The sequence below is a fragment of the Vibrio sp. 10N.286.49.B3 genome (assembly GCF_002873395.1).
Taxonomy (GTDB): Bacteria; Pseudomonadota; Gammaproteobacteria; order Enterobacterales; family Vibrionaceae; genus Vibrio.
Genome location: NZ_MCUV01000009.1, coordinates 57,672 through 115,342, shown reverse-complemented (window position 1 = coordinate 115,342; position 57,671 = coordinate 57,672). Strand labels below are relative to the sequence as shown.

Sequence of the window (57,671 nt, the reverse complement as noted above, 5' to 3'; positions counted from 1 at the left end):
GATGAGTATGGTGTGCCAGAAGAAGAGATCCAAATAACATTACGAACAGCGGAAGCAGCGGCGTTGGGTGGGTCAAGTTTTTCGGTTGCAGAGCGTTTGATGGGAGCGGATGCCAAAAACTCAGCCGGTGAACTGGTTAATCGTAATACAAGATTTGGCTTAGAAGTCGCTTCGGAACTTGACTCGATTGAGCGCATTAAGCAAGTGCCTATTGCGGTTGAAGATAATGGTCATATTGTGCGCTTAAGTGATATAGCAACGGTGCAGAGAGGGCAGAAAACCCCAGCGAATCAGATAGCGTTAGCAGATAACAAGCTTGCCGTTATTGTGGCAGCACGGATGCAATCGAGTTTGAGAGTCGATGCTTGGACAGCACGAGCAGAGCAAGTATTGGCGCAGTTTCAGTCAGAGTTGCCCAGTAATATCGACGTTGATGTGTTATTTAATCAACAAGGTTATACCGAAGATCGGCTGGTCGATTTAGGGCAAAGCTTATTGATTGGTTTTATCCTTATCCTCGGCGTTTTATTTATCACGTTAGGGGTAAGGGCTGCTATTTTGGTGGCGATCGCTTTGCCATTAACCTCAATGCTAACACTTTCTCTGATGAAAATGACTGGGGTGCCGATTAACCAAATGTCGGTAACGGGTTTAATCGTAGCTTTAGGTATTATGGTTGATAATGCCGTTGTTATGGTTGATACGATTCAAAGTTATCGCTTAAAAGGGCAAGCACGAACACAAGCGACACTAAACGCTCTACAGCATTTATGGGTACCACTATTAGGTTCAACACTCACTACTGTTTTGGCTTTTGCACCGATCATCTTAATGCCAGGGGCGACAGGGGAGTTTGTTGGGGCGATTGCGATAACCGTGTCATTTTCTTTGCTCGGTTCATATCTTGTTTCTCATACCATTATTGCTGGTTTTGCAACGAAGCTATTACCAGGTAAATCAGCAACAGGTAATAATGATGATCACCATTGGTATGTGACTGGGTTACGTTTACCTAGGGTGACTCAGTGGTTTAGATCATCAATCCACTGGGGGGTTACCCATCCTGTGGTTACCCTGATATTGGTTGTTCTCGTTCCTATTACAGGCTATTGGAGTATGTCACACCTCACCGAGCAATTTTTCCCGCCATCGGATCGTGATATGTTTGAGGTACAAGTTTACTTACCACCTCAAGCGAGTATCTATGCGACCGAAAAGGTGAGTGAGGATGTCGATCGCGTGATCCGTTCCTATGCGAATGTGGAACAAGTTGATTGGCTAATTGGTGCAAATTTCCCTTCTTTTTATTACAACTTACAAGCACGAGAGAATAATGCTCCTTACTTTGCCCAGGCGATGGTTAAGACCGAAGATTTTACAGCGGCTAATCAGTTAATACCGCTATTACAAAAACGCCTTAGCCAAGAGATACCGCAGGCACAAATCTTAGTGAGAAAGTTGAATCAAGGACCCCCATTTACCGCGCCAATTGAACTGCGTATCTATGGCGAAAATTTAGAAACGTTAAAAATGATTGGTGAAGATGTTCGCTTAATTCTTACTAATACGCCGCACGTTACTCATACGCGAGAAACCCTTCAGCCAGGGATGCCTAAAGTGCTACTGCATGTCGATGAAGATACGGCAAACTTAAATGGAATATCACTTAATCAGTTTGCGAATTTATTACAAACGACGCTGGTGGGTAGGCAAAGCGGCTCTGTCACTGAGGGGAGTGAATCCATTCCTATCCGTGTGCGTGTCGGCGATGATGCTCGAGAGAATTTAGCGCATTTAGGCAATATTCGTTTGCCGATTGCGTCTGATATCTATACCACAGGTGTGAATGTTTCGACGTTAGCAACACTTGAGTTAACTCCAAGTCGAGGGGCAATTACACGTCGTAATGGGGAGCGAGTTAATAGTATTGAAGGCTATATTGAAGCAGGAGTATTGCCACAGACGGTTCTTAATCAATTTCAGCAACGGCTAAATAATTATCATATTCCGAGCGGATATTATGTTGAATTTGGTGGAGAATCAGCAGAAAGGAATGCATCGGTGAATAATTTAATTTCCAATGTCGCCGTTGTGATTGTTTTTATGATCCTGGTTGTCGTGATGTCTTTTAATTCTTTTCGTTTAAGTGCGATTATTTTTATGGTCGCAGGGCTAGCCGCAGGATTAGGGCTATTATCAGTGTGGATATTTAATTACCCATTTGGCTTTACTGTGATTATCGCCATGTTGGGTATTTCAGGGCTTGCCATTAATGCGGCGATTGTTATTTTAGCAGAATTGAAACTGGATGAAAAAGCAATATTAGGAGAGGTGGAAGCGGTCGTCAATGCGGTGATGTCATGTACTCGTCATATTGTTTCAACCACGATAACAACGGTTGGTGGCTTTATTCCACTGATTATTGCGGGTGGAGGATTTTGGCCGCCTTTTGCTGTGGCTATTGTTGGCGGGACGGTATTAACGACATTAATCTCGTTTTATTTTGTGCCTGTTGTTTTTCAGTTAATGATGAGAAAAAACAGAGTTGGTTAGATTAGTTTGATTTTAAGTAATATCAGTTTAGCGCAAATAACTTAAATACAATGGCTATTAATAGTTTCAACATAATTAAAATTATTCTCTATTAAAACCTATAAAAATGGCGCTCAAAGGAGCGCCATTTTTTAAGCGATAAACTTCAAGTTACATTAGAACTTGTAAGTTACAGCTAAGTAGTGACCAGCACCTGATGAATCTGCTGTAGCAGCAGGGTTCCATGGAAGAGCTTTATCACTGTCAAAACCGTAAACGTTGTGGTAAAGCTTCAGGCCGTAACCAACTGCAAAGCGCTCTGAGTGCCAGTAAATACCGTTAAACATTGCGCCGCCGTTTGAAGCAGTAGAGTACTCTTCTTTCATACCAAATTGGTAATCGATGTAACCTTGGTAAGAGATAAATGAGCCATTATCAAAGAAGTGGAATGGTTTGAACCAGTTTGTAGAAACTTGAAAGCCGTTCCAGTCTTTAACATTTGAATCGTAAGTACCGTATAGGTTAAGACCAACTTGACCGAACCAAGGAACCATAACATCAGAACCTAGACCAATTTTTTGAGAGTTAACACCTGAGTTGCCGCCCCATTCTATAACAGTCGCAACGTAAAGCTCTTTTAGTGGACCGAAAGAAAGATCTTTACCAGTCATGGCATCAAGAGACATACGAGGTGCGAATTTCATGAAGATTTTTTCTTCACCAGCTTTATCGCTATCAGGATCACTTGTTAGGTTGAATACGTCAACGTAACCGTATAGATCGAAGATACCAGAGCGACCGCCAAATTCCATTTCCAAGTAATCATGGGTTGATTCAGAAACACCTTTCTCGTTGAATGCACCCATTAGGTTAAACTGCATCCAATTGTAATCATTTTTATGAATGTCACCGTCAGTGTAGTCAGCAGCCATTACTGGTGCAGAAGCTGCAGCTATTAAACCAAGAGTTAAAAGTGATTTGCGCATAAAGGAACTCTCTATCATTAAGTTGGAACATCTATGTGGTTAGCGGTATCTAAGTTTCGCTAAATCTTGGAGCGCATAATAGCGATATTAATCTCAAAAAACAGTGCCATGTAGACAAAAGTTGCACAAATGGTGTGATGGAGATCACATACTGGTTATTTTCAATAAAACTTAAGGGAACTTTCATCTAATTGCATAAGTTTTAGTGAGGATACCGTTTGCGCAAAAGATTGCTTTGCTTATACCGAGTGATAAATGGTTAATAAGCATTTACTCAACTTTACACTCCCTTGCGTATATTGACTTTTACTATGATAATTTATGCACTCATTGCAACATGATCGGAGTTAACTATGTTTTCAATAAAACAACACAAAAGTTTAGTAGCTAGTCTGCTGATATTAACGGTATCGACCCCTATATTAGCCAGTGCTGCACCGGTCGAAAATAAGAAGTCCTCACACAACACATCCCAGCACCAAGGGAATAAGCCCTCAACAAAACCGGTAGTCGTGAAACCAAATCATAAGCCTTCGAATAAACCGTCGAATAAGCCAGTCGTGATTAAACCGGGTCATAAGCCACCGAGTAAACCGGTAGTGATAGTCAAGCCAAGCCATAAACCCGTGGTAAAACCTATTGTAGTTGTCAAACCTCCCGTTCGTCGTTCATATCGACGCGTTGATCTACCCACAGCAGCAGCTTTCGTCATGATTGCAGGGATCAGCTATGCGGTAATCAATAATGCTTATTACAAACACACTAATGATAATTATGTTTATGTTGAGCAACCACCTATCGCGGCACCTGCCGTGCAAAATACGGTGATCAATAATTACTCCAATGCAGGTCAACTTGTGAATACTATTCCTGCCAATGCGACTACTGTGACGATTGAAGGCGCGACTTTTTATGTCGATGGTAATGACTGGTATGCGCCAATTGCAGGTACTAACCAATTTGTTATCGTAGAACCACAATTGTAAATAGAAGTGCAGCTAATGAGTATTGTATCAATTAGATGATATTTGAATATCTTTGTTAGAATTGGTAACATATTTTGGTTTTTTGATTGAGTGACTTTATTTATCAAAGTCACTCTTTTTTTATTCTTGATAGAAATTACCAAGGATTGGATATCTGAGAATCATTTATGGATAATGCGTTTAAAAAATATAGTATTGATACAACCGACTACCAAGTAGGCCAAGATAATGTGCAAAAATGGGGCTTTGATATACATAACCCTGTTTTTGGTATTAGTGCGGGTCTAATTCTTTTCTTCATTATGGCAATGCTCATTGTCGAACCAAGTACTGCAAACCAAGCTCTTAATGGTTTAAAAAACAGCATCCTGGTTAAATTTGATGCCTTCTTTATGTGGGCAACTAACTTCTTCCTTTTCTTTACCGTTGCTCTAATGCTTTCTCCTTTTGGGAAAATACGTATAGGTGGCAAAGAAGCAAAACCTGAACACTCAACGCTTTCTTGGATGGCAATGCTATTTGCGGCAGGGATGGGGATTGGTTTACTGTTTTGGGGAGTTGCTGAGCCGACCGCTTATTACACTGATTGGTGGGGAACACCATTTAATGTTGCGGCAAATACTGCTGAAGCGAAATCATTGGCGATGGGGGCAACGATTTTCCACTGGGGAATCCATGGCTGGTCTATTTATGCCATTGTTGCGCTAGCGCTAGCATTCTTTGCTTTCAATAAAGGTCTACCTCTATCTATTCGTTCTGTTTTTTACCCTATATTTGGCGATAGAGCGTGGGGGTGGCTAGGTCATATCATTGATATCATGGCAGTGTTGGCGACTTTATTTGGTCTTGCAACTTCACTTGGTCTTGGTGCCCAGCAAGCGACCAGTGGTATTAATCATGTATTTGGTACTGATGGCGGGATAGGGATGCAAATAGTCATTATTGGCTTTGTTACCTGTATTGCTATTTTGTCGGTTATGCGTGGCATTGATGGTGGAGTTAAGGTCTTAAGTAATATCAATATGCTGTTTGCTTTTGCATTATTGATTTTTGTTACCTACGTGACGTTTGATATTGCTATTGCCTCATTACCACACACGTTTATGGCGTACATAGAAAATATCATTGCGTTAAGTAACCCGCATGGGCGTGATGATACGACTTGGATGCATGGTTGGACTGTCTTCTACTGGGCATGGTGGATTTCGTGGTCACCATTTGTTGGGATGTTTATTGCACGTGTTTCGAAAGGGCGTACAGTACGTTCATTCTTATTCTCGGTTGTCTTTATTCTAACTCTGATGACCATGATCTGGATGTCGATTTTTGGTGGCATTGCGATTGATCAAGTTGCTAATAAAGTGGGTGAGTTAGGTGCTCAAGGCTTAACGGATATTTCACTGACTCTGTTTCACGTTTACGATGCACTGCCATTTAGTTCTGCATTGTCGATCTTATCGATCATCTTAGTGTTGATCTTTTTCATTACATCGTCAGACTCTGGCTCATTGGTTATCGACAGTATTACTGCTGGTGGTAAAGTCGAAGCACCAATCCCACAACGAGTGTTCTGGGCTGTGATTGAAGGGGCTATTGCTGCTGTTATTCTTTGGGTTGGTGGCAAAGAAGCGCTTCAGGCATTGCAGTCTGGTGTTGTGACCACGGCATTACCTTTCACGTTTGTGTTGATATTGATGTGCGTCAGTTTGGTAAAAGGACTGAAAACAGAGTATTCGCTCTATAAATAATGCACACGAGCTATTAAATAAGCAGTAATCATTTATTTTTCGCCCCAGTTCTTTAGCTGGGGCGAATTTTTATCTGGGTACTTACTTTTAGCGATAAAAATTATAATGAATATACTAAGCCATGCGGCTGGTGTTAGTGCTATTGATGTAGCGTAAAGAAGCTTGAGTTAAAATTTCCTGTGCTTCGATGTGGTCTTTATAGCCATTGAGCTCGACATGTTTTCTGCCAGCAGGAAGATTTTTGTATACGCTATAAAAGGCGTAAATACGATCTAATTCAGCCTTTGGTAAATCAAATACTGAGGTGATTTCATCATAAGTTGGATCAACACTGGAAACAGGAACGGCAATAAACTTCTCATCTTTCTCGCCACCATCGGTCATATCGATATAACCAATCACTCGAATATCAATATAGGTCGCAGGATAAAGCGGCTCTCTTGTTAACACGAGAACATCAGATGCAGCACCATCTTCAGCAAGTGTATCTTCAATGTAGCCATAATTAGCAGGGTAACTAACAGGCATTGATTGGAAATGCTTTACCTTTAAACGACCTTTTTCATCAAAGCTATAGCGTGTAATGCTGCCAGCTGGGATCTCAACTTTCATAGTGAAATTCATAACGTACTCTTATTTCTTATTATTGGTTCATTAATAGACAGTGTTCAGTAGGGATGACCAATTGCACTGTTTGATTATTCTTTAATTGTTCATGGTGAAGTAGTGGCAAAACGGTTGTTTCATTCACTTGAATATCGATGCGCCAATGGCTGCCTTCAAAATTATTTTCTTTAACTTTGCCTGTTAATGTATTAATTACTTCAAGGCTACTATCAAGTTCAGATTGGACTCGAATCCCTGAACTACGTAACCAAAGACGCATTTGGTTAGCGAATAAAGGTCCTTGTGCTGCGACATTTACAGTGAGCTTTTGATCATTGATTCTTAAGTCTGCTTGATTAAGATCGTCAGACAGAGCAAGGTTATCGACAGTAACTTGGCAATCAAAGCCTGCTAATGAAGCGATCCATGGTGACTTCGGCGCAGAAAAAAGATCTTGTGGTGAGGCTATTTGTTCTATTTCGCCTTCTTTCATTACAATGATCTTATCGGCAAAAGCACAGGCTTCTAATGGATCATGGGTAACGTAAAGCACTGTCTTATTCAGTCTTTTAAATAGATTAGAAAATTCACTGCGCATCTCAGTTCTTAATTGCACATCAAGGTTAGAAAGTGGCTCATCAAACAGCAATACATCAGGATTTGTCGCAATCGCTCGTGCTATCGACACTCGTTGTGCTTGTCCCCCCGACAATTCGCGTGGGTATCTTTCGCTGTATTGAGTAATTTTTAAGAGTGCTAACATCTCTTGAATTCTCGACTCTTTTTCTGCTTTTTTAAGGTGAGTTAACCCATAGCCAACAATATCTTTCACTTTCATGTGTGGCCAAAGCGCATAGTCTTGAAACACCATATTCATGCGGCGCTTTTCTGGCGGTAGCATGCTTGTGCCATTGGTTAAGGTTTCACCCTGTAGCGTCACTTCACCGCTATCAGGCGCATCAATACCAGCGATAATCTTAAGTAGCGATGACTTACCAGATCCTGATGGACCAACGATGCAGTAAACTTCCCCTTCCTTTAGAGAAAATGACACCTCTTTTAAGATTGCCTGCGTACCAATCGTTCTATTAACGTTAATGCTTTCAAGAAAATTAGCTGGGTTATGTTGAGTATTATTTAACATATCGACTCTTATTCTTTAATTAAGTGTTTGAAGTGACGTTTCAAAAGGTAATTACAAATGGCGATTAATACCGCAGCGAACGTACCTGCAACAAATACAGCAGCCGTTGAAAGGCCATACTCACCAGCATCAAATTGTGCACTGACAAAAGGAGCCAGCATTTCAAATCGAGCAGGTCTTAGCATTGAACTAATCGCTAACTCAAAGATACTTGAGCCAAAGCCAGACAATACCGCTGAAATAAGTGCAGTGAATACCAGTGGCATAACAATGGTATGCAACCTGCGTATTAACCCTGCACCTTGTAAGCGTGCTGCGTTTAGTTGACTGATTGGAATTTGCGCCATTGCTCCCATTAGTATTCGTACTGCAACCGGCACGGATGTTGCTGTTGAGGCTAGGATCAGAATTTCTGCTTTGCCATACAGCGCTAAGCCGTGGTTAGCTAATAATGGAGAGTTCCAGACAAAAATAAAGCCAATACCTAGTATGACGCCAGGGATTGCCATCGACATGGTACAGGCGATATCAATAATTCTATTTACATTACTGGTGGTAAATGTCAGTAGGTAAGCGGCTAAGAAGGCTAATATCCCACTTAGAATTGCCGATTTAGCAGCCACAGATAATGCATTGCTTAGTCCTTCAGAGAATACAGAACGACTATGAAAAAGATTGATGTAATTATCAAAGCTGAAGTTATGCCAAGCTAATCCATTCCAAAACTGATCCATAAATGAAACCATAAAACTCGTTCCAATAGGGATACCAACAGCAATAAATAGAAAGCCCCACACCACACCGGCTAATAATTTAGGGTAGGGTGCTTTTGGCGTTGTTTGCATTCCTGTTTGACTGGTTAAGAATTGATATGGTTTTGCTCGTAATATCCAAAAGTAGAGAAAGAGGGCAGCAAACATAATTACGGCGAGATAACTGGCAAGTATACCGGCTAAATCAAAACGTATTGGTGAGTGATTGATGGCTGCATAAATCGTATAAGGTAAAGTTGGATAGCGATAACTAGTGGCTAACGCTGCTGGTAGTCCGAAATCCCCGATCGTGTCAATAAAGACTAGAACCACAGCGGATAACAGTGCTGGCAATAGTAATGGCATACGAACGGTTAAAAAGACATACCACGCTGGTTGCCCACATAATCGACCCGCAATGCTTAAATTACGCATGCTCCACTGCAGAGCGGCTGACATAGCAAGATAAGCTAAAGGAAAGTTCTTTAAACTCATCATGATAACAAGACCGTTGGGGTTAAAAACCAGTTCAGATATAACGCGCGAGCCTGTCATTTGCGCCACAATTCCAGAGCGACTAGCAAAGAGAACCCAGCCTTGAGCAATCACAAATGAAGGTATGATCAAAATCATCCACACGACGAGATCAACATAGCGACTGCCGGCAAATTGATACGAATGACGAGCAACAGCGAGCATTGCTCCCATTAAACCACCTATGATGCCAGCACCAATTGATAAATAGAGGCTATTTTTTAATGATGCCATCCATAGTGGGCGTTGGAATATCTCACCTAACCCTACAGCATCAGATCCTACTTCTAGCCATAGCAGTAGCGGCTGCAAAACAACCATTAACATCGGTAGTAATACCAATAGAGAAAGGATGAAAAGCATCCCAACACCTAAAGCTAGCTCTGGTGAAAGTGCGGTTTTTAGGCGCACTAACAAAGAACTGGTTTTACTACCATGGGTATAAGGCTGGCTCATATCTTGTTGGTAAGTAGTCATAATTAATAAATAGCCTGATCTGCAAACCAGCTTTTGATTTTCTCATCATTTTCAAAAGCGTAAGAAACCGGTGTAAAGTTATATTTAACATCATCACCAGGGCCGTAAGTCACTTCATTTGCGCCAACAACGGTTGGACGGAAAATGCCATCACTGTCACCATTATCAATTAAGAACTGCTGTCCTTTAGCACTTAAAACCCAGTTAATGAAAGATTCCGTTACTTCAGGGTGTTTTGTTTTTGCTTGAATACCAGCCGCTCTTATTGTGGCTGGTGTCCCTGTTTCAGGCCAAATGATCTCAAAGTCAGCACCTTGGTTCACAAAGGTATAAGCCTGTTGTGAGGTAAGTAGTGCCGCTTCGATTTCACCAGACTGTAGCGCTCGACCTGTTGGTCCATTAGTACGGAAAATGCGCAGTTGGTTTTGGAACATATCAGTAAATAAGGTTTGAGCTCGCTCTTCGCCTAATTGATGAAATAGACCCGCAACACACGGGTAAGCTGGTGCTGCAATGGATGGATCAGCCATGCCAACCAATCCTTTAAGCGCTGGCTGAGCTAAATCGCTGTAACCGTTAATTTCAACAGGATTATCTTTACGTTTTACTATTACACAGGCAGAGGCGATGCTCACTGGAAAATAAGCTTGATTATCTGGTAATAAAGCGTTGCCTTGAGCGGTTAGATTATCCAAACCTGCAGGGTTTAACGCTTGTTTTAGGTCGCCACTTTTATCTAAGCCAAGTAGTGTGCTATCGCCATTAAAAAGGATCATATCCCACTGTGGGTTACTGCGCTCAGCCGCAATACGTGCAATTAAGTTGCCGCCAGACATTTTTACAACATCAAGTGCATGACCTGTATCTTTAGTAAATTGTTCACCAATAATTTCTTCAAAATCATTAGTATATAAAACAGGTGTTGCAAGAACTTGAGCACTTAAAAGGGTAGAAGTGATGACAAGTGACAGTGGCTTTAGCTTATGCATGTTATGAACCTCAGTAAGTATTAAGTAAAATATTTCTTCAATCGGGAAGTAACCAATGCGGCTATTCTAGTGAGGAATTACGACAAAACAATGATACTTATAGTTACAAGTGAATAGCCTTTTAGTTGCAAATAGATTCATATTTCTGTCATTTTTATCCTGCAAAATGTGGCAAATTTGTCTTTCATGGTAATCAGTCATTGAACGCTACATCATTTTCTCGCATGGTCTCTTTCGTGGAATCGGTTAAGCACGGTAGCTTTTCACAAGCTGCACGAAAGCTAGGTATCTCGGCGTCTGCGGTGAGTAAAAATGTTTCTAATTTAGAACAAGCTTATGGTGTAAGGTTAATACGCAGAACGACACGCACGCTTGTACCAACAGAGCTAGGAATGAGTGTTTTTCATCGCTTAGAAGGGGTGATCGCACAGTTAGAAAGTGTAGAAAATGAGATTAATGACTCCACAAAAGCTTTACAGGGCAATATTAATATACAATTGCCACGGGTTTACGGGGCAAGGTATGTGGTGCCACTATTGCATGAATTTGCTCAAGAAAACCCGGAAGTGACATTTGATATTATTTTAGATGATCGACCGGTTAATATTATTGAAGAGCAAATTGATTTAGCGGTTCAGATTGGTGAGCTTGATGATAGTAATTTTATTGCCCAGCGATTGGATAAAGAGCAACTAACTATTTGCGCTTCCCCTGAATATTTAGCATTACATGGTACGCCCAATCGTATTGAAGAGTTGCATGAGCATCAGTGCCTGCTTTTGCGCTCTCAAATTACCGGTATACCAGAAAAGTGGTATGTCAAAGGCAAGGAAAAAAGGCAAGGCATACTATTTAAGAGTCGATTTATTATCAATGATGGCATGGCATTAGTACGAGCTGCTGATAAAGGTATGGGAATTATCCAATTACCTCGTAACATGCTAGAACGCTCTATCAATGCAGGTCGACTTATTCCTATTCTGCAACCTTATTCCCCTCCAGTGACACCAATTCATCTTGTCTATTCGGAAAGTAAATTGCCGAACAGAGTCAGGTCATTGATAAACTACTTACTTCTAAAACGTGAAACAATAAGCAGTTAAGTTAAGATCGGCTAATGCTATTTTTTAGCGAGGTACAAGGCTAGATCAACGTCATCGCACTGCTCAGGTTTTAAGTGTGCTAACGCATATTTTTTATATACACCTGAAGTGAGGAATAACTCAAATAAAGAGCGGTCGATATGGTTATCCTTGACCATAAAGTGCATAATTTTTATCGATTCAGATAATGTTTTGGCTTTTTTGTATGGACGCTCAGAACTGGTTAGTGCCTCAAACACATCACAGATAGTCATCATTTTGGTCGTCAGTGGCATCTCATCACCAGTCAATCCTAATGGGTAACCCGTGCCGTCTACTTTCTCATGGTGACCGCCAGCAATCGTGGGAATATTTTTAATTTCACGAGGAAAAGGCAGCGCTTCTAGCATACGAATAGTTTCAGTAATATGGGCATTAATGACATAGCGCTCTTCATCATTGAGTGTCCCTGTCGCTATGGTTAAATTATAGAGCTCACCGAGATTGTTACTGTACTCTTTGGCTTTAATATTGAAACGCTCCTCTTGAGGCTTCAGTGCGATATGGGGTATCAAATGATCGGGTTTATCCTCTAATAATGACTCCATTTGTGGTTGTGATGAGTCAATAGATTTAGGTATCCGTTCCAACTCTTCCCAAGACAACCCGAGTTGGTTATCCATGGTACGTAGCCACTGTTGTCGACCAATCTCTTTAACTCGTGCAATTTGTTCTGGGGATTGATATTCGCCACCGGTGTTGATGTGAGCAATAAACGCAAATTCATTGTCGAGCCTTTGCCATTCATTATCTATTGAAGTTTGAGCATCGCTGGAAAGTTGCTTAAACTCTTTGCGCCATTGCTCAATTTCAACCTCTCTTTTTAATACCTCAAAGCGGGTTCTTATTTCATGTATTCGGTTATAAATGGTTTCAAGTTTGCTCGATTTATCAATGATGTGCTCTGGTGTTGTCACCTTACCACAGTCGTGTAACCAAGCTGCAATTCTTAGCTCTTCCCATCCATCTTTACTTAAATCAAAATCCTTAAATTCTGGTTGAGTTGAATCAATCGCGGCTTGAGCAAACCACTGTGTGAGCAGCGGAACCTTTTGGCAGTGGTTACTGGTATAAGGCGATTTAGTATCAATAGCACCAGCCATTACCTTAATAAAGGCTTCTAATAATAGCTTTTGTTCTTCGAACATTCTCCGTCCATCAAGCGCAATTGCTGTGTAATGAGTGAGAGATTCGAAATAGTGCAAATGGTTATTCAGGATCTGTTCCTTTTGAGATTGTTCGAAAATCAGTACCATAGCGCCGATCGTTTCTTTTTTGCGATTAAATAATGGAAAGGTTAACGTCCAAGCTTGTTCATTGGTTAAGTTTAATCGTTGAAGTTCCCCTTGACTTAACCTATCGATCTCTGCGCTGGTAAAAGGATCATTGCTGTCCATTATCTGTTTAATCGCTTGTTGTATATTTTTATCATTGAGAGAAAACTCAGCAAGTTGGTTAATATCATCACTTTGACTTTCCACTCGCCAAGCATATTTAGGCTCTAATTTCGTCTCGTTGGCTAGGTAGAGGTAGGCGGCATTTGAGCCCGTTGCTTCTGCTGTGCTGCGACCAGCAAATTTAACCAATTCATCAAAGTCATCTTGTTTAGAGATAGTATCCGTTAGCGTTAGGTAGTTTTGTATCGCTGAGCGCATCGCGGAAAGTGCATGATTAAGATAGTGAATTTCAGTTATATGAGTCGGTAAAGTAGCCGATTTAGGAAAATCAAAGCGTGAAATATCAAGGGCTTGCTGTGTCGCTTCTCTAATTGGACGTGATATTTTTTTAGAAATATAATGCGCACAAGGAATGGCGATAATTAACACAGCCAGAGAGAGCAAAATAGAGTAATGACGAATTACAGAGGCAGGCTGTAGCATTTCTGATCCTTTAGTTGCAACTAAAAGGTACAGGTTTTCATTATTTCTAACACTAATAGAAAATATTTGTCCAAACCACACTTGACCGTTATAGGTATACTCTTTTATATCACCGTCAACGTCTAATGATTTGATAGAAGAAGAGATACTATTATTTTTAAGGTTATTTATATTAATTAGGTGACCTTGATTATTTATAGGGCTGGCTTTTAAATCATAAGGCTTATTCATCGCATATACTGTTCCGGTTTTGTCATACAGAACACGTAATGATGATGGAGTCTTAGCCGTATTTTTCAATGCTGATGAAATATTACTTAGTAGGATATTACTGCTTACAATCGCGCCATTTTCTCCCATCCTATGAATCGTTAAACCAAATTGCTCGATAGTTGAAAAGTAATGAGGTCTCGATAGTTTGGTGTGCTTTTTAATGGACTGATCAAACCATGGGCGGTGACTAACGTGAAACTTATTATGTGGATGATGAGTAGCACCAACCTTTTTAAGCTGTTGATTATAAAATGACGTATTATCAGCTGATGGATTTTTATTATCAGTACTGATGATAAAAAAACTCGCCTCAGCAGGGGCATTCAGATCACTATGATGAATGTGGCGAACCTCACTACCAAACTTTCCAACGGTAAACAGTTCGCCATTGGGAAAGCTAACGGTATAAGTGGATATTTGAGAGTATAATATTAAAAGCTCGGCAAGCTCTTCGAAGTAATCCATACGCTTTTCAAAGGTATCCGCATAAACAATATCACCTAAGGCAAGTGTTGAAACGAGAGTAAAGGCTGGACGGTATTCGGCTGAAATAAAACCATGTGCTTCTTGTGATATTTGTGAGAATAGGGTGGAATTTATATCAATAAGAACATTATTCACTCCTTTATTTATCAGCCATATTTGAGTAGTACAAACGATGAGAATAAGCGTGACAAATAGTGTTGAGATATGAATATGAAGAGGGAACCCTTTTCTTTTACTTTTTAATAAAAACCAAGGTTTCATAGCCTAAACCTATACGAGTACATAGTTCTTAAAATATAGAAGAAGAGTCTCGATAAGTCGATATTGGCAGATATTATTATTGAGAATCAAAGAGAAGAAGTACCATATAAACATAGTACTTCTCTCTTAACGCTATGTGACTAAGGTTTAAGTGAAGTTATAAACCTTGTACATACTGCTGGTGGGTTGCGATAGGGACAAGGTTGTTTAACGCTTCAACTGACTCGTTATTGCCATTGATTAATTGTTCAAAATGACCGATGAGTGTTGCTTTGTCTTGCTGCTTTTTCGAACCGGCACCAATATTGGTTAAGTCGATAAAGAACTCATCAAATAAATGCGCAAGATCGGTTACAACCGAGGTATTTAAGAACGGTTCGTGATTATAAATACTAGGGTAGCCACCTTTTTGTTTATCGACCGCAAAAGATAAGCCTTTTGCATTGATGATTGTCGTCGCTTTTTCACACTTGAGCATACAACCTGGAGTGATACGCGGTTTCTTACACCCAACCGTTTGTTGGAAGAAACACTGACGACTTGTCATCATGAGTACCGGGTGGTAAATGCTGTAGAAAAGCTTAAAGTTTTTCGGTCGAGTAATATGGCGCATTTGACCATAATTGATCTCATTTGAAATAAAGGCACCCGCACAGTTCAGCTCTTCTTGTAGCGTCATCAATGCGTATGAGTTGGTGGTATTCATAAATGGACCAGCAACCCACTCAATACCCATCTCATAAGCTTTATAAGCAATACCTGTGTTATTAGTCACAATCTTTGTTGGCTTAACTTCTTCCAATACTTTAACTGCAGCATGGTAGTCTTTACCAATCAGAACAGCAGGGAACCAAGGAATTAAACGTGGATTGTTTTGTAAAATTTCAATGTGTTTCGTGCAATTCTTTTTAAAGCTTTCAGGCAACTTAAAGTAGATGTCAGCCGTTGTGATATCCGCAAGTGAGATATCACTTTCATCGCTGATGAGCATTGAAAGCTTAGGGCTAGCAACGACTTTAGGTTGCTGCTCTAACTTAGGAAGTTCTTTTGCTTTGATGACAGGTTTTGAGCCATTAAGTAAAAAAGCCGCCTGATCTTTTAATTGTGTAATCTCTTTAAATGGAATACTCAGACCATCATCAAACAGGCTGAAATCAAACCCACTTAGTGTATGATGGGCATTATTGAAACTTTTGAAACGGCTTTCTAATGAGGCTTGCGTGATAGACTTTTGGTCTGCCACTCTTAAATTTGACTGAGATTGGGCAATAAGATCCCCATCATTTGTATGGATGGTTAAGGTTAGAGGCTGATCAGCTTTAGCGGTAAATGCCATAGAAATGGATGGCTTCTCTATGCTTAAATCTTGAATTTTATCTTTTAAAGTCGCACCAATTTTATCTTTTTCAGCAGTAAGTTCTTCTTTCACTTCTTGAATTTGCACTGCTGATGTTGCGTTATTTTTCGCGATAGCATAATCAACACTGTTATCACGAGGGTTGTCGGTAAACATCTCTTTAGTTAAGTCACCCGTTAGAAAAGAGTTGGTGAAATCACGGTTAAAGACTTTATGTAAACTGGAATCGTCAGCGATAAGATCGCCACTATCGATGAAGCTATTGATCTGCTTACGCCAAGTATCAATAACGGTATAGACATAATGTGCGCCTTTGATACGACCTTCGACTTTTAATGAGTCAACTTGTGCATCGACGAGTGCTGGCAAATCAAAGTACGCAGAATTATCTTTTAAGTTTAGTGGGAAGCGGTTGCCTGTTTGCGTTGGTTGATATTCATCGCGACAAGCTTGGCTACAGCGCCCTCGGTTTGCAGAGTTACCGACACTAACTGATGTTGAGTAACATTGACCAGAAAATGCAACACATAGAGAGCCATGCACAAAAACTTCAGTTAATACATCATGCTGGTGAGCAATGGAGGTTAACTCTTTGACTTCCTCAATATTCAACTCTCGAGATAAGTTAACACGAGAAGCACCAAGCTTGCTTAAGAACTTGATTTGCCCTTCATTGTGCGTAGTTAACTGTGTTGAAGCGTGAACGTCCAAGCTTGGGAAATGCTTTTTGACCAAATTAAATAAAGCAAGATCTTGGACAATAATGCCATCAATAGATGTATTAACCAGTTGATTTAGAATTTTGACAAGGCTTTTGATCTCATGCTCTAACACCACAATATTTAGTGTCAAAAAGACTTCACAATCGTACTTGTGAGCAAGGGTGAGGATGCCGTTGAGTTCGTCAAGTGACAGGTTTTTGGCTCTATTACGCGCATTAAATACATCCAGACCACAGTATACTGCATTGGCTCCGGCAACAATTGCTGCCTTAATCGCTTCTACATCACCACCTGGTGCTAAGAGTTCAATTTTCCTACTCATTGTTCATGCTCACTTTTGCTTGCTGGTATTGATTTTTAGGCAGCTATTCTACCTTCATCACAAAACCATTACTATGAATAACAATTAATTGATCTAGATCAGATTTTAGTGGCGCTTATTCATAAGTACAAAATAGATTATAAAAGAGTCAGTTAATTCAATTTTAAAGAGATACGAATAAATTCATCATCTTCATATTCAACGTCGTAAGTGAACAATTCATTGCTATAAATACAACCTAAAAAGGCATGACGTTGGATAATTGACCCTCGAAACAGTATAGAAAGAGGGTGAGACAGTTGGTAGGTTTGATCAAAGTGTGCGTTAAGATCTTGGGTTAAAACGCACAGCAAGCAATCGTCTTTAGCATGTGAAAGATCGACTTCTTCTGGTTTAGAAAGCAATACTGTCGTGCCTAATTTTTTTTCAATTTCACGAGTAAGTAACAAATAGCTTTCTAATTGACTGGGTGGTGTATCCACATAAGTACTGATCACTTTATTAAGCAGTGCTTCTATATTGACACCTGAGCCATTTGCCTTGGCTAATAGTGCTTTTATTTTTTTTCTGATGATTTTGTAGCGATTGCTTTTCGATTGCCCTTTGAGCCACTTCGTTAATATTTCATTTTTCTTAGCTACAGAGAAGACTTTAGCCTTTGAACTAAGCATCTGAAATTCTAGATGCAATAGTGCGTGTAATGCTAATTCGTTGAGTGATTTTTCACTATTAAGTTCAGAAAGATGGTTCGACTTTAAATGTGGGCTATTTTTCATTAAACGTAAACTTACTATTTAGAGACTATAAGGTCTATATTCTCGACATGTTAATCATAACGAAATCAGTATACAGTGTATAGTTTTAAACCACGTATACTGATTTATTATAAATGGCTTGTCGTGCTTAATTATTCGCCAAGTACGATGCTTTTTAACTCAACTAATGATTGGATCTCATAGCTAGGTTTAATATTATCGCTAGGCTTAGTTTCACTCGGATTTAACCAACAAGTGTCATAACCAAAGTCAAAACCGCCTAAGATATCAGAGTGGAGGTTATCTCCAACCATTAATACGCGGTTTTTATCGGGCTGATTAATAAGTTGATGAGTATGCTCAAAGATAGGCTTGCCAGGTTTTGCTGTGCCGACCTGTTCAGAGATCACAACATGTTCAAAGTAATTAGCAACTCCAGTACGCTCTAATCTGACTTGTTGTAACTCAGTGAAGCCATTTGTTATTATCCCCATTTGAGCTTTGCCACTTAATGTCTCCAAGAGATCTTTTGCCCCAGGAAGTAAGGCGCAAGTGTCAGCCATTGCCGTCAAGAAACCACTATTAAGTGCCATCGTTGTCGTGCTTAATTTATCAGCCCAAGCTTGAAATCGTCTCTGCTTAAGCTCATTGGCGGTCACTGTCCCATTTTGATATTCAACCCATAATGGTTTATTTAACGTTTGATAAACAGTGAAGTCATGCGTAGAGAAGTCGATACCAAGTCGAGAAAACATCAGCTTTAAGCCCTGATAGATATCAAAGTGAAAAAGCGTCTCATCGGCATCAAATAATACCCAGTCATATTTTTTATTATGCATATTGTTGTACCAAGCTCTCGATTGTTGTTTTCTTAATAAATGGATTGATGTTGCTTATATTAAATTCATTGCAGCATTTTAATTACATTAATCAACTTTTATAAATCATAACTGCTCAGTGATACCTTTTATATAGAATGAATGTACTTTACGGATTTAACGTTAATGTGAACATCTATTGAAAAGGAGCAAATGAGTAAAAGTTAACTCAGGATATAGTACATCAATGTCATAATTGTGCCCATCGATGCTAGATTAACTATGCGCTTGATTGTGTATTTAACTGAGGTTTAGCTATTTTTTACCTTTATAAGTGAGAGGTCAAACCAGTTCTTGGCTTTTGCTCTTCATCAATTTGGTGTTTTCAAATCAAGATCACAATTAATAATACAATAGCACTATATGATCATTTTCATCGAGTAAGAGAGTCTTAATCAAATTAATTAGGTTGTTAAAATGAAGAAAATCTATCTTAGTAGCGCGATTGCCGCTTTACTTGTTGGCTGTTCGAGTGGTGGTGTTGAAACGACAGATGCTCAAGCTTCGCCTGCGTTATCTATGACTTCAGCGGCGCATACTCAGTCACTTATTGCTCAATTAGATCCAACCAAGGCGCCTTCACAAAACTTTGATTTAACAAAGTGGAAAATTAACCTACCAATGGAAGATGATAAACCATCTCGTGTTGGTAAGGTTATGGAAATTTCTGCAAAAGATCTGAGCAATCAAGATAAGCCATTTTCTAACCCTGATTGGTTCTATACAAATAAAGAAACAGGCGCGATGGTTTTTGTTGCTCCAAACAAAGCAATGACGACGCCAAACAGTAAAAATGCCCGTAGCGAACTTCGTGCAATGCTAGCAACGAGCTATAAAGATCCAAAAAATAACTTTGCAATCGCCGCAAACCCTGATGCTGAGAGCTATGGTGCTATTGGTGGCAGTCTATCAGCAACACTGTCTGTTGACTGGGTAAGTACGAGTGGTAATCACAGCAAAAATGGTGCTTTCTCTACTGTAATTGGTCAGATTCATGGTTCAGACAACGAGCCACTTAAAATTGTTTACCGCAAATTACCAGAGCATGAATATGGCTCTCTAGTTTGGAACTACGAACTGAATGCAACGGGTGATAACTACTCGAAGCGTAAAGATATTCGTCATAATGTGTTCGGTGAATACAACTTACGTAAGTTCTCTGAAGATCCAGTTGATGGTATCAAGCTTGGGGAAGTCTTCTCTTATGACGTAAATATTGAAGGTGATATTATGCACCTTACCTTCAAGAAAAATATTGGCGAAGCCGATGAAGTTGTAAAAACTTTCGCTATTGATATCGCCAAAGGCAACTACCAAGGCAATCAATACGATGAAGGTTATGCTAATGACTGGATGTATTTCAAAGCCGGTAACTACAACCAGTGTAATGTTGGTTCGTCACAGTGTACCAATAATGGTATCGATGCTGGCGATTACGTTCAAGTTAGCTTTTACCAGTTAGATTTAGACCAATAACAACGTATTTTTTAAATAGCAGAAAGCCTCTTACTTCACGGTAAGGGGCTTTTTTACGTTCTGAGAGAATAAGTTTTATTGCTCAACATTGTGCAGTAATGAAGAAAGCTTATTCGCATACATCAAGAATGTATCATTTTATTACAGAACTCGTCATAATATTTAAACATAACTCAACAATCACTAGAGGACGTTATGAGTTGTATTATAGAGTGCATTAAAACAGTAGGGCGTGGTGAGCGTGGCCGAAAACCGTTGTCATTTGAACAAGCTAAGCAAGTAATGGATGACTACTTAGATGGACAAGTTGGCGATGATCAAATGGCCATGCTGTTAATGCTTATACGTGTCCAAAATGAAACCAACGCGGAAATTGCGGGCTTTGTGAAAGCTTTTCAATCACGCGTACCTGATCTTGGTGCCGATATTGATTGGCCATGTTATGCGGGCAAACGCAATGATAAAAGTAGTGGTAAACCTTGGCATTTAATCGCGGCAAAAATATTAGCAGATAATGGCTATAAGGTGCTAATGCATGGTTATATGGATAAGCCTAGCGGTCGCGAGCATGCCCAAATGTATCTCGATGCTGTGAATATTTGTTGCGCAGATTCTCCGCAGCATGCTAACGAGCTATTAAAACAGCAGGGGATTGCCTATTTGCCTTTAGCTAATTTTGCCCCTCAAGCCCAGACAATGATTGGTTGGAAAGCACGTTATGGGTTAAGAACTCCTATCAATACGGTTGTGCGTGCTTTAAATCCTGGTGGGGCTAAATTGGGCTTACGGGGGAGTTTCCATCCCGGATTTCAGCAACTACATGCGGAAGTTGAAAATGTTATCGGTGATAAGTCGCATTCTGTTGTCTCATTTAAAGGCCAATCTGGGGAATCGGAATATAACCCTAAAGTGAGCCAAACCGTTTGGATGAGCACGCCTGACTCAGTTCAGTCCTTCTACTGGCCAGAAATGATGTTGTCAGATATAGCACTACCTAAGCTGTGCATATTAGGAACGCCAGAGGCTGAGTGGAATTTAATGGCCAATACGATTGTCGATACGATGACCGCCATTTTATTTACCCAATATCACGTGCGAGATGACGCTTATGCCATCGCCATACGTTATTGGCAAGATTACTGTTGTCAATAGTCTGACTATTTTTGATTATTTTTACCTGCTCGTAAGTAACCTTAGCCCTTGCTATTGCTGGTTTGAGTGATTTATATCGACAGTGATAGGTTTTTTCTATGAATAAAATCACTAAAACGTATTTAGTAAAATTAAGAAATTAGACAACACTTAGTAAGTACGATGATACATTCAAGTAAGTTAAAGCTGCATTATGTTGCGATTGAAGGAGAAAAAAATGGAATCATTGAAAGTAAAAGATTATATGACTCAGCGCACCGTGACATTTACTGTTGATATGCCTCTTAGCGTAGCGTTAGATAAAGTGATGCAGTCAGTTCATTTAGGTGGACCTGTTATTAATGAACAGCAGGAAGTGATTGGTTTTCTCTCGGAGCAAGATTTGTTAGATAAGCTCGTGAAGGTTAGTTATTTCTGCCAAGACACCCATCTTGTTGGTGACTGTATGCATCCAGATGTCTTATCAGTTTCCCCTGAAACTTCAATTATTGAATTAGCCGATATGATGAAGGTAGGAAAACCGAAAGTGTATCCAGTCATTGATAATAAGCAACTGGTGGGGATTATTACACGTCGTGATGTATTAAAAGCGATTGGTAAAACGTTAGAACAGTGCTTTAAAAAGCAAGTCTAATCTCATAACTACAGTTGTTTAGATTTAGTTTTGTGAACGCAATCGATATTTAAATTGCGTTACATTTGTTACATCTAACGTTGTGATTTTCATCACGATAGTTTGTGTTTGGGTTAGTTAAAGTGGCTTTCTGTTCTCTTTATTTTCATTATTAATAGCACTTAAACTCAATAAGCTGCAATAAAGGAGTCACCTATGTCTCAAGCCGTATTTCACCTTGGTATTACAGAAGCAGATCTTAATGGAGCGACTCTAGCCATTATTCCAGGCGATCCTGCGAGAGTATCCAAAATCGCAGAACAAATGGAGAATTCTACTTTTTTAGCCAGTCATCGAGAGTATACGGTGTACCGAGCCGAGTTAGAGGGCAAACCTGTCGTGATATGCTCAACTGGCATTGGGGGGCCTTCTACCTCGATTGCTGTGGAGGAGTTAGCTCAATTAGGCGTTAGGACCTTTCTTCGCGTTGGAACGACTGGTGCGATTCAGCCACATGTAAAGGTAGGCGATATGATCGTTACCACAGGTTCTGTTCGTCTGGATGGCGCAAGTGTGCACTTCGCTCCATTAGAGTTTCCTGCCGTTGCTGATTTTGAAGTAGCCACAGCAATGAAAGCCGCCGTTGAAGAGTCTGGCGCGACAGTACATACAGGTGTAACAGCTTCAAGTGATACATTTTATCCAGGACAAGAAAGATACGATACTTTCTCTGGTCGCGTTGTTAAGCGTTTCCAGGGCTCAATGCAAGAGTGGCAGGATATGGGGGTGCTGAATTTTGAAATGGAGTCGGCAACGTTATTTACTATGTGTGCAAGCTCAGGTTTAAAAGCGGGTTGTGTCGCTGGGGTGATTATTAACCGTACTCAAAAAGAGATCCCCGATCATGCGACTTTAAAAGAAACAGAAACTCGTTCGATCAAGGTTGTGGTTGAAGCGGCGCGTAAAATGCTTTAATCGTAATCCCCCAACGGTTAGTACTCAACGGTTGGGGGACTCACTCTATCGGTATCATTTTAGTTGTTTATTAATTGCTTAAATTTAATTGAGGTAGTATTTAAATTTAATTGAGATAGCATTAAAGTTCTTCGTAACCACCTGCTTCTTTGAACCAATTAGTTAAATGTGTTTTTAAATCTTTTAGCTCATCAGGGCCAATCAGCGCTAAGCCTAAGTCTTCGGCACGCGTAATATCATTATGGCGCAATGGACGAAAACTCACGAGCATGGCACGCGCTTGCAGACCGCCGAGTAAGTCACGCAATGACTCTAATTTATACAGAGTGTCATCGCCATCATCACGCATACCCTTTGTTTTACACTCAATAATGTGTAGCTTATTATTAGCAACAGAAGCAACATCTAGCTCATTGCGCACTTCACGATTACCTAGTTGACGATAAACTTGAACATTAAGTGAGCGATCTTGAATGGTTGGTAAGGTATCTTGTATCTGCTTAACCGTAGAGTGAACAAGTGTTTCTAACCATTCGCCATTAGAAAATCGTCGCGCATCCTCATTGGCAAAAGTAAGAGTACCATCTTGATAAGTGGCAATTTTTGCTTCAACCAAATCACTTAATAGCATGTTAACTTCACGATAACCTTGTTGCTTTTCTGAGAGCGTAACATCCAATTTTTGCTCTTTACGACACGTGGTTGCCAAGTAATTGAGTGTCGCCAAACCTGGACCTAGCTCTAGAGCATTGCTCGCCCATTTTTCACCTAAAGTATAGAGTTTTGCATCGAGTTGGGGTGGTAATTCATGTGAGTTAAACTCACCTCTAGCGCCAAAAATAGTCAAATAGTCAGCGATAGTAATATGGTCTTGAACTTGGGCATCTGGGTATTTGTCAGGGTATAGCCAGCATAACTTATCGCTATTTGGTTCAACGACAAAAATAGGCCAATGATAGCTGCGAAAAACTTCATAGACCGAAAGTAGGCGATGACGTAAACCACAACTTGCGTTGAGTGTTACCTGTCTACCACGAGATTTAAGATCTTGAGCTAACGTATTAACCGCTTGTTTGATCAGTGTCGTATTTGCTGCCATTGGAATTTCAAAAAATTCAGTTGTGATGGAGCGCTGGCTTAAAACAGAATGTAACCGTTGATATACACTTTCTTGGGTTTTATCGCCAATAAAAACAATATGGCTACTCTTAGCACGACTGTCGAGTAGAGGAGTGATTAAACGCACAGGGTCTTGATCTATAATACCGACTTGAACAGGCATGGATGATTCCTTATGGGTAGCTTGCTCAAAGAAAGAAGATAAGAATGAGAAAAATAGCAAGCTATATAACTCATATAATGTTCTTTATGGGAAAAAACAAGGGCAACTCAAAATAAAAGTTGCCCTTAATGATATATTTATCGATTTGAAGCTATGTTTATAGCGTAAAGCGATGTACGAGTTGATTTTGCTGTTGAGCTAGGTTGGTGAGGTTAGTACTCGTTTGTGCGATTGATGACATCGCTTGGTAGCTGATATCAGCGATATTGTTAATATCAGCGATATTGTAAGCAATAACCTCTGAAGTTTCACTCTGCTCTGATGCCGCTTGTGAAATATGCGTACTCATTTGTGTAATTTCAATAATCAGTGACTGAATTTCTTCCATTGCGGCATTGGCATGAGAAGCTTGTTCAACCGACATATCCATTTCACTCATACAGCCTTGAATCACATTACTTGCTTGCTTTGAGCTAGATTGCAAATTACTGATCATGCTTTCAATTTCCGAAGTAGATTGAGTCGTTCTTTGTGCTAGAACACGAACTTCATCAGCAACGACTGCAAAACCTCGGCCCTGGTCACCTGCACGAGCGGCCTCAATTGCAGCATTTAAAGCCAGTAGATTAGTTTGCTCTGCGATGTTGCGGATCACATCTAAAATTGAACCAATTTGGCTACTCATTTGCTGAAGTTTATTCACCGCCTCAACAGACTCATTTAAACGACTTTCAAGCTGGTTAATGGTCGAAATATTGGTATTCATCACTTGGCGACCAGATTCAGAAGCCGTTTCAACTTGTTGTACCATAACTAAGGAACTTTGCGCACTTTGTGCCACTTCTTGTACAGAGTGGGACATTTGCTTCATTGCTGTTGCAACACTCGCGGTTTGCTCTCGTTGTGTATTTAATTGCTCTTGTGCCTGCTGTGAGGTTTCTTGGTTATGACTGGCTGTTTGAGTCAAGTTATCAGATGCATTATTGAGTTGTACCAGAACATTGTGCAAATTATCAGCCAGTGAGTTGATATGATTACCGACTCGGCTAAATTCATTGTGCGTCTTTATTTCAATGCGTTGCGTCATATCGCCTGCGGTTAAATCCTCTAATGTTTGCAGTATACGCGTAAGAGGTTGGCGCACACTTTGTGCGATATGATAGCCGATAGCGAGCGCGATCATTGTTACAACAAGTGTGATACTGATAACTTTAATAAGACCATCACTATAAATATTGCCCGCTTCATCGAGTCGTATATCCAGTTCTAACATAACGATTTCATTAAAAGAATTTAAGATAGCCATCGCATTATCGACTTCCGTGGCTAAATTGACGATGTTGGCATAAAGCGCTTCTTTAGAGGTTAAGTAGTTATAGTGTTGTTCCAATACCCCTCCACGCTGGCCAACATCACGAGTAAAAGCGCTAACAGAGCCATCGAAGTTCTGCTTTAGTCTTGGGATTTGAGCACTTAAACCGCGATATGAGTCATTAAGGTGTGTAACCGCTTTTCTATTTTTATTTAAAGCGCTTTCAATGAAGGCAAGATCGGTACTCGCTAACGCATCAGAAGTGATCACTTCGGCATCTTGCAGCCTTAAAAAGTAGCTTTTAGCGAGCATTTTAACCGAAACACTATCTTGGTCATCGACGTAGTTTTTCATGCCGACATTCAGTTCTGAATGTAAGCGCTGAAAGCGACGAGAAGATTGAATCACATTCGCTTGAGCTTCAAACATTTGCTGATAGTTGTTCATTGCTTCAACTGTTTCACTAAAGTAACGCTGCTCAATTAAGTTTAACTGCTCTATACGCTCCTCCAGATGTGGGAACGATTGGCTTGCTTGTTTTAATAAGTGAAACCTTTGCTGAAAATTATCTTCAGCTTGAATAAACGCATTCTGCATCTCGTCCATGCGTTGTGTATCTTGTGTGGTGATAAAATCTTTAAAGGATTTATCAGCAGATAATAACCCGACACTGGTTTGATTTGATAAAGTAACCAGTGGCAGTGAGGTGGTTGATACTGTTTCAAACTGGCTATTGATTTGATTCATACCCTCCATCACCATGCTGATGGTGATGGCAAACATAACAATGATTAACAGAAAACCCGCATACATCCGTTTAATTACAGAACCTTTCATCACTTCTCCAAAACTATTTCCCTAAAATCTGCAAATGCAGAAAGACATAATGTCAAAATAAAACGATTCGATTGTATGCCTTTCTGCTTACACAAAATAAGATATGGATTACAAAAATACGTCATAAATTCATTGGATTACGATTAGTGTTAAGTGAACAGCGTTTTTTATTGAGCTTTTTAATGCCTTGGCGCATACTTAACCAATTAAGTTTAATTTCATGTGATTAAGTGGAGATATTTATGGCTGAAGAAACCATCTTTAGTAAGATTATTCGTAAAGAGATTGAAACAGAGCTGCTATATCAAGATGAATTAGTTACTGCTTTTCGTGATATTAACCCACGCGCTCCTAGTCATATTTTGATCATTCCGAATAAGCTAATTCCAACCACCAATGAGGTTGAAGTTGAGGATGAAGCTATGATGGGGCGCATGTTTACGGTTGCCCGTAAGTTAGCAAAAGCAGAAGGTATTGATGAAAAAGGCTATCGTTTGATTGTTAACTGTAATGCCCATGGTGGACAGGAAGTGTACCACATTCATATGCACCTTGTTGGTGGTCGTCCATTAGGACCATTATTGATGAGCTAATGTACACGCGTCATATTCAATTTTTGGTTTTTATTGACACATAAACAGGTAACTTCTCTTAATGTTGCCTGTTGTCTATGCTGTATTTAAAGGGGGAGTTTTCTGGGTGGAGGTATTTTGAATAATCGAGTGAAGCGCTGTATTAAGGCATTCTCAGTTTCCATTCTATCGGTTACTTTGACTGCTTGCGCCAATTTATCAGCAGGCAATTTATTTAGTCACTACAGTGCACAGAATGCGGGTGTCTATCAAGCGGTACAACAAGCCCAGTATCAAAATGCGCTACAAGATATGCCAGAAGAGGTATCAGAAGCCATTTTAGGTAATTTAGAGAAGGGGCGTGTTTACTTTTTAGCGCAGCAATATAGTAGCAGTAAAGCCACGTTTGAGCTTAGTGATCAAGCGGTAACAGAGCAGCAAGCCAAAGCTCGAGTTTCAGTGTCAGATACCGTCACAAGTGTCGGTGCATTAACGGCAAATGATAATATAAAAGAATACCAACCAGCAGATTATGAACTGGGATTTTTACATCTTTATTTGGGTTTGAATTACTTACAAGAAAATAACCTTGAAGGCGCAGTCATAGAGATGCGCAGAGCAAATCAAGTACAAGAACAAGCGAAACAATCGCGCGAAAAGCAATTACAATCGGCACAAGATGAAGCCAAGAAAAATGGATTGTCAGCCAATGTAGGGAGCGTACTCGCACGTTACCCTGATGCTGGACAAAGTTTACAAGCGGTACAAAATGGTTCACTGATGTTTCTGTCCGGTCTTTTATATGAAGCATCGAGAGACCTGAACGCGGCTTATGTCGATTACCGTCGAGCATTGGCTGTTATGCCAGATAATCCTCAAGTAATCGCTCGCACCATGTATATCGCTCAACGATTAGGCATGAGTCAAGATTTAGCCAAACTGAAAGCAAGCTATGGTAATCATGTTGAGATTGCGCGTAATACCAGCCGTGTGATTGTTTTTGAAGAGCAAAGTATTGTTGATGCGATGCAAAGTTGGCGGATAGATTTACCTATTCATGACAGTCGAGGCAATGGGGCAATATATTCTTTGGCTTTACCTTATTATCCACAACAGGCACGTGTTGCATTTACGCCGATGTTGTTAGATGGACAAGTGTTACCGAGTCAAATTTTGACGGATGTAAACTTGATGGCGCAACAAAACTTAACCGAAAGAATGCCAGAGATGGTGTTAAGACAAGGCTTAAGAGTTGTCGCGAAGGATAGAATACGTAAAGAGGTCGGTAAAGGGGATGATATTAGTAATGTTGTTCTTAATATTTGGAATACCTTAACAGAGCAGCCTGATACGCGTAGTTGGCAGACACTGCCTCGTGTTATTAATAGTGCAAGTAAAGCGGTAAAGGCTGGAGAACATCGAATACAGGTTGATAACCAGTCCTATACATTTAATGTACCTGATGGGCAAACCACATTGGTGTGGATTTCTCGACAAGGTATTAAGCCAACCATTTGGCATAAACAGTTAGGGAGATTGTAATGCTTAAGATAATGACAAAAGCGAAAAGCTGGTCCACGTTAATTCTTAGTGTGTTTGCTGTGATGGGCTTATCAGCCTGTGCCGATAATACGGCAGGATTAAGAATTGATGGTCAAAATCATAAAGTGATATTTAATGATAACGTTCTACATAATCGCTTACAAATTGATGATATGACGACAGATCAAGTCAATGGTCATGCTCGCGGCATCGTACGCTTAATGAGCAACTATAAGGGTGATCAACATATTCAATATCGCTTTTATTGGTATGATGATGCCGGTCTTGAAGTGAATACAAAGCAGGGACCATGGAAGCAAGCCATTGTTCGTGGTTTTGAAAGTTACTCTATTTCTGAAGTTTCAGTAAACCCTAGTGGCACTCAGTATCGAGTTCAAATCCGTGAATCAAATGATCAATAAATCGGCTGATTAAAAGTAAACAGAATTTACTCATGGGTTGATAACTGATGAGCAAAATAGCAAATTGGGTATAAAGAGGAACCAATATGAAAAAAAGTGTGATTGCATTATTAGGTCTAGCGGTAGTACTTGGTGGTTGTTCAAACCAAGTCAACTATGGTGATGCACAGGCAACGGAAACAACAACTATTGACTTTGGTTCAACAGATCTACAAAAAATTGCCGTAGAAATGGTTGATAGCATGATGGTTTCAGGATCTGTCGCTGCGATTACTCGTGATCAACGCCCAATTGTTTTTGTTGAGCGTATCAAGAATAAGACCAGTGAACATATCGATACAGAATCCATTACAGACTCTATCAGCACTAAGATGCTGAATTCTGGTAAATTTCGTTTTGTTGATATGGATCGCGTAGAGTCTGTACGTGAACAGCTTAATTTCCAGAATAATGATGAGCTATCTAATCAAAGCGATGCGATTCAGTTCGGTAAAATGGTAGGTGCTCAGTACATGATGTATGGCAACTTATCGAGCATTGTTAAGAGTGCTGGCAGTGATAAAGATGTTTATTACAAAATGACAATGCGTTTAATGGACCTAGAAACGGGTTTAATTGAATGGGCTGATGAAACAGAAATTCGTAAGCAAGAGTCAAAACGTTTACTTGGATTCTAATCTGTAACTATTTTTATTATAAATATCATACGGTAAGCCACGATAAACTCGTGGCTTTTTTTATGCCTAAAGATTAGTGGTTACGAAAAGTAAAGTTGAGTTAATGTTTTTGGAGTTACGATCACTTTTTGCAAAACTTATTTAACTAAAATACAACAGAGTGGCTTTATAAATGAATAATTCATGTTAGATTTAACTAAAGCGTACCAACAGGGAGCATAGAGGTACTATGATTATTTATTTACATGGCTTTGACTCAAATAGCCCAGGTAACCACGAGAAAATCCTCCAGTTGCAGTTTATTGATGAAGATGTTCGTTTTATTAATTACAGCACCCTTCACCCAAAGCATGATATGCAGCACCTTCTGAAAGAAGTTTCAAAAGTGATAGAGCAATCTGATGACCCTCAACCACTTATTTGTGGCGTAGGTTTAGGCGGTTATTGGTCGGAACGTATCGGCTTTCTATGCGGTATTAAGCAAGTGATGTTTAATCCAAACTTGCATCCAGAAGTTACGATGCAGGGGCGCATTGATAGACCTGAAGAGTATGATGATATTGGCACTAAGTGTGTTGATGAGTATCGAACGAAAAACAAGCAGAAAGCTTTAGTGATTTTATCACGTAATGATGATATCCATGATAACAGCATCACTGAGCAGGTTTTATCACCATACTATGACATTATATGGGATGAAAATGAGCCACATAAGTTTAAGAAAATATCCCAACACCTCCAATCAATGAAGGCATTCAAAGCAAATTAGCTTTCAATACCCTTTTTTCATTATCGTATAGCTCATATTGGGTCCATTAATGCATTGATCTAAATCAAATAGTACTAATCGCAACATTTTTGTTGCGATGTGCTGTTTGCTCTATATAATAAATAAACTATAAATTATTTGATAAATATCAAATAAAGTTGAGAGTAGAATGTAAATCTACCTTTAAGTTGTTCTGTGTCATCTTTTCACTGGCTTTGCTGGTGGTTTTATATCCTGTAATGAACAAAAAGAAACCTGTTTGATATTGAGCACACCAAATCCTATATGAATACCAATTGCTCTAATTGTGCAGCATTTTATCGATGCCATTTTAAGCACGAGAGCCAATATTTTTATTTGCAGGTGAGAAACCTGCAGTATCCATGCTTATTCATTTTAGAGAGGATTTTTATCATGACACGTATTATCGTAGTGGGTGGTGGTGCTGGTGGTCTGGAGTTAGCGACAAAGTTAGGTCGAACTCTAGGGCGTAAAAACCGCGCGGAAATTACATTGGTCGATCGTAAGGCAAGTCACTTATGGAAGCCTTTATTACATGAAGTTGCAACGGGCTCTTTGGATGAAGGTGTTGATGCTTTAAGTTATCGTGCTCATGCAAAGAATCATAATTTTGATTTTCAAATGGGTAGCTTGAATAATATTGATCGTGAGAGAAAAGTGATTACTCTTGCCGAATTCAATGATGAACAAGGTGAATTGCTGATCCCGACTCGTGAGTTAGAGTACGACATTCTTGTTATGGCGATCGGCTCTACCTCCAATGACTTTAATACTCCAGGTGTCCGTGATAATTGCATTTTCTTAGATAGCCCAGAACAAGCTCATCGCTTTAGAACGGAGATGAATAATCAGTTCTTAAAGTTACATGCGAAAAGTGGTCAGGGTAGTGTTGATATCGCGATTGTGGGAGCGGGAGCAACCGGTGTTGAACTCTCTGCGGAACTGCATAATGCGGTGAAGGAGTTACGCACCTATGGTTTTGGCGATCTCGATTCAAGTAAGTTAAATGTGAATCTAGTGGAAGCGGGTGAGCGTATACTGCCGGCACTTCCTCCACGTATATCCTCAGCTGCCCACCAAGAGCTCGTTAACTTAGGGGTCAATGTTCGTACCGCTACCATGGTGACAAAAGCCGATGAGCATGGTTTAACCACTAAGGATGGTGAACAGATCCCTGCTCAAATTATGGTATGGGCGGCTGGGATTAAAGCGCCAGATTTTATCAAAGATATTGGTGGTTTAGAGACGAACAGAATTAATCAATTAGTTGTTAACGCAACACTACAAACAACACGTGATGATGATATTTTTGTCATTGGTGATTTAGCGCAATGTACTCAAGCTGATGGTAAGTTTGTTCCGCCTCGCGCTCAAGCTGCACACCAGATGGCTAGCCATGCCTATGATAATATAATGGCAAAATTAAAAGATAAGCCGCTTAAAGATTATGAATATAAAGATCATGGCTCACTTGTCTCTTTGAGTCGCTTCTCTACAGTTGGTAGCTTAATGGGGAATTTGACAAAGGGATCGATGATGGTTGAAGGTCGTATTGCTCGCGTCGTCTATATCTCTCTGTATAGAATGCATCAAGTGGCGCTACATGGCACAGTGAAAACGGGATTAATGATGTTGGTTGGTCGAATTAACCGTGTTTTGCGCCCTAATTTAAAGTTACATTAATCATTCTTTGGCGACCTTTATCTAGCTTATAAATAAAAACCACTTCAAATAGAAGTGGTTTTTTATACAATTCGGCATCTAGAATGAAATTAAGTCATTACTGCCAATGAGTTATTAGTCTTGTGCGACACGTCTAACTTGAATAATAACACCCATCAAAGGGTTATCTAAGTAATGCGTTTCAGTACTTCTCATACGACGTTTTTGGTCCATACGGAAGCTTTTCAAATATTGCTCAGTTTGAGTTTGAGCGTTTATCGACTCTAAATGACCAGCTTGGACTGTATTATCAAAGTGCGAGTCATCGAATACTGAACTTTCATCAGACGCATCATAAGATAGAGGCAATTCATCATTTTCTGCGATTTGCGCCATAACTTTACGTACACTAGGCGCCTTTAAATCCAAAGTCGTCTCAGCATATAGATAGTGTTGAACGTAGATCTGCAACTTACCATCGAGCTCATAAAGTGGTCTATCAATCGTTTCCTCTTCGATACTATCAGTATTGAAATTATCCACACTATCGAGAGAAGTCACATTACGATTGATGCTTTTAGAACTGCCATCAACATTATATTGAGTGGAGTAATCTCTACCGGCTTGAATATGAAAAATCGGAGCCGCACTTCTGCCTTCATCACCTTGACGCCACGCTTTATGTAAGAGGACTTTAAAACCTGCATGCTTTTGTAAACTGGCAATTTCATCCGTTAGCTGATAATCGGATTTCGGAAGTAACTCAACGCCTTTCTTATTGCGATAATTGGCATCTTGAAGTTCACCTGCTCTTGTCATGCTGATTGTCGGTAAATCATCTGGCCATGATTCATTGACTTTTTCAGGACTGATTGCACGTTTAAAAACGATCACTTCTATATCAAATTGTCGTTGCGCTAAGCTTGGCAAAGACACAAATAAGAGCAGCAGTGGGATCAGTTTTCTCATTTAGGCTCCATCATCTAGCTATTTCAATTTTGCTAGAGCGTTTCGTATTAAATAATGTATGCCCTTTATTATATAGGGCATAGGTGCTAGTGGCGACTCATGCTTACAATTTGTTGTTATGGTAATCGATTCTGTTTAAATTGCTCTAATTGTTCGCTTACAAACTGCAATCTTTTACGTCTATCTGTTAATGGTAGAGTAAATTTCAGCTTTGTTGGTCCATCCATTGCGTAAGTTTTTGATTGGGACTGAAGCAGTTTAACCAAAAACATCGGATTGATGTCAGCGTCGGGATAAAATTCAAAGTATCCTCCTTTATCATGCGCTTCAAGCTTTTTCACTTTAAGTTGTGCAGCTAAGAGTTTAAGTTCAGCAACGGAAAGTAGATTTTTAGTCGCATCAGGTAAGATACCAAATCGGTCAATAAGCTCGACTTTCAGTTCTGCTAACTCATTACTGCTTGTCACACTGGCAATACGCTTATACATAGAGAGGCGCATATTAACATCAGGGATATAATCATCGGGTAGCAATGCTGGTAAGCGCATTTCGACTTCCGTTTGATCACGAAGTAGATCATCAAGTGAAGGCTCTTTACCTGACTTTAGAGCTTCAACCGCTTGATCGAGCATTTCCATATAAAGAGTAAAGCCAACCGATTGAATTTGACCACTTTGATCGTCACCGAGTAATTCACCCGCCCCGCGAATTTCTAAATCGTGCGTTGCTAGGGTAAAGCCTGCTCCTAAATCTTCTAGGGATGCGATGGCATCAAGTCGTTTCACCGCATCTTTACTCATTGCCTTTGGATGAGGCGTTAATAAATAGGCATAAGCTTGGTGGTGGGAGCGTCCCACACGTCCGCGCAATTGGTGTAATTGAGCAAGACCTAAGTTATCAGCACGATTCATCAATATGGTATTGGCAGTCGGTACATCAATGCCGGTTTCAATGATGGTTGTACAGACTAAGATATTAAAACGTTGATGATAAAAATCATTCATGATGCGCTCTAACTCACGCTCACGCATTTGACCATGAGCAACCGTAACTCTAGCCTCTGGAATCAACTTTTCAAGATCGGCGGCCATTTTGTCAATCGTATCGACTTGATTATGTAGGAAGTAGACCTGACCACCACGCATGATTTCACGTAGGATTGACTCTCTAACCAGTGTTTCATCATATTCGCGTACAAAGGTTTTGATCGCCAATCGACGCGCAGGTGGTGTTGCGATGATAGATAAATCACGCATGCCACTCATTGCCATATTCAAGGTACGTGGAATAGGCGTCGCAGTAAGCGTTAGAATATCAACATCAGCACGCATTGACTTTACTTTCTCTTTTTGACGAACGCCGAAACGGTGTTCCTCATCAACGACCAGTAAACCAAGGTCTTTAAACTTAATATCACTTGAGAGTAATTTATGCGTCCCAACGATAATATCCACTTTGCCATCAGCAACATCGGCTAAGATTTGTTTCTGCTCTTTAGCACTTTTAAAGCGCGATAAAACCTCTATGCGTACGGGTTGATTGGCAAAGCGGTCACGGAAGTTTTCAAAGTGCTGCTGAGCAAGTAATGTCGTTGGAACTAAGATGGCGACTTGCTTGCTATTATCAGTACAGACAAAAGCCGCGCGCATTGCCACTTCTGTTTTACCAAAGCCAACATCACCACACACTAAACGATCCATGGCTTTGGCTTGGCACATATCGGACATGACCGCATTGATAGCCATCGCTTGATCTTCCGTTTCTTCAAAAGGAAAACCAGATTTGAAAGTGGCATATTGACCGCGATCTAGAGTAAATTTATAGCCTGGTTTAAGCTCTCGTTTTGCGTAGACATCAAGCAGTTCAGCAGCCACATCACGAACTTTCTCCGCTGCTTTTTTACGTGCTTTTGTCCATGCTTCACCACCGAGTTTGTGAAGTGGTGCGGAGTCTTCAGCGCCACCAGAATAACGACCGATGAGGTTTAACGAAGCGACGGGAACATAGAGTTTGGCTTCATTTTGGTACTCTAAGGTCACGTATTCTGTCACCATACCGCCAGCTTCTAAAGTTTGCAGACCAATATAGCGACCAATACCATGATCAACATGGACGACGGGCTGACCTGACTTTAACTCGGCTAAGTGGCGAATAACGGTATCGCTATTGATGTTTTTCTTATCTTTTTTGCGACGTTGGATAACACGATCACCCAATAAGTCACTTTCACAGATAAAGGCAATATTCTTTTCGGTATGAATAAAGCCATGTTCGGCGGAACCTAATACTAAGGTAAACCTTTCTTTATTGCTCAAGGCATCGTGCAGTGAAGCGACTTCAAGAGGGCGAAGCTTAATGCGTTGTAATAATTCGCTTAGCGCTTCTCGTCTGCCTTCGGATTCAACTGAAAAAACGATGTTACCAGTGAAGCTCTCACTAAATTGGCGCAGCTTTGCCAATGGCTCTTTATTTTGCTGCTGAACACTTAGGTCTGGAAGTTCGCTCAATGGTGGATTAACTCGACCTTGCTTTTCAGGCACGGCTTCAACGCTTAAATGAACCTGTGGTTGACACTTAAAAAAGCCAAATAACTCTTCTTTTTTTAACCATAATTGTTCTGGTGGTAGTAATGGTCTAAGTGGATCTATTTTTCGTTGTTCATAACGATAATCAACATCAGTTAAAAATGTATCAATAGCCGCTTCAACATCGCCAAAGGTGAGTATTTGAGTTTCTGGTGCGATGTAATCAAACAGGGTTTCTGTCGCTTCGAAAAAAAGTGGTTGCCAGTATTCGATACCTGCAGGCCATGCTCCTTTCGATACTTGCATATAGATCGATTCAGGTTCACGTCGAGCATCAAAGTGTTGACGAAAGCGAATTCTAAAGTCTTCAATTGCGGCTTCTGAAGTCGGGAATTCGTGCGCAGGAAGCAGCCTTATTTCCTCAATTTCAGCCATTGAGCGCTGATTTTCAGGATCAAAGGTACGAATGCTATCAATCTCATCATCAAAAAAATCAACTCTATACGGATCTTTGCTGCCCATAGGGAAGAGATCTAAGATTGAACCACGACTGGCGTACTCACCTGGACCAAAGACTTGGTCTACATGGCGATAACCTGATTTTTCTAACTGCAATCTGAGCTTGTTGAGTGAGTAACGATCACCTTTTTTGACCATCAAGGTATGTTGCAATAGAAAATCACGTGGCGATTGACGTTGCAGAAGAGTACTGATGGGAACAATCGTGATGCCACTTGTTAATGTTGGCAGTTGATAAAGCCGTGCAATTCTATCGGAGATAATCTCTTGGTGAGGAGAAAAACTATCGTATGGTAATGTTTCCCAATCTGGAAAGAGTGCAACATCAGCATCGGTAAACTGCTCTATTTCAGCAAGCAGCTTTAAAGCCACTTGCGGATCGGGAACAGCAAGCAGAGTATGGCTATGGTGTTGCTGAGCTAATTCTGCAATTGCCAGTGTTAGAGCAGCACCGTGTAAGTTGCCGACCTGTTTTTTGTCGCCAGCACCGTCTGCATTGACAAGGGAAAGAAGAGATAAATTAGTCATAGTTTTTAGTTCTGTTGTTCTCGTTCAAGTGAGCGTTGACGCAGGAGTTTCTGTTGCTGAAAAAGAGCGGCTTTAATTAATAGATCCTGATCGCAATCTCGTAGCTGTTGATACTTTATCGTGATTGCGTAAATAGGTACGTTATTGTTTTGATTATCGGATAGTTGTGCACTTATAACATGACCATAGCAGTATATTGCAGCGGCTGGAGTATCTAAAAACAGTTTCACTCTCACAGGGGTATTCATCGCTAAAGCCTGCTCGGATAAATAGGTCATCTGACTTGCGCCAAAAGAGAGCGTTTTGTGCCTAAACAGCGCTTCATCTTGTTGAGAGAGCATAAAGCTTAATAGTAAGTTGAGTTTACTATTTTGCGTATCAAGTAATTGAATGACGTGCTTAAAGTCATTGCTTTTCAGTTCTTGCTTGGCTGAATCCGTTAATGTGTCAAGGTGGCTAAATTCACTGGCGACAATAAATGGAGCAGGGATTTCTGCTTCGAATGCATCTCCAGTTGGTAGAATGAAGTCCATAGCTAAGGGTTCAACATTGACAGTCAAACTGTGGTGGACACTAAAATACTCTTGCTCTGTCATGTAGACTCCTGGCTAGTTAACTTATTGATTATCGTCAACTGAGCTAACTAATCAAGGTAAGTTGTCTTTTGCTTACTATATTTTCATCAAGTTTGAGTGAAAAAGTCACAATTTAGTTTAAATTGTTAATTGTGCATGATTAATCAGTAATTTTGTGTGGTTAACCTTTAATTACTACTATTCACTGCTGAGGTTTCCCGTTACATTATCAGCCATAATATGACGTTGGTTTTTACTATGTTTCATCCTATTTCTATTTTTATTGGGTTTCGCTATTTAAGAGGACGTTCAGGCGATAAATTTAGCCGATTTGTCTCTTATATGTCTACAGCAGGCATTACAATTGGTGTTATGTCATTAGTCACGGTTTTATCGGTGATGAATGGTTTTGAAGCACAATTGAAAGATCGTATTTTGGGGGTTCTTCCTCAAGTCGTTATCTCACAAGCTGGTGATAAATCCGAATACAGCGCGACGCCTCCCGTATTTATTGAGCAATTTATTCAGCAGCACCCTCAACTTGATACTCGTGTTGAGCCTATTGTGCGCAGTGAAGCTGTGATTCAAAGTAGCGCCCAATTGGCAGCCGGTTTATTAATCGGTATAGAGCCTCAAGCGCATGATCCCATTGAATCACATCTTATAGCAGGTCGTTTGTCTACGCTTCAAGCTGGTGAGTATCAAGTGTTTATTGGTCATACGTTAGCACGCTCATTAAGAGTCTCGATGGGGGACAAGGTTCGCTTAATGGTGACCAGTGCTAGTCAGTTTACCCCACTTGGTCGAATTCCGAGCCAACGTAACTTTACTGTTGCAGGCATTTTCAATACTGGTTCTGATGTTGATGGACAATTAATGGTGACGCATATTCAAGATGCGTCACGATTAATGCGTTACTCATCGGAGACCATTTCTGGTTGGCGTTTATTTTTAAATGATCCTTTTGCTGTTTCAAGTTTATCGCAATCTCCCCTACCTGAAGGGTGGTTCTGGAGTGATTGGCGAGCACAACGAGGTGAACTTTTTCAGGCGGTTAGGATGGAAAAGAATATGATGGGCTTGATGCTAGGTCTTATTATTGCGGTTGCAGCCTTTAATATCATTGCTGCGCTTATTATGGTGGTCATGGAGAAACAAGCGGAAGTGGCTATTTTAAAAACCCAAGGAATGAAGAATAGGCAAGTGCTGGCTATCTTTATGGTTCAGGGGGCAAGTAGTGGGGTTATTGGTGCGATTAGTGGTGGTTTATTTGGTGTGCTATTAGCGCTTAACTTGAATTCTATTTTAGAAATGATGGGCGTGGCACTGTTTTCTTTTGGTGGTCAGTTACCTATCGTTGTTGATCCGATGCAAATTTTTATTGTTGTGATATTAGCGATTACGTTAAGTTTAATTGCAACGCTTTTCCCTTCTTACCGTGCATCTTCTGTGCAACCTGCTGAGGCTTTGAGATATGAATAATCTTTTACAATGTCGTTCATTACGTAAAACGTATCGTGAAGGAGCCTTTGATACTGAGGTTTTAAAAGGAGTCAGTTTTGATATAGCAAAAAATGAGCTTGTTGCAATCATAGGTACTTCAGGTTCAGGCAAGAGTACTTTATTGCATATATTAGGTGCTTTAGATGATGCAACCCAAGGTGATGTCGAGTTTTTAGGTCAGGACTTATCAAAACTTAGCTCAAATAAGCAGGCACAAATACGTAATCGTCATTTGGGCTTTGTTTATCAATTCCATCATTTATTAGCCGACTTTTCAGCACTGGAAAATGTGGCGATGCCTTTGCTTATTGGGGGGATGAAAGCCTCTTTAGCGAAGAAAGAAGCATTAGTATTACTCAATAAAGTGGGATTAAGCCACCGAGTCGAGCACCGACCATCAGAGCTATCGGGTGGAGAAAGACAACGAGTTGCCATTGCTAGAGCATTAGTTAATAAGCCAGATTTAGTTTTGGCTGATGAACCAACAGGCAACTTAGACCATAACACGGCGCTGGCTATTTATGATTTAATGCGTGAACTCAACCAAGAGTCGGGTACCGCATTCTTAGTGGTCACCCATGATGGCGAACTGGCCAGTAAAATGGACCGTCAATTGCACATGCAAGATGGTTTACTGATTGATGTTGAAACAAGAGAGGCTTAAGTGTTTTCTTCTTTATCTCTTCTAATCGGCAGTCGTTTTAGCCGAGCTAAGAAGCGCAATAAACTGGTTTCATTCATCTCCTTATCTTCAACGTTAGGGATAGCAGTCGGCGTTGCGGTCATTATTATTGGTTTATCAGCAATGAATGGCTTTGAGCGAGAACTGCAATCTCGAGTGCTATCAGTGATCCCTCATGGAGAGCTTGAGGGTGTGCATGGTTCAATCACCAATTGGCAATCTCTCACTCAGCAAGTCGCGCAACACCCTAAAGTTACCGCTGCAGCTCCTTTTGTTCGTGTAACGGCATTGGCTGAAAGGGGTAATCAATTAAAAGCGATTGAAGTGCGCGGTATTGACCCTGAAATGGAGTCGAAGGTCTCGAGTTTATCGCAGTTTATTGATCCTAGTGCTTGGCAGCAATTTCACCAAGGTCAGCAGCAGGTCATATTAGGGCAGGGCGTTGCTAATAGCTTAGGGGCTAAAGTTGGTGATTACATAACTTTGATGATCCCAACGGCGACAAGTCAAGTAAATAAAGTGCAAATGCCAAAGCGTGTACGAGTGAAAATCACTGGCTTGCTTTCACTCAATGGACAAATCGATCATAGCCTTGCTCTCATTCCACTGAGTGATGCTCAAGCTTATGCCAATTTAGACAATGGAGTTAGTGGGATTTCACTGCAAGTATCAGAGGTGCTGAATGCAGCTGCTATCGTACAAGAAGTGGGAAATACGATTGATGCGTACGTTTATTTACGTAACTGGCAGCAAAAATTTGGTTATTTATACCGAGATATCCAGTTAGTTCGCACCATTATGTATCTCGTTATGGTGTTAGTGATTGGTGTCGCTTGCTTTAATATCGTCTCAACATTAATGATGGCGGTTAAAGATCGAGCTGCTGAAATTGCTATTTTGCGAACGATGGGTGCAAGTGATGGTTTAGTGAAGCGTATTTTTATTTGGCAAGGTGTTTTTTCTGGCGTTTTGGGCAGTTTAGTCGGCAGTGCTTTAGGTGTCATCGTTGCATTGAACTTAACCTCGGTCATTATTGGTATTGAGCATTTAGTCGGCTATCAATTTCTATCAGGAGATATCTATTTTATCGATTTTCTTCCTTCACAACTTGATATTGTCGATGTTTGTTTTGTCTCTGGTACAGCTATTGTCTTGAGTTTACTGGCAACTTGGTATCCAGCGTCACGAGCGGCAAAGCTTAACCCTGCTCAGGTTCTTAGTGCAAAGTAACATGAACAATACTGATTAAAAGAATCCGCTTTTTAAGCATTGAACCTAAAAAAGGACCATGAAGGTCCTTTTTTTATATTTTATTTTTAATAGAGGCTACTATTTAGACATGAATTTTTTTATATGACTGCGTTTTTGCCAGCTACGAACAACCGAATAGCGCCATAAACCGCGAATGGAGAAATAGCCGAGAGCAGAAAAAGTGGTGGCGCACACTAAGCAACCAAGCAAAAAGGGTGGGCCGATAGTACTCATCTGAGCAATGATGAAATCCCATGACAGTTCAAAGTGAAAGGGTTGGGGAGGGACACGCAGTAACATAGCGCCTACTTTGTAAGCAAAATAAAACATGATAGGCATTGTCACGGGGTTGCTAATCCAAACTAGTGCGACAGATAGTGGTAAGTTGACGCCACATAGAATCGCAACGGCAGCTGCCATGATCATTTGGCTTGGCAGGGGAACAAATGCCATAAATAAGCCAACAGAAAATGCGCCTGCGGCAGAACGACGGTTGAGACACCACAAGTTTGGGTTATAAAGTAGATTGCCAAAAATCTTGAGTGCTTTTTGGCGTTTTATCATTTCGTGATCAGGCATGAAACGTTTAATGAACTTCCTCGGCATAGGAAATATGGCTCTCTTATTTAACAGTTGGACACTGGTTTCTTTTGTTATAACGCTTCTTACGGCACCGTATTGGCCTGGAATTATTGATTGGCCTTGGATCGTGGTGAGTGGAGTTGTGACCCTATTGGGTTTTAAGTATAGATCGCTTTCAAAGTTCATTGGTATTTCTTGTGCTTTGAGTATTGCGATTTATGCGATGAATCTTAAAAGTCACCAAATAGGAGAACTGTTCCAATCAGGACAGAATATTACCATAAATGGTGAAGTAGAAAGCTTTTTTAAGCCAATAACTCATGGCTATAAGGGGGTTATTTTCGTTAGATCAATCAATGGTGAAAAAATCCCCGGATACCTGCAACCTAAAGTCGAACTATATGTACCTTTTATGTTGCACCTCGGTGATATTGTTAACTTTTCAGTAATGGTTAAGCCTATTTTAGGTCGACTTAATGAAGCTGGGTTTGATCAAGAATCCTACTTTTTTAGTCAGTCTATTTTGGCTAAAGCAACCGTTGATATAAGTAAACCAAGTAAAATAACTTCTCAAGCAAATTTTCGTGGCAATTGGTTTCAAGATATTACTCAGCAGTTAGAACCATTCTCATATCACGGCATTATAAAAGCATTAAGTTTTGGTTATCGCAACGATATTAGCCTTGAACAATGGGATCAATTGAAATCTAGCGGCTTAATTCATTTGATGGCGATATCGGGACTGCATATAGGTATTGCATTTAGTTTTGGTTATAGCCTAGGCGCAGTATTACGACTCATTTTTCATTCAATGCTCTGGTTGCCATTGTACAGTGCACTCTTTTTTGCCTCTTCTTATGCGTGGTTAGCTGGTTTCACTCTTCCTACTCAGCGAGCGTTAATCATGTGTGTGATCGCTAGTGTTTGTCTTCGAATTCAGTGGCGGCTGTCTCATTGGAAAGTATTACTGCTTGCTTTATCTACCGTACTTATCTTGCAGCCCTTTTCTAATATATCAAACAGCTTCTGGCTTTCTTTTGGCGCGGTTGCCATCATTTTTGTTTATCTTTCTTATCAAACGAATCAATCACTGCATGGCTGGAAAGGCTACATCGTGACCTTATTAAAAATTCAAGGTTATCTACTGTTGTGTATGACGCCTTTAACCGTTTATCTCTTCGGTGGCTTTAGTTTGATAGGGGTTTTATATAATATTATTTTTGTTCCTTGGGTCAGTATGGTTGTTGTACCACTGATATTTATCGGTTTAATTGCTTCGTTTGGCCCTACGGTTATTTCTGATGCGATTTGGTTTACTGTTAATTTAAGTCTAGAGCCCATAATGGCAACGATCAGTTATGCCGATGTCGGTTGGATTCAAGTGTCACAAACACAGGCGTTATGGCTCATTTTGCTGATGTTAGGCGTATTAGCATTAAGAGTGTTCCAGTCTAAAATTATCGCGTTATGGGTGATCGCGGTGATCTATTGGTTAGAAAGTTGGTTAGTAGTAGATGATTGGAAAGTGGACGTACTTGATGTTGGTCATGGCTTAGCGGTGCTAATTGAACAGAAAGGTGAGCATTACTTGTATGACACTGGAAATAAGTGGCCTGGCGGAAGTGTTGCTCAATCTATTATTACACCGATTTTACAGCAAAGAGGGGAGCAGCAATTATCTGGGCTCATACTTAGTCATTTGGATTCCGATCACGCAGGAGGTAGAGAAGAGATAGAGGTGAATTGGCAGCCTTTACAACTATTTTCGAGCCAAGATATAGCAGGCTACCAAGCGTGTATTAAAGGCAGTCAGTGGCAGTGGTTAGCGCTTAATTTTGAGGTGTTGTGGCCGCCTAAAGTGGTGTCACGAGCTTATAACCCCCATTCGTGTGTGGTGCGTATCCAGCATCGTGAGTCAGGCTACAGTGTATTGATAACCGGTGATATTGATGCGTTAAGTGAATGGTTGTTATTACAAGAGGCGGACGTTTTAAAAAGTGATATCGTGATCGTCCCTCACCATGGCAGTAAAACATCGTCCACGGCGCGTTTTGTTGAAGCTATCTCGCCGTCGGTCGCTATAGCATCTCTAGCGCATGATAATCGCTGGGGATTACCTGCAAAAGTCGTTAAACAAAGATATCAAGATAATGGCGCTATTTGGGTGGATACTGGCGAGTTGGGTCAAATATCGCTGATTTTTTCCACAGATAAATGGCAACTAATACCTTATCGGCAAGGAGTTAATCACTCATGGTATAGGCAGATGCTTCGTAAGGGGGTAGAATAGTTATATTATTGTCAAAAATTTAAGTAATTTTATGTCGAAACAACAAGATGAAAACACATGGAAAACGTTCAAACGACTGTGGGTTTATATTCGTCAATATAAGTCTGGCTTGGCAGTGGCTACCGTTGCATTGATTCTAAATGCGGCTGCAGATACTTATATGATTTCACTGCTTAAACCATTGCTCGATGAAGGCTTTGGTGATGCAGAATCGAACTTCTTACGCATATTGCCTTTTATTATTTTTGGCATGATGTTTTTACGCGGTGTAACGGGCTTTGTTTCAACTTACTGCTTAAGTTGGGTCTCTGGCAATGTGGTTATGACGATGAGAAGAAATATCTTTAATCACTTCATGCATATGCCAGTGAGTTTCTTTGATAAAGAACCAACAGGGCAACTTTTGTCACGCATTACCTATGATTCAGAACAGATTGCTTCAGCGACCAGTAATTCGTTAGTGAGTATTGTTCGAGAAGGTGCCAGCATTATTGGTCTTTTGATTCTAATGTTTTGGAATAGCTGGCAATTATCATTAGTTTTACTCGTTGTTGCTCCAGCTGTTGCTTGGGCCATTAGTTTTGTTTCTAAGCGCTTTCGCATGATCTCGCGTAATATGCAAACCATGATGGGTAAAGTGACTACGTCAGCAGAGCAGATGCTACGTGGTCATAAAGTCGTTTTAAGTTACGGCGGTCAAGATGTAGAAAAGGCTCGTTTTGATAAAGTTAGTAACCAAATGCGCCAACAATCAATGAAACTTAAGACAGCCCAAGCTGCGGCGAACCCAATTATTCAGATGATTGCTTCGATAGCGTTAGTTTCGGTTCTCTTTTTAGCCAGTGTTGAGTCTGTACGAGCTGAACTGACACCAGGTACTTTTACTGTGATTTTCTCAGCAATGTTTGGCTTAATGCGACCAATAAAATCGCTCACCAATGTGACGTCTCAATTCCAACGTGGTATGGCTGCGAGTCATACGTTATTTACTTTAATGGATTTAGATACTGAGAAAGATAAAGGTAAAGTAGAAGCTGATAAAGTGACTGGTTTGGTTGAAGTTAAAGACGTGACCTTTACTTACGCAGGAAAAGAAAAACCAGCACTATCTCATGTGAACTTTTCGATTCCTCAAGGTAAAACGGTTGCATTAGTCGGTCGCTCTGGCTCTGGTAAGAGTACAATAGCAAACCTATTTACCCGCTTTTATGATGTCGATTCCGGTGCGATTTGTTTAGATGGTCAAGATGTACGTGACTATACATTAAAAAACTTGCGCCAACACTTTGCTTTGGTCTCGCAAAATGTGCATTTATTTAATGATACGATCGCGAATAACATTGCCTATGCTGCAGAAGGTGAGTATAGCCGCGAGCAAATTGAAGAAGCAGCACGACTTGCTTATGCGATGGACTTTATTGAAAAAATGGATGATGGTTTAGATACTATTATCGGTGAAAATGGTACGAGTCTTTCAGGTGGGCAACGTCAGAGAATTGCCATTGCTCGTGCGTTATTACGTGATGCTCCGGTGCTTATTTTAGATGAAGCAACATCAGCATTAGATTCAGAGTCTGAACGTGCAATTCAATCGGCTCTTAATGAGTTACAAAAGGATAAAACGGTATTAGTCATAGCACACCGTTTATCAACCATCGAGAATGCCGATGAAATTTTAGTGATTGATGATGGTGAAGTGATTGAGCGTGGTGCTCACGAGCCACTATTAGCGCAAGGTGGTGCTTATGCTCAATTACACCGTATTCAGTTTAGCGATTAACGCCTGTGATTGAGAAAATTTGGTTTGAAAACCATCCTTTGAAATACCTATTGTGGCCGCTGTTGTGGCCACTGAGTGTGATTTTTTTGTGGATTAGCCGCTTACGTCGTAGACGGTTCTTACAGTTGCGTGAAAAAAGTTATAGAGCCCCTTTACCTGTTATTATTGTGGGCAATATTACCGCTGGTGGTAATGGTAAAACGCCAGTGGTGATTTGGCTGGTGGAGACGCTATTAGCACAGGGATATCGTCCTGGTGTTGTCTCGCGCGGTTACGGTGGCAAAGCGCCAAGCTACCCACTTATCCTATCTAGTGAAACGCCAGCGGCTTATAGCGGTGATGAGCCACGCCTGATTTACAAACGCACAGGAGTACCTGTTGCCGTTGCCCCTAAACGCGCTGATGCTGTGAAAGCACTCTTGGATCGTGAAGTTGACGTGATAGTGACAGATGATGGGTTACAACACTATGCATTAGACCGTGATATTGAGTTTTCGATCATTGATGGTGTCCGTCGCTTTGGTAACCAACATATGATCCCTGCTGGGCCATTACGTGAAGAGTTAACTCGTCAGTGTGACGTTGATTTTATTATTAATAATGGCGGCGCTGCGCAAGAGAGCGAAATCTTGATGACGCTGCAGCCAAGCTTAGCGGTTAACTTAGTCAGTGGAGAGACAAAACCAGTCACAGAGCTTGAAGGTTTAGTCGCTTTTGCTGGTATCGGGCATCCACCACGATTTTTTAAAACACTGCAAAATCTCGGTGCTCAGTTAGTACACTCACAAGGCTTTGCGGATCATCAGGATTTTACTTTAGCAGAGCTTGAAAGCTTAGCGAGTAAAGGCTCTAACTTGATCATGACAGAAAAAGATGCGGTTAAATGTGATCAATTTTCGCAAAGTAATTGGTGGTATTTACCAGTATCTGCGCAATTTAGAGCAAAAGATCAACAACGAATTCTAACAAAAATTAATAAGGTAATGACACATTATGGATCATCGTCTAATTGAGATCGTTGCTTGCCCAGTATGTAAGGGCAAGGTTACTTTCGATAAGGAAAATAAAGAGCTTATTTGTAAGTTTGACCGTTTAGCATACCCAATAAAAGAGGGTATTCCTGTGTTGTTAGAGCAAGAAGCTCGCACCATTTCTATGGATGAGGTGTGTTAGATGTCATTTACTGTTGTCATTCCTGCTCGTTTTCAGTCAACACGTTTACCGGGTAAGCCGCTCGCTGATATTCATGGTAAGCCGATGATTCAATGGGTTTACGAGCAGTCACTTCAGTCTGGTGCTGATCAAGTCATTATTGCCACCGATGACGCTCAAGTTGAAGCGGTGGCTAAAGGCTTTGGTGCGACAGTATGTATGACGTCTCCTGATCATGAATCAGGCACTGAACGTTTAGCGGAAGTGGTTAAGCTTATGGGCATTGCTGATGATCATATTATTGTCAATGTGCAAGGTGATGAGCCTTTGATCCCACCAAGCATTATTAAGCAAGTGGCCCATAACTTAGCAGCAAGCGTTGCTCCAATGGCAACCCTAGGTGTTGAAATTAGCCATGAGTCAGAAGTTTTTAACCCCAATGCCGTTAAAGTGGTAACGGATAAAGATGGTTATGCGCTCTACTTTAGTCGTGCCTCTATTCCTTGGGATCGTGATAACTTTGCAGAATCGTCACAAAATATAGTGCAGCCACTTTTACGCCATATTGGTATTTATGCTTATCGAGCGGGCTTTATTAATACTTACATTAATTGGCAACCAAGTACGCTGGAAAAAATTGAATGTTTAGAGCAGTTACGTGTGCTGTGGTACGGTGAAAAAATTCATGTCGCAGTGGCGAAAGAGTCACCAGCAGCAGGGGTTGATACGCCAGAAGATCTTGAAGCTGTAAGAGCAATTGTTGCTGCCAGAGGTCTTTGATAATCGTTATTTATCGCAATCAAAGCAAGTAAGTGAATTGGTATTAGCTACATAACAAGTATTGATGATATTAAAAAGGTTGGCTTACGGTAAGCCAACCTTTTTTATTTATATTAATCAAAGTAATTAATCTTCATTGAGCAAAATAGAGATAGGCAATCGCTATAAATTAACCCCATAGTCGGTACGTTTAGGGCAGGTTGCTAAAATTTCCTTACGACCACTCTCTTTAAGCTCTTCTAAAACCACATCAAAGCCCCATAGTCGATATAAATGCTTCATCACCTCATCATAACCGCTATGTAAAGGAATGCGGTTATGTGGCACGTACTGAAGGGTTAATGAGCGATCGCCACGAACATTGACATTATAAACTTGAATATTAGGCTCTAGGTTACTCAGGTTATATTGAGCGGCGAGTTTTTCTCTAATCGCTTTATAGCCCATCTCATCATGTATTGCGCTAACTTTAATATAGTTACGACTATCATCATCCAAGATAGAAAACAGTTTAAAATCACGAATGATCTTCGGCGATAAATATTGGCTAATAAAGCTTTCATCTTTGAAGTTATGCATAGCAAAATGCACAGCGTCTAGCCAATCGCTGCCTGCTAACTCAGGGAACCACTCTCTATCCTCATCGGTGGGTTCTTCGCAGATCCTGCGTATATCTTGAAACATAGCAAAGCCCAATGCATAAGGGTTGATACCGCTAAAGTAGGGGCTGTTATAAGCCGGTTGAGCGACTACACCAGTATGACTGTGGAGAAATTCCAAAATAAATTTATCGGAAACTAAGCCTTCATCATATAGGTGATTGAGGATAGTATAATGCCAAAACGTTGCCCACCCCTCGTTCATTACCTGAGTTTGTTTTTGTGGATAAAAGTATTGACTGATCTTACGCACTATACGTACACACTCACGTTGCCACGACTCTAATAGCGGAGCGTGTTTCTCAATGAAGTAGAGGATATTTTCTTGAGGTTCACTAGGGAAGCGTATTTCCGTTTCTTCCGCAACGGCTTCCGCTTTTGGTACCGTACGCCATAGTTGGTTTACTTGGGATTGTAAATACTCTTCTCTTTCGCGCTGACGAGCGGTCTCTTCAGCAATTGAAATTTTTTCAGGGCGCTTATAGCGATCAACACCATAGTTCATCAAGGCATGGCATGAGTCGAGCAGCTTTTCTACTTCCTCTACACCATGTTTTTCTTCACAATCGGCAATGTAGTTTTTAGCAAAAAGTAGATAATCGATAATCGAACTAGCATCTGTCCAAGTTTGGAATAGATAATTACCTTTGAAAAAAGAGTTATGACCATAACAAGCATGTGCCATGACAAGCGCTTGCATTGTGATGGTGTTTTCTTCCATCAAATAGGCGATACATGGATTTGAATTGATGACGATTTCGTAAGCTAACCCCATCTGGCCATGTTTATAGTTCTGCTCAGTTTGAATAAATTTCTTGCCAAAAGACCAGTGGTTATAATTGATAGGCATACCGATACTTGAATAGGCATCCATCATTTGTTCAGAGGTAATGACTTCAATTTGGTTAGGGTAAGTATCTAGACGGTAATGTTGAGCGACCCGCTTAATTTCAACATGATACTGATCTAGAAGGCTAAAGGTCCAGTCAGGACCATCGGGCAATAATTTTGAGTTAGCTTTTGTCACCATTGTTCTTCTCCCTAAGAATGCTCTTTTTGAAATAACTCTCTAAATACAGGGAAAATATCATCAACTGTTTTGATATTTTTCATCGCAAAATGGTTGAATTGCGATTCGAGTTTTTCATATTCATGCCAAAGTGTTTGATGAGTTCGACGTGTTATCTCTATATAAGAATAATATTGGCAGCTTGGCAGTAAGTTATTAACTAAAAGCTCTTTACAGCGAGGAGAGTCATCAGCCCAGTTATCTCCGTCAGAGGCTTGTGCCGCATAGATATTCCATTCATTTTCAGGGTAACGCTCCTGAATGATGCTATTCATTAACTTCAGCGCACTAGAAACAATCGTACCGCCGGTTTCTTGTGAGTAGAAAAACTCATGCTCATCCACTTCTTTTGCTTGGGTATGATGACGAATAAAAACCACATCGACATTTTCATAGGTTCTATTCAAAAATAGATAGAGCAAGACATAGAAGCGTTTTGCTATATCTTTCGTTGCCTGATCCATTGAGCCGGAAACGTCCATAATGCAGAACATCACCGCTTGGCTAGATGGAATAGGGCGCTTTTCGTAATTTTTAAAGCGTAAATCAAATGTATCGATAAACGGTACGCTTTTGATTTTTTTGCGCAGAGATTCTATTTCAGATTTTATACGACGCTCTTCCAGTGGAATAGCAGGCTCGTGGTTTTCTATCCGATTCAATTCATCTTCTAATTCACTAATTAAGCGCTTTTTACCTGCTGTCATTGCCGTGCGGCGGGCAAGGGACTGCTGCAGTGATCGTACAATGGCAATATTAGAGGGGATACCAGCACTTTGATAACCAGAGCGATGTGTTTTCCATTCGATGATTTTATTCATCTGATTTTTTTCAAGGTTAGGGAGTTCTAAATCTTCAAATAAAATATCTAAATATTCATCTTTTGATATTTGAAATGTGAATTCATCTTGTCCTTCACCATCTTTGCTAGCGTCACCATCACCAGATCCGCCACCTTGTTGACCGCCTTTCGGTCTTTCTATTTGATCACCAGTAATAAATTGATCATTACCAGGGTGAACACGCTCACGTGCACCACCTTGACCTTGATGAAAGCTTGGCTCGGTAATATCTTTGTGAGGAATAGCGATATCCTCGCCTGTTTCAGTATTAGTAATCGATCTGCGATTGACCGCCTCTGTAACAGATTCTTTTATTTGAGCTTTATGACGACGTAAGAATCGCTGTCTATTAACGGCACTCTTATTTTTGCCATTGAGTCTCCTATCAATAAATTGCGCCATGAACTTCCCCTCATTCGTTAAATCGCAAAATACTCGCCCCCTAAGCGCTTTAGTAACTTAGGGAGCTAAGGTTTATATATTTAGACGTTATGATGATTTACGTACACGCAAATACCATTCAGATAGCAAGCGAACTTGTTTCTCTGTATAGCCTTTCTCCATCATACGAGCGACAAAGTCGTCATGTTTTCTTTGATCATCAGAAGATGTTTTCGTATTGAAAGAAATAACAGGCAGTAATTCTTCTGTATTGGAGAACATTTTCTTCTCAATAACTGTGCGTAGTTTTTCATAACTGGTCCACACAGGGTTCTTACCGTTATTATTCGCTTTAGCACGAAGTACAAAATTAACGATCTCGTTACGGAAATCTTTTGGGTTACTGATCCCAGCGGTTTTCTCTATTTTCTCTAGCTCTTCATTGAGTGATGAGCGGTCAAAAAGCTGACCGGTTTCAGGATCACGATATTCTTGGTCTTGAATCCAGAAGTCCGCATAAGTGACATAGCGATCAAAGATATTTTGACCATACTCAGAGTAGGACTCGAGGTAAGCGGTTTGAATTTCTTTACCAATGAATTCAACATAGCGTGGAACTAGATAGCCTTTTAAGAATTCAAGGTAACGTTCCGCTTGCTCTTGAGGGAACTGCTCGCGTTCAATTTGCTGTTCGATAACGTAAAACAGATGAACAGGGTTAGCGGCGACTTCGGATTGATCGAAGTTAAATACACGCGATAGAATCTTGAAAGCGAAACGAGTGGATAGACCCGCCATCCCTTCATCGACGCCAGCAAAATCACGATACTCCTGGTAACTCTTTGCTTTTGGATCAGTATCTTTTAATGTTTCACCATCGTAAACGCGCATTTTAGAGAACAGGGAAGAGTTCTCTGGCACTTTTAGGCGCGACAAGATACTAAATTGTGACAGCAACTCTAATGTGCTTGGAGAGCATGGCGCTTTATATAGCTCACTGTGTTGCAATAGTTTTTCGTAAATTTTAACTTCTTCAGAGACGCGTAGGCAGTAAGGGACTTTGACAATATAAACACGATCAAGGAATGCTTCGTTGTTTTTATTATTTCGAAAAGCTTGCCATTCCGATTCATTTGAGTGCGCGAGAATCATGCCATCAAATGGTAGAGCAGATAGCCCTTCAGTGCCGTTAAAGTTGCCTTCTTGTGTTGCTGTTAAAAGAGGGTGGAGAACTTTTAGTGGCGCTTTAAACATCTCCACAAATTCCATCAACCCCTGGTTGGCTTTACAAAGCGCACCAGAATAGCTGTATGCATCAGGATCATCTTGTGAGTAATGTTCTAACTGACGAATATCAATTTTACCGACGAGTGCAGAAATATCTTGGTTGTTTTCATCACCAGGTTCTGTTTTGGCAATCCCGACTTGATCAAGAATCGATGGGCGCACTTTGATGACTTTAAATTTTGAAATGTCACCGCCGTATTCATGCAAGCGTTTTGAAGCCCATGGTGACATGATAGAGCGTAAATAGCGCTTCTCAATACCATACTCTTGCTTTAGTAACTCACCATCCTCGGTGACATCAAACAGACAGAATGGGTGGTCATTAACTGGGCTACGAACCCCATCAGCCGATAAGATATAGATAGGCATTTGTTGCATTAATGCTTTTAGTTTTTCTGCAAGCGATGACTTACCGCCACCTACAGGACCTAAAAGGTAGAGAATTTGTTTACGTTCTTCTAGTCCCTGAGCGGAATGTTTTAAATAAGAGACGATTTGCTCAATAGCATCTTCCATTCCATAAAAATCTTCAAATGTTTTATATCGGGAAATGACACGATTTGAAAAAATACGGCTTAATCGAGGGTCTTGAGCAGTATCGATGATTTCAGGCTCACCAATCGCCAGTAGAAGGCGCTCGGCAGCATTGGCATAGGCGCTCTTGTTATCTTTACATAGTGCTAGGAAGTCCTGAAGTGAAATCTCTTCTTCTTTGGCTTCTTCATAGCGTGTTTGGTAATGGTCAAAAATACTCATATCGTGTTTCCCCTTTGAGCTTATTTGTCTGACGAATGATGTCAAAAAAGCCATCGCTTCCATACATTCTAAGACTAGACGGGAAAACTCATTTGTGCTTAACAATTATGCATTTATTTACATAATTTAAAGGAAGGAAAACAATTTTAAATCGGAAAAGCGTGCTGATGTGCAGATTTATATAGTGGAGATTCGAGGTGTGACTAGTGGAAGAGTAGGGTATCAATATAAAAAGGGTTGATGTATGACCATCAACCCTAAAGCTAAGCGTAAACTGTATCTAATCGCAATAATATGTCACTATTATGCGTTAAAAATTTTACCAAATTCAGCTGCAGATAAGTGATATTGGCGTGGGCAGTGACGCCATGTTGTCAGCATGCGACGGTACTTATCAAACATTGGCATTTGACTATTAAAGTGGTGATCGGCTTTATCAAACTGTGGGTACAGACCTTCAGAGTCAGTTAGGAAGCGAACGTAGTTAACCGCCTGAGCCTCTGTCGCAATATCAAAACCTAAAAACTGCAAACGGCGCTGATCAACATTAGCACGCTCTGAATCAGAGAGCATTTTATTCGATTCTTGCATCGCATGGTACATTTCCATGATATCGATAATTTCACGACACTCTGTTTCGACTAGGTAGCCAAACTCTTTATCGAGTTCGCGCATTTGTAAACCATAGCCACGCTGAACAATCGTTTGTAAGCGTTGATATTTTTCTCCATTCTCAGGCGTCATTTTAGCCATCAAGTAATATTGGTTTGATAAAATAAGACGTTGAGCGTCGGTCATTTCCATAGTGAAGCCTCATTAAATTTTATTTGAATTTTTATTCGTTGAATTTAGGTTAACAGTAATAACCTGCATTGAAACATGATCTCAACACGGTTTAAATATAAAAGTAAAAATGTAATTAAAAATTGTTGATTTGTGTACAGATTAAGCAAAAAAATACCAGCGAACTTCGCTGGTATTTTTATCCAATAATAATTTTAATATTTTACGTTACTGTGATATTCAGACAGTGTTGCAACAATGCTTTCCATCGTCTCTTTTGACGGTGGATTTGTTCCTTCGAGCGGGTAATCGTATCCTAATGCTTCCCACTTATGAGCGCCAAGCTTATGGTAAGGGAGTAGTTCAACCTTCTCGACATTATCCATATCTTTAATAAACTCACCAAGAAGACGTGCAGACGCTTCATCATCAGTATAGCCAGGGACGATAACGTAACGAATCCAAGTGGTTTGATTGCGTTTGTGTAGGTAGCGAGCAAAATCTAGAGTACGTCGATTTGAAACACCAACGAGATCTTGGTGTATTTCATCTTGCATATGCTTAAGATCAAGCATAACGAGATCTGAGGCGTCTAAAACTTCATCGATAACATCAGTATGTTTACGAATGTGACCGTTAGTATCTAAGCAAGTATGGATGCCTTCAGTTTGAGCTGAGCGGAATAGGTCACGAACAAATTCAGGCTGTAGCATCGCTTCGCCACCCGAGCAAGTAATGCCACCGCCCGATGCTTTCATAAAGTGGCGGTAACATTTAGCCTCAGTGATGATCTCTTCAACAGTGACTTCTTTGCCATCATGCATATCCCAAGTATCGCGATTGTGGCAGTATTTACAACGCATTAAACAGCCTTGCAAAAAGACAATAAAACGAATGCCTGGACCATCAACGGTACCACAGGACTCAAAGGAATGAATTCGACCAATAGTTGACATTATTTCATCTCGAGTAAGTTATTTGTTAGTTATTTTATTACAAATTACAGGGTTTAAACAGTCTGATATCACAATGTTAGCGAAAGAAAAGTTCGATTGACTGGCACTTGTATGTTTTGTTCAATCTAGAAAGAAGCAAATAAATTTAGCGAACCTATGGTATAGATATTGGTCTTATCTTCTTTAAAATCGGAATTTTTTGCAGATAAAGTAAACGAACCACCATAACGTTGGTTATACCAAACCGCTCCAAATGAAGCAGAAGCTTGCAAATTTTGTAAAGTCACAGGATAAACAGTATCAGGTACGTCGCCTTCTATGGTGATATCATTAAATCGATAACGCCCTTCAATGCCAGCAAAAAAATAATAGCCTCTAGATTTAGAGCGCAGCATGCCAGGGTTGATAGAATCTTCAAAGGCAATACGACTCGCTCCCACGCTATCTCTTAACCCTGCCCCCCAGCGCCACATTGCACCTGTTGCTAGTTCACTTCGATAATTACCAACCATGATACGTGAGATACTTTGTAACTCCTGTTCATGCCATAACCATTTACTGCGTTGAAAAACGTTATGAGTTTCGAAATCTAGATTAACTAAAAAAGCATCCTCAACTTGATGCTCCCAGCCTTCTGGTTTTGTTGATCCAGTGATGCTATGAATAAAGCTCTGCGCTATATCAGCCAGTGAGTTTTCACCGGTTAAACCGAGCAGTAGTCCATAGCGATCAGTTCGGTAGCTGGATAAGTTAGCATAATCAAACTGAAACGAGAGCACACCAGCATAGGGTCTTTGATTGGGTTGTGGATCGGCTTCTTCAATTTCTTCAGGTGTCCACATTTTTTGACTAACCGTAATCCCCCATTTATGTGAGGCATTAGGGAAGGTTCCAAATGTGTTAGCAAGTGGAGTAAGAAGGAGTGGGGTATATGCAAATTCATTGGAAAAATAGGAGAGATAAAGCCCGTTGGTATAGTCTCTATCAACACCAAAGACACCATCATTATCAATATTAAAGGCAACCGTACCAGCATGAGACGGTAAAATCGAGAGAGAAAGCAGCGCTAAACTCGTCGAGATAACAGTACGTTGTATGGATTTATTCTGTGAATGCATAGTGGATATAAATAATTGAAGTTTAAATATATCCTACATTAGATACAAAAAAAACCCACTCATTAGAGTGGGTTTTGTTGAGTATATCGTTAATTATTACTTAAAATCTAAAATTATAGAGATTCAGTAAATGTACGAGCGATAACGTCAGCTTGTTGTTCTTTTGTTAGAGAGTTAAAACGCACAGCGTAACCCGATACACGGATAGTTAGCTGAGGGTAGTTCTCTGGGTGCTTAACTGCGTCTTCTAGAGTTTCGCGGTTTAGAACGTTAACGTTTAGGTGTTGACCACCTTCAATACCAGTTTCGTGGTGGAAGTAACCATCCATTAGACCAGCAAGGTTAGCACGTTGGCTTGACTCTTCTTTACCTAACGCGTTTGGAACGATAGAGAAAGTGTAAGAGATACCATCTTGTGCATCAGCAAACGGTAGTTTACCTACAGATGTTAGAGAGGCTACAGCGCCTTTCTCATCGCGACCGTGCATTGGGTTTGCACCCGGAGCAAAAGGAGCACCAGCACGACGACCATCTGGAGTGTTACCCGTTTTCTTACCGTATACAACGTTAGATGTAATAGTAAGAACTGACTGTGTAGGAACAGAATCACGGTAAGTCTTAAGCTTACGGATCTTGTTCATAAATGTAGAAACAAGTTCACATGCAATATCATCTACGCGTGCATCGTTGTTACCAAATTTAGGGTAATCGCCTTCGATTTCGAAGTCTGTTGCAATACCATCTTCATCACGTACAGGTTTAACTGTAGCGTATTTGATTGCAGATAGTGAGTCAGCAGCAACTGAAAGACCAGCAATACCACATGCCATTGTACGACGAACATCACGGTCATGAAGAGCCATTAGAGACGCTTCGTAGCTGTATTTGTCGTGCATGAAGTGAATGCTGTTTAGAGAAGTCACGTACTGTTTCGCTAACCAATCCATGAAGTGGTCTAGACGATCCATTACTTTATCGTAATCAAGAACAGCATCTGTCATTGGTGCTTCTTTAGGACCGATCTGCATTTTCAGCTTCTCATCGATACCACCGTTGATTGCGTAAAGCATCGTTTTCGCAAGGTTAGCACGAGCACCGAAGAACTGCATTTGCTTACCAATGATCATTGGAGATACACAACAAGCGATCGCGTAGTCATCAGAAGCTAGGTCAGGACGCATTAGGTCATCATTTTCGTACTGGATAGAAGAAGTATCGATAGATACCTTCGCACAGAAACGTTTGAAGCCTTCAGGAAGTTTCTCAGACCAAAGAACAGTGATGTTTGGCTCTGGAGAAGGACCCATAGTGTATAGGCTGTTTAGGAAACGGAAGTTCGAACGTGTAACTAGTGTACGACCATCGATACCCATACCACCCATAGACTCAGTAGCCCAGATTGGGTCACCAGAGAATAGCTCATCGTATTCAGGAGTACGTAGGAAACGAACCATACGTAGCTTCATTACGAAGTGGTCAATCATTTCTTGAGCTTGAACTTCAGTGATTAGGCCAGCAGCAATATCACGCTCGATGAAGATGTCTAGGAAAGTCGATGTACGACCTAGAGACATTGCAGCACCGTTTTGAGATTTAACAGCAGCTAGGTAGCCGAAGTAAGTCCACTGGATTGCTTCTTGAGCTGTTTGTGCAGGCTCAGAGATATCACAGCCGTATTTAGCTGCCATAGTCTTGATTTGACCTAGAGCACGGTGTTGCTCAGAGATTTCTTCACGAAGTTGCATTGTAGCTGCTAGGTCTTCGCCGTTTTCGAAACGCTCTTGAAGAGAAGCAAACTGAGCTTGCTTGTCTTTCATTAGGAAGTCGATACCGTATAGTGCAACACGACGGTAATCACCAATGATACGACCACGGCCGTAAGCATCTGGAAGACCAGTTAGAACACCAGACTTACGACATTTTAGGATATCAGGAGTGTAGATATCGAAAACACCAGCGTTGTGAGTTTTGCGGTATTCAGAGTAAATCTTTGAAACTGTAGGATCTAGCGTACGACCGTATGCTTTACAAGAACCTTCAACCATGCGAACACCACCGTTAGGGATGATTGCACGCTTAAGAGGCGCTTCAGTTTGAAGACCTACGATAGTTTCTAAATCTTTTTCGATATAGCCTGCATCGTGAGCAGTGATGGTAGAAATAACAGATGTATCAAAATCTAGAGGAGCCTTAGTACGGTTCTCTTCCTTAATACCTTCCATTACTTTAGCCCAAAGCACGTTAGTTGCTTCAGTACCTTCAGAAACTAGGAAAGATTCGTCACCTTCAAATGGTGTGTAGTTCTTTTGAATAAAATCACGAACGTTTACTTCGTTTTGCCAATCACCTTCAGCAAAACCTTCCCAAGCTTTAGCAAATTGCTCTGCCATGACATACCTACCTTTTTCGTAGTAAAAATACGTACCGATTCGCTGGTGAGCCAGCTATCCCATGAGGGAAAAGTACACTCTATATTTAAAATAACAATATCTATCTTAAAATCTATACGATTAAATTATAGATATTGATACTCATGAGATCG

Annotated in this window: 44 protein-coding genes (1 of these 44 only partly in view); 22 read left to right on the top strand and 22 right to left on the bottom strand. The window is 40.5% G+C overall.

What is annotated here, in order from left to right:
- Window positions 1–2,553, top strand: the 3' portion of a protein-coding gene (locus BCU68_RS05610) for an efflux RND transporter permease subunit (protein ID WP_102563812.1). It extends 525 nt beyond the left edge of the window; 2,553 of the gene's 3,078 nt are visible here — the last part of the coding sequence; its start codon lies beyond the left edge, outside the window; its stop codon occupies window positions 2,551–2,553.
- 155 nt (window positions 2,554–2,708) lie between these two features.
- Here BCU68_RS05610 and BCU68_RS05605 read toward each other — a convergent pair whose 3' ends face one another.
- Window positions 2,709–3,518: an outer membrane protein OmpK gene (locus BCU68_RS05605; RefSeq protein ID WP_102563811.1), complete on the bottom strand. Its 810-nt coding sequence runs from the start codon at window positions 3,516–3,518 to the stop codon at window positions 2,709–2,711.
- Window positions 3,519–3,871: 353 nt separating this feature from the next.
- On the opposite strand from BCU68_RS05605, the gene BCU68_RS05600 reads away from it, so the two are divergent.
- Both BCU68_RS05600 and BCU68_RS05595 read left to right on the top strand, forming a co-directional pair.
- Entirely contained in the window at window positions 3,872–4,504 is a 633-nt protein-coding gene (locus tag BCU68_RS05600) for a DUF6515 family protein (protein ID WP_102563810.1), read from the top strand.
- 167 nt (window positions 4,505–4,671) lie between these two features.
- A complete protein-coding gene (locus tag BCU68_RS05595; protein WP_102563809.1) occupies window positions 4,672–6,252 on the top strand; it encodes a BCCT family transporter in 1,581 nt (526 codons plus the stop codon).
- A 114-nt stretch (window positions 6,253–6,366) separates the two neighbouring features.
- Here BCU68_RS05595 and BCU68_RS05590 read toward each other — a convergent pair whose 3' ends face one another.
- From BCU68_RS05590 to BCU68_RS05575, 4 genes are read right to left on the bottom strand one after another with little or no spacing between them, the layout of a single operon-like run.
- Window positions 6,367–6,876: an inorganic diphosphatase gene (locus tag BCU68_RS05590; protein ID WP_102563808.1), complete on the bottom strand. Its 510-nt coding sequence runs from the start codon at window positions 6,874–6,876 to the stop codon at window positions 6,367–6,369.
- A 19-nt stretch (window positions 6,877–6,895) separates the two neighbouring features.
- Entirely contained in the window at window positions 6,896–8,002 is a 1,107-nt protein-coding gene (locus BCU68_RS05585) for an ABC transporter ATP-binding protein (protein WP_102563807.1), read from the bottom strand.
- Between the two features lie 8 nt (window positions 8,003–8,010).
- Window positions 8,011–9,765 carry an ABC transporter permease subunit gene (locus BCU68_RS05580; RefSeq protein WP_102563806.1) on the bottom strand — a complete coding sequence of 585 codons (1,755 nt, stop codon included), beginning with the start codon at window positions 9,763–9,765 and terminating at the stop codon, window positions 8,011–8,013.
- Window positions 9,766–9,767: 2 nt separating this feature from the next.
- Complete coding sequence (locus tag BCU68_RS05575) at window positions 9,768–10,754, bottom strand: extracellular solute-binding protein (protein ID WP_102563805.1); 987 nt, start codon at window positions 10,752–10,754, stop codon at window positions 9,768–9,770.
- A gap of 200 nt (window positions 10,755–10,954) precedes the next feature.
- Here BCU68_RS05575 and BCU68_RS05570 point away from each other — a divergent pair, with 200 nt between their 5' ends.
- Complete coding sequence (locus BCU68_RS05570) at window positions 10,955–11,857, top strand: LysR family transcriptional regulator (protein ID WP_133126128.1); 903 nt, start codon at window positions 10,955–10,957, stop codon at window positions 11,855–11,857.
- A 17-nt stretch (window positions 11,858–11,874) separates the two neighbouring features.
- Here the strand turns inward: BCU68_RS05570 and BCU68_RS05565 are convergent, their stop codons facing one another.
- The 4 genes from BCU68_RS05565 to yjjG form a co-directional block, all read right to left on the bottom strand.
- Window positions 11,875–14,796 carry an HD domain-containing phosphohydrolase gene (locus tag BCU68_RS05565; RefSeq protein WP_241901277.1) on the bottom strand — a complete coding sequence of 974 codons (2,922 nt, stop codon included), beginning with the start codon at window positions 14,794–14,796 and terminating at the stop codon, window positions 11,875–11,877.
- A gap of 157 nt (window positions 14,797–14,953) precedes the next feature.
- Complete coding sequence (locus tag BCU68_RS05560; protein ID WP_102563803.1) at window positions 14,954–17,197, bottom strand: peptidase U32 family protein; 2,244 nt, start codon at window positions 17,195–17,197, stop codon at window positions 14,954–14,956.
- Window positions 17,198–17,349: 152 nt separating this feature from the next.
- Window positions 17,350–17,973 (bottom strand): DUF2913 family protein, encoded by a 624-nt coding sequence (locus BCU68_RS05555; protein ID WP_102563802.1) that lies wholly within the window; start codon window positions 17,971–17,973, stop codon window positions 17,350–17,352.
- A gap of 131 nt (window positions 17,974–18,104) precedes the next feature.
- Entirely contained in the window at window positions 18,105–18,791 is a 687-nt protein-coding gene (gene yjjG / locus BCU68_RS05550; protein WP_102563801.1) for a pyrimidine 5'-nucleotidase, read from the bottom strand.
- Window positions 18,792–19,247: 456 nt separating this feature from the next.
- Between yjjG and BCU68_RS05545 the strand changes: the two genes are divergently transcribed.
- The 4 genes from BCU68_RS05545 (at window position 19,248) to udp (ending at window position 23,046) form a co-directional block, all read left to right on the top strand.
- Window positions 19,248–20,306, top strand: a complete 1,059-nt coding sequence (locus tag BCU68_RS05545) for a polysaccharide lyase family 7 protein (RefSeq protein ID WP_102563800.1) — start codon at window positions 19,248–19,250, stop codon at window positions 20,304–20,306.
- A gap of 168 nt (window positions 20,307–20,474) precedes the next feature.
- On the top strand, window positions 20,475–21,458 hold the full coding sequence (locus BCU68_RS05540; RefSeq protein ID WP_277868777.1) for a glycosyl transferase family protein: 984 nt from the start codon (window positions 20,475–20,477) through the stop codon (window positions 21,456–21,458).
- Window positions 21,459–21,675: 217 nt separating this feature from the next.
- The gene (locus BCU68_RS05535; RefSeq protein ID WP_102563798.1) at window positions 21,676–22,092 is read left to right on the top strand and encodes a CBS domain-containing protein; all 417 of its coding nucleotides are present in this window, start codon (window positions 21,676–21,678) and stop codon (window positions 22,090–22,092) included.
- A gap of 195 nt (window positions 22,093–22,287) precedes the next feature.
- Entirely contained in the window at window positions 22,288–23,046 is a 759-nt protein-coding gene (gene udp / locus BCU68_RS05530) for a uridine phosphorylase (protein WP_102563797.1), read from the top strand.
- Between the two features lie 121 nt (window positions 23,047–23,167).
- Here udp and BCU68_RS05525 read toward each other — a convergent pair whose 3' ends face one another.
- Together BCU68_RS05525 and BCU68_RS05520 are read right to left on the bottom strand one after the other, a co-directional pair.
- Window positions 23,168–24,328 (bottom strand): DUF1887 family protein, encoded by a 1,161-nt coding sequence (locus BCU68_RS05525; protein WP_102563796.1) that lies wholly within the window; start codon window positions 24,326–24,328, stop codon window positions 23,168–23,170.
- Between the two features lie 157 nt (window positions 24,329–24,485).
- A complete protein-coding gene (locus tag BCU68_RS05520; protein WP_102563795.1) occupies window positions 24,486–26,477 on the bottom strand; it encodes a methyl-accepting chemotaxis protein in 1,992 nt (663 codons plus the stop codon).
- 242 nt (window positions 26,478–26,719) lie between these two features.
- Between BCU68_RS05520 and BCU68_RS05515 the strand changes: the two genes are divergently transcribed.
- The 6 genes from BCU68_RS05515 to BCU68_RS05490 all read left to right on the top strand — a co-directional run bounded on the left by BCU68_RS05515 (window position 26,720) and on the right by BCU68_RS05490 (window position 32,163).
- Entirely contained in the window at window positions 26,720–27,070 is a 351-nt protein-coding gene (locus tag BCU68_RS05515) for an HIT domain-containing protein (protein WP_102563794.1), read from the top strand.
- 129 nt (window positions 27,071–27,199) lie between these two features.
- Complete coding sequence (locus tag BCU68_RS05510) at window positions 27,200–28,591, top strand: hypothetical protein (RefSeq protein WP_102563793.1); 1,392 nt, start codon at window positions 27,200–27,202, stop codon at window positions 28,589–28,591.
- Entirely contained in the window at window positions 28,591–29,013 is a 423-nt protein-coding gene (locus tag BCU68_RS05505; RefSeq protein WP_241901276.1) for a YcfL family protein, read from the top strand. The genes BCU68_RS05510 and BCU68_RS05505 overlap by 1 nt, the downstream gene beginning before the upstream one ends.
- Before the next feature lie 86 nt (window positions 29,014–29,099).
- A complete protein-coding gene (gene lpoB / locus BCU68_RS05500; protein ID WP_102563792.1) occupies window positions 29,100–29,690 on the top strand; it encodes a penicillin-binding protein activator LpoB in 591 nt (196 codons plus the stop codon).
- 229 nt (window positions 29,691–29,919) lie between these two features.
- Window positions 29,920–30,459, top strand: coding sequence for an alpha/beta hydrolase YcfP (ycfP, locus tag BCU68_RS05495; RefSeq protein ID WP_102563791.1), 540 nt, complete (start codon window positions 29,920–29,922; stop codon window positions 30,457–30,459).
- 414 nt (window positions 30,460–30,873) lie between these two features.
- Entirely contained in the window at window positions 30,874–32,163 is a 1,290-nt protein-coding gene (locus BCU68_RS05490) for an NAD(P)/FAD-dependent oxidoreductase (protein WP_102563790.1), read from the top strand.
- A gap of 114 nt (window positions 32,164–32,277) precedes the next feature.
- On the opposite strand, the gene BCU68_RS05485 is transcribed toward BCU68_RS05490, so the two are convergent.
- The 3 genes from BCU68_RS05485 to BCU68_RS05475 all read right to left on the bottom strand — a co-directional run bounded on the left by BCU68_RS05485 (window position 32,278) and on the right by BCU68_RS05475 (window position 37,279).
- The gene (locus BCU68_RS05485; RefSeq protein WP_102563789.1) at window positions 32,278–33,111 is read right to left on the bottom strand and encodes a peptidoglycan binding protein CsiV; all 834 of its coding nucleotides are present in this window, start codon (window positions 33,109–33,111) and stop codon (window positions 32,278–32,280) included.
- 116 nt (window positions 33,112–33,227) lie between these two features.
- Complete coding sequence (gene mfd, locus BCU68_RS05480; protein ID WP_102563788.1) at window positions 33,228–36,683, bottom strand: transcription-repair coupling factor; 3,456 nt, start codon at window positions 36,681–36,683, stop codon at window positions 33,228–33,230.
- A 5-nt stretch (window positions 36,684–36,688) separates the two neighbouring features.
- The gene (locus BCU68_RS05475; protein WP_102563787.1) at window positions 36,689–37,279 is read right to left on the bottom strand and encodes a PilZ domain-containing protein; all 591 of its coding nucleotides are present in this window, start codon (window positions 37,277–37,279) and stop codon (window positions 36,689–36,691) included.
- Window positions 37,280–37,516: 237 nt separating this feature from the next.
- Between BCU68_RS05475 and lolC the strand changes: the two genes are divergently transcribed.
- Genes lolC through lolE form a run of 3 tightly spaced genes read left to right on the top strand, consistent with a single transcriptional unit; the run spans window position 37,517 to window position 40,673 of the window.
- Complete coding sequence (lolC, locus tag BCU68_RS05470) at window positions 37,517–38,740, top strand: lipoprotein-releasing ABC transporter permease subunit LolC (RefSeq protein WP_198591687.1); 1,224 nt, start codon at window positions 37,517–37,519, stop codon at window positions 38,738–38,740.
- A complete protein-coding gene (gene lolD / locus BCU68_RS05465) occupies window positions 38,733–39,425 on the top strand; it encodes a lipoprotein-releasing ABC transporter ATP-binding protein LolD (protein ID WP_102563786.1) in 693 nt (230 codons plus the stop codon). Before lolC ends, lolD begins: the two co-directional genes overlap by 8 nt.
- Window positions 39,426–40,673, top strand: a complete 1,248-nt coding sequence (gene lolE, locus BCU68_RS05460; protein WP_102563785.1) for a lipoprotein-releasing ABC transporter permease subunit LolE — start codon at window positions 39,426–39,428, stop codon at window positions 40,671–40,673.
- 99 nt (window positions 40,674–40,772) lie between these two features.
- On the opposite strand, the gene BCU68_RS05455 is transcribed toward lolE, so the two are convergent.
- A complete protein-coding gene (locus tag BCU68_RS05455; RefSeq protein WP_102563784.1) occupies window positions 40,773–41,300 on the bottom strand; it encodes a DUF2062 domain-containing protein in 528 nt (175 codons plus the stop codon).
- Between BCU68_RS05455 and BCU68_RS05450 the strand changes: the two genes are divergently transcribed.
- From BCU68_RS05450 to kdsB, 5 genes are read left to right on the top strand one after another with little or no spacing between them, the layout of a single operon-like run.
- The gene (locus BCU68_RS05450; RefSeq protein WP_347230763.1) at window positions 41,272–43,566 is read left to right on the top strand and encodes a DNA internalization-related competence protein ComEC/Rec2; all 2,295 of its coding nucleotides are present in this window, start codon (window positions 41,272–41,274) and stop codon (window positions 43,564–43,566) included. The two genes, BCU68_RS05455 and BCU68_RS05450, sit on opposite strands and share 29 nt — an antisense overlap.
- Before the next feature lie 31 nt (window positions 43,567–43,597).
- Window positions 43,598–45,346 carry a lipid A ABC transporter ATP-binding protein/permease MsbA gene (gene msbA, locus BCU68_RS05445; protein WP_102563782.1) on the top strand — a complete coding sequence of 583 codons (1,749 nt, stop codon included), beginning with the start codon at window positions 43,598–43,600 and terminating at the stop codon, window positions 45,344–45,346.
- Between the two features lie 5 nt (window positions 45,347–45,351).
- Window positions 45,352–46,359, top strand: a complete 1,008-nt coding sequence (lpxK, locus tag BCU68_RS05440) for a tetraacyldisaccharide 4'-kinase (protein WP_102563781.1) — start codon at window positions 45,352–45,354, stop codon at window positions 46,357–46,359.
- Complete coding sequence (locus BCU68_RS05435) at window positions 46,340–46,519, top strand: Trm112 family protein (protein ID WP_102563780.1); 180 nt, start codon at window positions 46,340–46,342, stop codon at window positions 46,517–46,519. Before lpxK ends, BCU68_RS05435 begins: the two co-directional genes overlap by 20 nt.
- Window positions 46,520–47,278 carry a 3-deoxy-manno-octulosonate cytidylyltransferase gene (kdsB, locus tag BCU68_RS05430; RefSeq protein ID WP_102563779.1) on the top strand — a complete coding sequence of 253 codons (759 nt, stop codon included), beginning with the start codon at window positions 46,520–46,522 and terminating at the stop codon, window positions 47,276–47,278. It begins immediately after the preceding gene.
- 162 nt (window positions 47,279–47,440) lie between these two features.
- On the opposite strand, the gene BCU68_RS05425 is transcribed toward kdsB, so the two are convergent.
- The 7 genes from BCU68_RS05425 to pflB form a co-directional block, all read right to left on the bottom strand.
- Window positions 47,441–48,967: a SpoVR family protein gene (locus BCU68_RS05425; RefSeq protein WP_102563778.1), complete on the bottom strand. Its 1,527-nt coding sequence runs from the start codon at window positions 48,965–48,967 to the stop codon at window positions 47,441–47,443.
- Between the two features lie 11 nt (window positions 48,968–48,978).
- Window positions 48,979–50,250 carry a YeaH/YhbH family protein gene (locus BCU68_RS05420; protein ID WP_102563777.1) on the bottom strand — a complete coding sequence of 424 codons (1,272 nt, stop codon included), beginning with the start codon at window positions 50,248–50,250 and terminating at the stop codon, window positions 48,979–48,981.
- 87 nt (window positions 50,251–50,337) lie between these two features.
- Entirely contained in the window at window positions 50,338–52,272 is a 1,935-nt protein-coding gene (locus BCU68_RS05415) for a PrkA family serine protein kinase (RefSeq protein ID WP_102563776.1), read from the bottom strand.
- 303 nt (window positions 52,273–52,575) lie between these two features.
- Window positions 52,576–53,076 (bottom strand): YfbU family protein, encoded by a 501-nt coding sequence (locus tag BCU68_RS05410; protein WP_102563775.1) that lies wholly within the window; start codon window positions 53,074–53,076, stop codon window positions 52,576–52,578.
- A 194-nt stretch (window positions 53,077–53,270) separates the two neighbouring features.
- Window positions 53,271–54,011 (bottom strand): pyruvate formate lyase 1-activating protein, encoded by a 741-nt coding sequence (pflA, locus tag BCU68_RS05405; protein ID WP_102563774.1) that lies wholly within the window; start codon window positions 54,009–54,011, stop codon window positions 53,271–53,273.
- Window positions 54,012–54,136: 125 nt separating this feature from the next.
- Entirely contained in the window at window positions 54,137–55,129 is a 993-nt protein-coding gene (locus tag BCU68_RS05400) for a lipid A deacylase LpxR family protein (RefSeq protein ID WP_102563773.1), read from the bottom strand.
- A 113-nt stretch (window positions 55,130–55,242) separates the two neighbouring features.
- Entirely contained in the window at window positions 55,243–57,519 is a 2,277-nt protein-coding gene (pflB, locus tag BCU68_RS05395; RefSeq protein ID WP_102563772.1) for a formate C-acetyltransferase, read from the bottom strand.
- Window positions 57,520–57,671: the final 152 nt, after the last annotated feature.

Coding starts and splice junctions, on each gene's coding strand:
- pflB (WP_102563772.1), bottom strand. CDS start 57,519: ATGGCAGAGCAATTTGCTAAAGCTTGGGAAGGTTTTGCTGAAGGTGAT.
- BCU68_RS05485 (WP_102563789.1), bottom strand. CDS start 33,111: ATGAGAAAACTGATCCCACTGCTGCTCTTATTTGTGTCTTTGCCAAGC.
- BCU68_RS05580 (WP_102563806.1), bottom strand. CDS start 9,765: ATGACTACTTACCAACAAGATATGAGCCAGCCTTATACCCATGGTAGT.
- pflA (WP_102563774.1), bottom strand. CDS start 54,011: ATGTCAACTATTGGTCGAATTCATTCCTTTGAGTCCTGTGGTACCGTT.
- BCU68_RS05605 (WP_102563811.1), bottom strand. CDS start 3,518: ATGCGCAAATCACTTTTAACTCTTGGTTTAATAGCTGCAGCTTCTGCA.
- ycfP (WP_102563791.1), top strand. CDS start 29,920: ATGATTATTTATTTACATGGCTTTGACTCAAATAGCCCAGGTAACCAC.
- udp (WP_102563797.1), top strand. CDS start 22,288: ATGTCTCAAGCCGTATTTCACCTTGGTATTACAGAAGCAGATCTTAAT.
- lolC (WP_198591687.1), top strand. CDS start 37,517: ATGTTTCATCCTATTTCTATTTTTATTGGGTTTCGCTATTTAAGAGGA.
- BCU68_RS05575 (WP_102563805.1), bottom strand. CDS start 10,754: ATGCATAAGCTAAAGCCACTGTCACTTGTCATCACTTCTACCCTTTTA.
- msbA (WP_102563782.1), top strand. CDS start 43,598: ATGTCGAAACAACAAGATGAAAACACATGGAAAACGTTCAAACGACTG.
- BCU68_RS05435 (WP_102563780.1), top strand. CDS start 46,340: ATGGATCATCGTCTAATTGAGATCGTTGCTTGCCCAGTATGTAAGGGC.
- BCU68_RS05600 (WP_102563810.1), top strand. CDS start 3,872: ATGTTTTCAATAAAACAACACAAAAGTTTAGTAGCTAGTCTGCTGATA.
- BCU68_RS05410 (WP_102563775.1), bottom strand. CDS start 53,076: ATGGAAATGACCGACGCTCAACGTCTTATTTTATCAAACCAATATTAC.
- lolD (WP_102563786.1), top strand. CDS start 38,733: ATGAATAATCTTTTACAATGTCGTTCATTACGTAAAACGTATCGTGAA.
- BCU68_RS05475 (WP_102563787.1), bottom strand. CDS start 37,279: ATGACAGAGCAAGAGTATTTTAGTGTCCACCACAGTTTGACTGTCAAT.
- BCU68_RS05525 (WP_102563796.1), bottom strand. CDS start 24,328: ATGCCTGTTCAAGTCGGTATTATAGATCAAGACCCTGTGCGTTTAATC.
- kdsB (WP_102563779.1), top strand. CDS start 46,520: ATGTCATTTACTGTTGTCATTCCTGCTCGTTTTCAGTCAACACGTTTA.
- BCU68_RS05400 (WP_102563773.1), bottom strand. CDS start 55,129: ATGCATTCACAGAATAAATCCATACAACGTACTGTTATCTCGACGAGT.
- BCU68_RS05585 (WP_102563807.1), bottom strand. CDS start 8,002: ATGTTAAATAATACTCAACATAACCCAGCTAATTTTCTTGAAAGCATT.
- mfd (WP_102563788.1), bottom strand. CDS start 36,683: ATGACTAATTTATCTCTTCTTTCCCTTGTCAATGCAGACGGTGCTGGC.
- lpoB (WP_102563792.1), top strand. CDS start 29,100: ATGAAAAAAAGTGTGATTGCATTATTAGGTCTAGCGGTAGTACTTGGT.
- BCU68_RS05520 (WP_102563795.1), bottom strand. CDS start 26,477: ATGAAAGGTTCTGTAATTAAACGGATGTATGCGGGTTTTCTGTTAATC.
- BCU68_RS05545 (WP_102563800.1), top strand. CDS start 19,248: ATGAAGAAAATCTATCTTAGTAGCGCGATTGCCGCTTTACTTGTTGGC.
- BCU68_RS05560 (WP_102563803.1), bottom strand. CDS start 17,197: ATGAGTAGGAAAATTGAACTCTTAGCACCAGGTGGTGATGTAGAAGCG.
- BCU68_RS05415 (WP_102563776.1), bottom strand. CDS start 52,272: ATGAGTATTTTTGACCATTACCAAACACGCTATGAAGAAGCCAAAGAA.
- BCU68_RS05450 (WP_347230763.1), top strand. CDS start 41,272: ATGAAACGTTTAATGAACTTCCTCGGCATAGGAAATATGGCTCTCTTA.
- BCU68_RS05595 (WP_102563809.1), top strand. CDS start 4,672: ATGGATAATGCGTTTAAAAAATATAGTATTGATACAACCGACTACCAA.
- BCU68_RS05555 (WP_102563802.1), bottom strand. CDS start 17,973: ATGAAAAATAGCCCACATTTAAAGTCGAACCATCTTTCTGAACTTAAT.
- BCU68_RS05565 (WP_241901277.1), bottom strand. CDS start 14,796: ATGAAACCTTGGTTTTTATTAAAAAGTAAAAGAAAAGGGTTCCCTCTT.
- BCU68_RS05535 (WP_102563798.1), top strand. CDS start 21,676: ATGGAATCATTGAAAGTAAAAGATTATATGACTCAGCGCACCGTGACA.
- yjjG (WP_102563801.1), bottom strand. CDS start 18,791: ATGCATAATAAAAAATATGACTGGGTATTATTTGATGCCGATGAGACG.
- BCU68_RS05420 (WP_102563777.1), bottom strand. CDS start 50,250: ATGGCGCAATTTATTGATAGGAGACTCAATGGCAAAAATAAGAGTGCC.
- BCU68_RS05425 (WP_102563778.1), bottom strand. CDS start 48,967: ATGGTGACAAAAGCTAACTCAAAATTATTGCCCGATGGTCCTGACTGG.
- BCU68_RS05515 (WP_102563794.1), top strand. CDS start 26,720: ATGGCTGAAGAAACCATCTTTAGTAAGATTATTCGTAAAGAGATTGAA.
- BCU68_RS05590 (WP_102563808.1), bottom strand. CDS start 6,876: ATGAATTTCACTATGAAAGTTGAGATCCCAGCTGGCAGCATTACACGC.
- BCU68_RS05455 (WP_102563784.1), bottom strand. CDS start 41,300: ATGCCGAGGAAGTTCATTAAACGTTTCATGCCTGATCACGAAATGATA.
- BCU68_RS05505 (WP_241901276.1), top strand. CDS start 28,591: ATGCTTAAGATAATGACAAAAGCGAAAAGCTGGTCCACGTTAATTCTT.
- BCU68_RS05490 (WP_102563790.1), top strand. CDS start 30,874: ATGACACGTATTATCGTAGTGGGTGGTGGTGCTGGTGGTCTGGAGTTA.